The sequence below is a fragment of the Acinetobacter sp. YH12120 genome (assembly GCF_013418795.1).
GTDB lineage: Bacteria > Pseudomonadota > Gammaproteobacteria > Pseudomonadales > Moraxellaceae > Acinetobacter > Acinetobacter towneri.
This window is the reverse complement of the sequence record NZ_VPBI01000005.1, coordinates 1-57,671: the sequence shown is the minus strand read 5'-3', so window position 1 is coordinate 57,671 and position 57,671 is coordinate 1. Positions and strand designations below refer to the sequence as shown.

Annotated in this window: 55 protein-coding genes and 1 rRNA gene; 15 read left to right on the top strand and 41 right to left on the bottom strand. The window is 41.5% G+C overall.

The genetic code is table 11. The features are described 5' to 3' along the window. Positions 1-132 precede the first annotated feature (132 nt). The 6 genes from FTU58_RS05255 to FTU58_RS05230 all read left to right on the top strand — a co-directional run bounded on the left by FTU58_RS05255 (position 133) and on the right by FTU58_RS05230 (position 4,541). Positions 133-1,059 (top strand): acyltransferase, encoded by a 927-nt coding sequence (locus tag FTU58_RS05255; protein WP_104852413.1) that lies wholly within the window; start codon positions 133-135, stop codon positions 1,057-1,059. Positions 1,060-1,074: 15 nt separating this feature from the next. Next, complete coding sequence (locus tag FTU58_RS05250) at positions 1,075-2,133, top strand: hypothetical protein (protein WP_004975298.1); 1,059 nt, start codon at positions 1,075-1,077, stop codon at positions 2,131-2,133. A 143-nt stretch (positions 2,134-2,276) separates the two neighbouring features. Continuing rightward, entirely contained in the window at positions 2,277-3,002 is a 726-nt protein-coding gene (gene minC, locus FTU58_RS05245; protein ID WP_004975296.1) for a septum site-determining protein MinC, read from the top strand. A 69-nt stretch (positions 3,003-3,071) separates the two neighbouring features. Then, positions 3,072-3,884, top strand: a complete 813-nt coding sequence (minD, locus tag FTU58_RS05240) for a septum site-determining protein MinD (protein WP_096902697.1) — start codon at positions 3,072-3,074, stop codon at positions 3,882-3,884. Positions 3,885-3,886: 2 nt separating this feature from the next. Beyond that, complete coding sequence (minE, locus tag FTU58_RS05235) at positions 3,887-4,159, top strand: cell division topological specificity factor MinE (RefSeq protein ID WP_096902698.1); 273 nt, start codon at positions 3,887-3,889, stop codon at positions 4,157-4,159. Between the two features lie 94 nt (positions 4,160-4,253). After that, positions 4,254-4,541 carry a PA4642 family protein gene (locus FTU58_RS05230; RefSeq protein WP_180062168.1) on the top strand — a complete coding sequence of 96 codons (288 nt, stop codon included), beginning with the start codon at positions 4,254-4,256 and terminating at the stop codon, positions 4,539-4,541. A gap of 130 nt (positions 4,542-4,671) precedes the next feature. Here the strand turns inward: FTU58_RS05230 and FTU58_RS05225 are convergent, their stop codons facing one another. Then, positions 4,672-7,860: a DNA translocase FtsK gene (locus FTU58_RS05225; RefSeq protein ID WP_180062197.1), complete on the bottom strand. Its 3,189-nt coding sequence runs from the start codon at positions 7,858-7,860 to the stop codon at positions 4,672-4,674. Positions 7,861-8,201: 341 nt separating this feature from the next. On the opposite strand from FTU58_RS05225, the gene trxB reads away from it, so the two are divergent. The 3 genes from trxB (at position 8,202) to FTU58_RS05210 (ending at position 10,834) form a co-directional block, all read left to right on the top strand. After that, entirely contained in the window at positions 8,202-9,155 is a 954-nt protein-coding gene (gene trxB / locus FTU58_RS05220; RefSeq protein WP_004975288.1) for a thioredoxin-disulfide reductase, read from the top strand. A gap of 107 nt (positions 9,156-9,262) precedes the next feature. Beyond that, the gene (aat, locus tag FTU58_RS05215; protein ID WP_131261723.1) at positions 9,263-9,994 is read left to right on the top strand and encodes a leucyl/phenylalanyl-tRNA--protein transferase; all 732 of its coding nucleotides are present in this window, start codon (positions 9,263-9,265) and stop codon (positions 9,992-9,994) included. A 24-nt stretch (positions 9,995-10,018) separates the two neighbouring features. Next, positions 10,019-10,834 carry an arginyltransferase gene (locus FTU58_RS05210; RefSeq protein ID WP_131261724.1) on the top strand — a complete coding sequence of 272 codons (816 nt, stop codon included), beginning with the start codon at positions 10,019-10,021 and terminating at the stop codon, positions 10,832-10,834. A gap of 40 nt (positions 10,835-10,874) precedes the next feature. On the opposite strand, the gene rimI is transcribed toward FTU58_RS05210, so the two are convergent. From rimI to FTU58_RS05175, 7 genes are all read right to left on the bottom strand, one after another. Continuing rightward, positions 10,875-11,333, bottom strand: coding sequence for a ribosomal protein S18-alanine N-acetyltransferase (rimI, locus tag FTU58_RS05205; protein WP_004975283.1), 459 nt, complete (start codon positions 11,331-11,333; stop codon positions 10,875-10,877). A 106-nt stretch (positions 11,334-11,439) separates the two neighbouring features. Continuing rightward, entirely contained in the window at positions 11,440-12,321 is an 882-nt protein-coding gene (locus FTU58_RS05200) for a metal-dependent hydrolase (RefSeq protein WP_180062167.1), read from the bottom strand. Positions 12,322-12,823: 502 nt separating this feature from the next. Continuing rightward, complete coding sequence (gene tuf, locus FTU58_RS05195; RefSeq protein WP_004975768.1) at positions 12,824-14,014, bottom strand: elongation factor Tu; 1,191 nt, start codon at positions 14,012-14,014, stop codon at positions 12,824-12,826. A 95-nt stretch (positions 14,015-14,109) separates the two neighbouring features. After that, a complete protein-coding gene (gene fusA / locus FTU58_RS05190; protein ID WP_004975278.1) occupies positions 14,110-16,245 on the bottom strand; it encodes an elongation factor G in 2,136 nt (711 codons plus the stop codon). 131 nt (positions 16,246-16,376) lie between these two features. Next, positions 16,377-16,847, bottom strand: coding sequence for a 30S ribosomal protein S7 (rpsG, locus tag FTU58_RS05185; RefSeq protein WP_004975277.1), 471 nt, complete (start codon positions 16,845-16,847; stop codon positions 16,377-16,379). A 191-nt stretch (positions 16,848-17,038) separates the two neighbouring features. Beyond that, positions 17,039-17,413 carry a 30S ribosomal protein S12 gene (rpsL, locus tag FTU58_RS05180; RefSeq protein ID WP_000246374.1) on the bottom strand — a complete coding sequence of 125 codons (375 nt, stop codon included), beginning with the start codon at positions 17,411-17,413 and terminating at the stop codon, positions 17,039-17,041. A 139-nt stretch (positions 17,414-17,552) separates the two neighbouring features. Further along, positions 17,553-19,061, bottom strand: a complete 1,509-nt coding sequence (locus tag FTU58_RS05175) for an EcsC family protein (protein ID WP_167846213.1) — start codon at positions 19,059-19,061, stop codon at positions 17,553-17,555. Between the two features lie 284 nt (positions 19,062-19,345). Here FTU58_RS05175 and FTU58_RS05170 point away from each other — a divergent pair, with 284 nt between their 5' ends. Together FTU58_RS05170 and hemJ are read left to right on the top strand one after the other, a co-directional pair. After that, positions 19,346-20,575, top strand: a complete 1,230-nt coding sequence (locus FTU58_RS05170) for a beta-ketoacyl synthase N-terminal-like domain-containing protein (RefSeq protein WP_004975268.1) — start codon at positions 19,346-19,348, stop codon at positions 20,573-20,575. 18 nt (positions 20,576-20,593) lie between these two features. Continuing rightward, a complete protein-coding gene (gene hemJ, locus FTU58_RS05165; RefSeq protein ID WP_004975266.1) occupies positions 20,594-21,046 on the top strand; it encodes a protoporphyrinogen oxidase HemJ in 453 nt (150 codons plus the stop codon). A 117-nt stretch (positions 21,047-21,163) separates the two neighbouring features. On the opposite strand, the gene FTU58_RS05160 is transcribed toward hemJ, so the two are convergent. Both FTU58_RS05160 and FTU58_RS05155 read right to left on the bottom strand, forming a co-directional pair. After that, entirely contained in the window at positions 21,164-21,511 is a 348-nt protein-coding gene (locus FTU58_RS05160; RefSeq protein WP_004975264.1) for a hypothetical protein, read from the bottom strand. A gap of 106 nt (positions 21,512-21,617) precedes the next feature. Next, the gene (locus FTU58_RS05155) at positions 21,618-22,277 is read right to left on the bottom strand and encodes an HAD-IA family hydrolase (protein WP_019837216.1); all 660 of its coding nucleotides are present in this window, start codon (positions 22,275-22,277) and stop codon (positions 21,618-21,620) included. A gap of 88 nt (positions 22,278-22,365) precedes the next feature. Here FTU58_RS05155 and FTU58_RS05150 point away from each other — a divergent pair, with 88 nt between their 5' ends. Next, positions 22,366-23,133, top strand: coding sequence for a hydroxymethylpyrimidine/phosphomethylpyrimidine kinase (locus FTU58_RS05150; protein WP_167846215.1), 768 nt, complete (start codon positions 22,366-22,368; stop codon positions 23,131-23,133). Between the two features lie 63 nt (positions 23,134-23,196). On the opposite strand, the gene FTU58_RS05145 is transcribed toward FTU58_RS05150, so the two are convergent. The 8 genes from FTU58_RS05145 to rpe form a co-directional block, all read right to left on the bottom strand. After that, a complete protein-coding gene (locus FTU58_RS05145) occupies positions 23,197-23,835 on the bottom strand; it encodes a nuclease-related domain-containing protein (RefSeq protein WP_004975258.1) in 639 nt (212 codons plus the stop codon). Positions 23,836-23,886: 51 nt separating this feature from the next. Then, positions 23,887-24,378, bottom strand: a complete 492-nt coding sequence (locus tag FTU58_RS05140) for a methylated-DNA--[protein]-cysteine S-methyltransferase (protein ID WP_004975257.1) — start codon at positions 24,376-24,378, stop codon at positions 23,887-23,889. A gap of 95 nt (positions 24,379-24,473) precedes the next feature. Further along, on the bottom strand, positions 24,474-24,791 hold the full coding sequence (gene sugE / locus FTU58_RS05135; RefSeq protein WP_004975255.1) for a quaternary ammonium compound efflux SMR transporter SugE: 318 nt from the start codon (positions 24,789-24,791) through the stop codon (positions 24,474-24,476). 146 nt (positions 24,792-24,937) lie between these two features. After that, positions 24,938-25,999 (bottom strand): cation transporter, encoded by a 1,062-nt coding sequence (locus FTU58_RS05130; protein ID WP_004975253.1) that lies wholly within the window; start codon positions 25,997-25,999, stop codon positions 24,938-24,940. 122 nt (positions 26,000-26,121) lie between these two features. Next, a complete protein-coding gene (locus tag FTU58_RS05125; RefSeq protein WP_180060653.1) occupies positions 26,122-27,057 on the bottom strand; it encodes a copper resistance protein B in 936 nt (311 codons plus the stop codon). After that, positions 27,044-29,128: a multicopper oxidase domain-containing protein gene (locus FTU58_RS05120; protein WP_179990314.1), complete on the bottom strand. Its 2,085-nt coding sequence runs from the start codon at positions 29,126-29,128 to the stop codon at positions 27,044-27,046. The genes FTU58_RS05125 and FTU58_RS05120 overlap by 14 nt, the downstream gene beginning before the upstream one ends. Positions 29,129-29,173: 45 nt before the next feature. Beyond that, positions 29,174-29,695 carry a hypothetical protein gene (locus tag FTU58_RS05115; protein WP_373886004.1) on the bottom strand — a complete coding sequence of 174 codons (522 nt, stop codon included), beginning with the start codon at positions 29,693-29,695 and terminating at the stop codon, positions 29,174-29,176. Between the two features lie 426 nt (positions 29,696-30,121). Further along, positions 30,122-30,808, bottom strand: a complete 687-nt coding sequence (gene rpe, locus FTU58_RS05110) for a ribulose-phosphate 3-epimerase (protein ID WP_004975246.1) — start codon at positions 30,806-30,808, stop codon at positions 30,122-30,124. Positions 30,809-31,037: 229 nt separating this feature from the next. Between rpe and FTU58_RS05105 the strand changes: the two genes are divergently transcribed. Further along, complete coding sequence (locus FTU58_RS05105; protein ID WP_180062195.1) at positions 31,038-31,319, top strand: DUF2218 domain-containing protein; 282 nt, start codon at positions 31,038-31,040, stop codon at positions 31,317-31,319. Between the two features lie 10 nt (positions 31,320-31,329). Here FTU58_RS05105 and FTU58_RS05100 read toward each other — a convergent pair whose 3' ends face one another. The 9 genes from FTU58_RS05100 to FTU58_RS05060 form a co-directional block, all read right to left on the bottom strand. Further along, positions 31,330-32,361, bottom strand: coding sequence for a M48 family metallopeptidase (locus tag FTU58_RS05100; RefSeq protein ID WP_180062166.1), 1,032 nt, complete (start codon positions 32,359-32,361; stop codon positions 31,330-31,332). 14 nt (positions 32,362-32,375) lie between these two features. Next, a complete protein-coding gene (locus FTU58_RS05095) occupies positions 32,376-33,479 on the bottom strand; it encodes a YjgN family protein (protein ID WP_180062165.1) in 1,104 nt (367 codons plus the stop codon). Positions 33,480-33,647: 168 nt separating this feature from the next. Next, positions 33,648-34,487, bottom strand: coding sequence for an S-formylglutathione hydrolase (fghA, locus tag FTU58_RS05090; protein WP_180062164.1), 840 nt, complete (start codon positions 34,485-34,487; stop codon positions 33,648-33,650). A gap of 18 nt (positions 34,488-34,505) precedes the next feature. Continuing rightward, positions 34,506-35,915: a C13 family peptidase gene (locus tag FTU58_RS05085; RefSeq protein ID WP_180062163.1), complete on the bottom strand. Its 1,410-nt coding sequence runs from the start codon at positions 35,913-35,915 to the stop codon at positions 34,506-34,508. Positions 35,916-36,061: 146 nt separating this feature from the next. After that, a complete protein-coding gene (locus tag FTU58_RS05080; protein ID WP_179989105.1) occupies positions 36,062-36,883 on the bottom strand; it encodes a class I SAM-dependent methyltransferase in 822 nt (273 codons plus the stop codon). Then, entirely contained in the window at positions 36,877-37,701 is an 825-nt protein-coding gene (locus FTU58_RS05075; RefSeq protein WP_180062162.1) for an undecaprenyl-diphosphate phosphatase, read from the bottom strand. The genes FTU58_RS05080 and FTU58_RS05075 overlap by 7 nt, the downstream gene beginning before the upstream one ends. Before the next feature lie 12 nt (positions 37,702-37,713). Further along, entirely contained in the window at positions 37,714-38,379 is a 666-nt protein-coding gene (tsaB, locus tag FTU58_RS05070; protein WP_096902124.1) for a tRNA (adenosine(37)-N6)-threonylcarbamoyltransferase complex dimerization subunit type 1 TsaB, read from the bottom strand. A gap of 160 nt (positions 38,380-38,539) precedes the next feature. Next, positions 38,540-39,070 carry a gamma carbonic anhydrase family protein gene (locus FTU58_RS05065; RefSeq protein ID WP_131261917.1) on the bottom strand — a complete coding sequence of 177 codons (531 nt, stop codon included), beginning with the start codon at positions 39,068-39,070 and terminating at the stop codon, positions 38,540-38,542. Positions 39,071-39,101: 31 nt separating this feature from the next. Next, the gene (locus FTU58_RS05060) at positions 39,102-39,698 is read right to left on the bottom strand and encodes a CoA pyrophosphatase (RefSeq protein ID WP_004975226.1); all 597 of its coding nucleotides are present in this window, start codon (positions 39,696-39,698) and stop codon (positions 39,102-39,104) included. Positions 39,699-39,821: 123 nt separating this feature from the next. Here FTU58_RS05060 and FTU58_RS05055 point away from each other — a divergent pair, with 123 nt between their 5' ends. After that, positions 39,822-40,370, top strand: a complete 549-nt coding sequence (locus FTU58_RS05055) for an NUDIX hydrolase (protein ID WP_026438436.1) — start codon at positions 39,822-39,824, stop codon at positions 40,368-40,370. 101 nt (positions 40,371-40,471) lie between these two features. Here FTU58_RS05055 and FTU58_RS05050 read toward each other — a convergent pair whose 3' ends face one another. The 6 genes from FTU58_RS05050 to FTU58_RS05025 all read right to left on the bottom strand — a co-directional run bounded on the left by FTU58_RS05050 (position 40,472) and on the right by FTU58_RS05025 (position 48,644). Then, on the bottom strand, positions 40,472-42,382 hold the full coding sequence (locus FTU58_RS05050; protein WP_180062161.1) for a flagellar protein FilF: 1,911 nt from the start codon (positions 42,380-42,382) through the stop codon (positions 40,472-40,474). Positions 42,383-42,402: 20 nt separating this feature from the next. Then, positions 42,403-43,770, bottom strand: a complete 1,368-nt coding sequence (filE, locus tag FTU58_RS05045) for a putative pilus assembly protein FilE (RefSeq protein WP_180062160.1) — start codon at positions 43,768-43,770, stop codon at positions 42,403-42,405. Next, positions 43,764-45,428, bottom strand: a complete 1,665-nt coding sequence (locus tag FTU58_RS05040) for an OmpP1/FadL family transporter (RefSeq protein ID WP_004975217.1) — start codon at positions 45,426-45,428, stop codon at positions 43,764-43,766. Before FTU58_RS05040 ends, filE begins: the two co-directional genes overlap by 7 nt. Positions 45,429-45,440: 12 nt before the next feature. Then, positions 45,441-46,571, bottom strand: coding sequence for a hypothetical protein (locus FTU58_RS05035; protein WP_179996580.1), 1,131 nt, complete (start codon positions 46,569-46,571; stop codon positions 45,441-45,443). 45 nt (positions 46,572-46,616) lie between these two features. Next, entirely contained in the window at positions 46,617-47,450 is an 834-nt protein-coding gene (locus tag FTU58_RS05030; protein WP_180062159.1) for a C39 family peptidase, read from the bottom strand. Between the two features lie 192 nt (positions 47,451-47,642). Beyond that, positions 47,643-48,644 (bottom strand): DUF6160 family protein, encoded by a 1,002-nt coding sequence (locus FTU58_RS05025; protein WP_180062158.1) that lies wholly within the window; start codon positions 48,642-48,644, stop codon positions 47,643-47,645. A 255-nt stretch (positions 48,645-48,899) separates the two neighbouring features. Between FTU58_RS05025 and pabB the strand changes: the two genes are divergently transcribed. Continuing rightward, positions 48,900-50,240 carry an aminodeoxychorismate synthase component I gene (gene pabB / locus FTU58_RS05020; protein ID WP_180062157.1) on the top strand — a complete coding sequence of 447 codons (1,341 nt, stop codon included), beginning with the start codon at positions 48,900-48,902 and terminating at the stop codon, positions 50,238-50,240. 66 nt (positions 50,241-50,306) lie between these two features. On the opposite strand, the gene hisC is transcribed toward pabB, so the two are convergent. The 8 genes from hisC to rrf all read right to left on the bottom strand — a co-directional run bounded on the left by hisC (position 50,307) and on the right by rrf (position 57,667). Then, a complete protein-coding gene (gene hisC / locus FTU58_RS05015) occupies positions 50,307-51,395 on the bottom strand; it encodes a histidinol-phosphate transaminase (protein ID WP_131261923.1) in 1,089 nt (362 codons plus the stop codon). Positions 51,396-51,530: 135 nt separating this feature from the next. After that, complete coding sequence (gene hisD, locus FTU58_RS05010; RefSeq protein WP_026438434.1) at positions 51,531-52,835, bottom strand: histidinol dehydrogenase; 1,305 nt, start codon at positions 52,833-52,835, stop codon at positions 51,531-51,533. Between the two features lie 186 nt (positions 52,836-53,021). After that, positions 53,022-53,726, bottom strand: a complete 705-nt coding sequence (hisG, locus tag FTU58_RS05005) for an ATP phosphoribosyltransferase (RefSeq protein WP_004975201.1) — start codon at positions 53,724-53,726, stop codon at positions 53,022-53,024. Beyond that, positions 53,726-54,982 carry a UDP-N-acetylglucosamine 1-carboxyvinyltransferase gene (gene murA / locus FTU58_RS05000; protein WP_180062156.1) on the bottom strand — a complete coding sequence of 419 codons (1,257 nt, stop codon included), beginning with the start codon at positions 54,980-54,982 and terminating at the stop codon, positions 53,726-53,728. The genes hisG and murA overlap by 1 nt, the downstream gene beginning before the upstream one ends. A gap of 7 nt (positions 54,983-54,989) precedes the next feature. Then, a complete protein-coding gene (ibaG, locus tag FTU58_RS04995; RefSeq protein WP_004975198.1) occupies positions 54,990-55,241 on the bottom strand; it encodes a BolA family iron metabolism protein IbaG in 252 nt (83 codons plus the stop codon). A 138-nt stretch (positions 55,242-55,379) separates the two neighbouring features. After that, on the bottom strand, positions 55,380-55,712 hold the full coding sequence (gene hpf / locus FTU58_RS04990; RefSeq protein WP_004975196.1) for a ribosome hibernation-promoting factor, HPF/YfiA family: 333 nt from the start codon (positions 55,710-55,712) through the stop codon (positions 55,380-55,382). A gap of 166 nt (positions 55,713-55,878) precedes the next feature. Then, on the bottom strand, positions 55,879-57,333 hold the full coding sequence (locus FTU58_RS04985; RefSeq protein WP_154320393.1) for an RNA polymerase factor sigma-54: 1,455 nt from the start codon (positions 57,331-57,333) through the stop codon (positions 55,879-55,881). 219 nt (positions 57,334-57,552) lie between these two features. Next, a 5S ribosomal RNA gene (rrf, locus tag FTU58_RS04980) occupies positions 57,553-57,667 on the bottom strand. Positions 57,668-57,671: the final 4 nt, after the last annotated feature.

Below are 57,671 nucleotides of genomic sequence, written 5' to 3'. Positions count from 1 at the left end.
TCTTGGTATAACTTCATCACAATTTCTACACACTTTCACTTCAACACTTTTTTATTTTAAAAACAACATTTATATTGGAGTCATCTACAAACACGTGACGCATTGGACGATTTATCTTCAGGATTGATTTATATGTCATCGCAAGCAAAGAAACACCCTTTATTAAAAAAAATCACAAAAGGTCTCACCGTGGGTACAGTCATCACTGGCAGTACATTTTTTCACGGCCCTCCTGTGTTGGCTTTGGGCTTAACCAAACTGTTAAAGCAGTCACGTAAGGTCGATGAAACCAATATTCAAATTACCAACAGTTGGCTCAGTGTAAACAACTGGCTGATTGATCATGTATTACCCAATACCCAATGGGATATCAGCATTGATGAAGATTTGCAACTGAGCATGCAAGGTCGTTATCTCATGACCTGTAACCATCAAAGTTGGGTCGATACCACAGTAAATCAGTATTTTGGCTTAACCCGTATGCCATTGACCCGCTTTTTTACCAAGTGGGAACTGATCTTTATTCCCTTTGTAGGACAAGCCTTTAAAATTTTAGGCTTCCCAATGATGAAGCGTCACAGCAAAGCACAAATTGCCAAAAAACCTGAGCTGAAAGACCGCGATATGGAAGAAGCGCGTAAAGCCTGCCAACAGTTATTAAGTCAGCCCTTTACCCTGCTGAATTATTTAGAAGGCACACGCTTTACCCAAGAAAAACATGATCAACAACAATCGCCTTATCAACATTTATTAAAGCCAAAAGCTGGTGGTTTAGCTTTGGCATTGAATATTTTGGGTGATCAAATTGATGCCTTGGTAGATATGACCATTGTGTACCCAGATGGCGTGCCGGGCTATAGCGAGTTTTGGTTAGGTGAGGTGCCGCGCATTGCGGTGAATTTACGCAAAATTAATATTCCAGATTGGGTGTTGGGCGGCAATTACGAAGATGATGCTGAATATCGTGAGCGTTTTCAGCAATGGGTGCATGAACTGTGGCTGGAAAAAGATCAATTGATTGAAAGCATGCAACAAAAACTTGCAGCTCCGACTGCATAACCATTCAGGTACGCCATGAAAAAGTCTGAAGAACCTGTCATCAAATCCTCTTTTCATCCCCTGCGTAAAGATTCATGGGGATGGAAAATTGCCTTGGCTTATGACTTGTTTTTGATGGGTTTAATCATCTTTAACTTGTTCTGTTTAAGTGCCAATGCCATTTTAATGAGTGATTTTGGCGAATGGTTGTTCGATTTTATTCGTCTACCTGAAATTTTACAGTTTTATCGAACAGAATTGCGCCCTTGGGTGGTGATTACCGAAGGCTGGTTTACCACGTTTTTAATTGTAGAGTTGGGCGTGCGTTGGGGTATTGCAATTATTTTCAAACATCATCAGCGTTGGTGGTTTTTCCCGTTTATTCACTGGTATGAAATTCTTGCAATTATTCCGCAATTGCGTTTTTTACGTTTATTACGTGCCATCGCGATTGGTTACAACCTGCATAGCCATGGCTATAAAGTCATTCCAGACAGTTGGTATAAACGCGGCAACTTTTACTACAACTTGCTAATGGAAGAACTGAGTAGCCGTGTGGTGCTCACGGTACTTAATGGTGTGCAACGTGAATTGACCACCAGTACCACTCACAAACAATTTATTGATGATTTGGTCGAGCATCATCGTCAATTACTCGCGATTGCCCTAGCCGATATTTTGCAGGAATCCTTAGGCAAAGAATTACAAATGCAGCGTCACATGATTGCGAAAAATGTCGGGTTGGTGGTGAATCAAGCCATTGAAGATACGCCTGAACTGACGCAATTGCTGCGCCTGATTCCATTGGTCGGTGGACGTATTGAACAGCAAATTCAAAGTATCGGACAACGATTGGGCGAAAATATCACCCAAGGTTTAATTGAACCTTTTGCACAGCAGCATCAACAAGTACAAAATCCAACTTATCAAATGATTGCTGAAAAAATTAGTCAGATTGAGATTGAACATAATCAGCATATTGATAAATTAGTAGAATCAGCGATATTTGAAAGTTTAGAAGCAATTCGCAAACAAGTAAAAGTTAAACAATGGCAACAAATTTTAAATGAAGGACAACAACACGATATTTCATAAAGGTCTTTCGATAATTTTAGCTAAAACAATGTGAAATATTTTTAGTAACTGAACTAGAGAATTCACCCAATTTGTTCTAGGATTTGCTCTATTTATAAGATGACTTCAACAACCAGCAAAGTTAGAAGTGTTAAGGAATTATTATGGCTGACATACGGATAAAAGGCAGATTGGTCAATGCGATTCGCATTAGCTTAGACACCAATGATCATGATGCGATCCGCCAGCAACTAAGCCCAATGTTGCAAAAATCATTTCCACCAGGGGTTTTGGTGGTCATTGAAAGTTCAGTCGAACAAGAATTGATTGCGCTAATTCAATTGCTAATTAGCCTAGAAGCACAGCCAATTGCTGTGACTGAAGGCATTATGGCAGATCAGGCACGTGCTATTCAGTTCCCTGTCATCCCGCAAGACCGTCCATTGCAGGAAGTGAAAGCCACCAAAGAACAAGTGGTTGAAGTAAAACCTGAACCTGCGGCAGAACAGCAACAGACGGAAAATCAAGTTGCTGAAACTACACCTGCTGTAGCGCATATTACGTCTTATCACGATGAAATTTTGCGTACAGGTCAATGCTTGGTACAACATCAGGGCGACATTATTTTAACCGCAGGCATCAACAGCGGTTCTGAAGTGATTGCTTCAGGAAATATACATATTTATGGTAGTGTACGTGGTAGAGTCATTGCCGGCGCGGGCGGGAATATTGCGGCACGAATTTTCTGTCATTCCCTAGAAGCAGAATTGGTATCTATTGCAGGCACGTATTGCGTGGCGGACGATATTCCTCAGCATGTGACTAAAAAACCTGTGCATATTTACTTAAATGATAACCAAGAGCTTGTATTTGAAGCTCTACAATTTTAATGTATAAATAATCACCAAAAATCCCCGAAAAAATATAGGGGAATTTAAACCATAACAGGAGTGGATTCGGTGGCGAAAATTGTTGTCGTAACATCAGGCAAAGGTGGCGTAGGTAAAACCACTACAAGTGCATCTTTTGCAACAGGTTTAGCCCTACGTGGTCACAAAACTGTTGTTATCGATTTTGACGTGGGTTTACGTAACCTTGACTTAATTATGGGTTGTGAACGTCGCGTTGTTTATGATTTTGTGAATGTATTAAATAATGAAGCGCGTTTACAACAAGCATTAATTCGCGATAAAGATATCGAAAACCTTTATATTCTTCCAGCTTCACAAACCCGTGATAAAGATGCCCTCACCGATGAAGGTGTGGCACGTATCATGGATGAGTTGGCACAAGAATTTGATTACATTATTTGCGACTCACCTGCAGGGATTGAGCGCGGTGCCATTCTTGCAATGTACCATGCCGATGAAGCGATTATTGTGACCAACCCTGAAATTTCTTCAGTACGTGACTCTGACCGTATTATTGGTATGCTTGACAGCAAAACCAAAAAAGTAGAACAAAACGAAGGTCGTGTGCGTAAGCACTTGTGTATCACACGTTACAACCCAGAACGTGCCGATAAACAAGAAATGCTAACCATTGACGACATTTCTAAAGATATTTTACGTGTACCAACTTTAGGCGTTATTCCTGAATGTAAGAGCGTACTTCAAGCATCTAACGAAGGCAAACCTGTCATTCTGTATAGCGATGCTGCTGCAGGTCAGGCGTATGATGACTTGGTTGCACGTTTCTTGGGTGAAGAACGTCCGTTTCGTCATATTGAAACAAAACCGAAAGGTTGGTTAGCACGGTTATTTGGAGCGTAGACATGGCAGGTTTTTGGAGCAAATTATTTAGCGGTGAAGATAAGCCATCTAGCGCACAAACAGCAAAAGATCGCTTAAAAGTGATTGTTGCTTCTGAACAAGGTCTAGGTAAACGCTTAAGCCAAGACAAAATTGATCAGATGAAAAAAGAAATCATGCAAGTGGTAAATCGCTACGTGCGTGGTGTCGATGAACAACATATTCAAATGTCTGTGCGTTCAGAAGCCAATATTGAAATGTTGGAAATGAATATCAATTTGCCTGAAGAGCGATAATCTGAATACTGATTAGTCAAGCAAATTGAATCAGGGCAAAATAACACTAGTTATTTTGCCCTATTTTTTTCAAAAGAATATAAAGGAGATTGCCATGGCATTATCTCAACCTGCGACCTTTAACGAAGCATGGTCGGATGAACGTGTATTTGCCTATTTGAATCAACTTCCACCTGCAGGTGTGAATGCAGATTTTCACGTACTCTATCACGCATTTAAACACATGCGTCCAAGCGACTATGAACGTCTATTGACACAATTTATTGCCGATGGTCGCGATGTCAATGCCACTAATCCTGAAGGTCAGCGTATTCACGATGTGATTGCTGAATTTCCACGTCAAAAAGATGGTTTTTTAGCAGTTTTAGCCAAGTTTGCTTAAACTGTTTAAACACAATCTCTGGCTAAATTCAGCCAAAAAGATTGAGTGTAAAAAGAAAAAATCCCGCAATTGAATTGCGGGATTTTTTTATAGCACTACTTGATTCAAAATCAAACAGAAAGTGAAAGCTTTACACTAAAATTTCACGTTTCCCATTTGCTCCTTGCTCGCTCACAATGCCTTGCTCTTGCATCTGATCGACAATACGTGCCGCACGGTTATAGCCCAAGCTAAATTTGCGCTGTAAAGATGAGGTCGACACTTTACGTGTTTCCAAAACAAATGCTACACACTGATCATACAACACATCACGGTCTGGACTGCCTTCACCATCTTCAAAACCACGTGAAGATGGTTCTTCATCAAATGGCGTCAAGATTTCATCGACATAGTCAGAATCGCCACGCTCACGCCACGCATCACAAATACGGTTGACTTCATCATCCGAAATAAATGCGCCATGCACACGTTCTGGCTCAATTTTACCCGGTCCTAAAAATAGCATATCACCATGACCAAGCAGGTCTTCTGCACCGCCCGCATCCAAGATAGTACGTGAGTCAATTTTCGAGTTCACACGCAAAGCTACACGGGTTGGAATGTTGGCTTTAATTAGACCTGTGATCACATCCACCGATGGACGCTGAGTTGCTAAGAGTAAGTGAATCCCTGCTGCACGTGATTTTTGTGCCAAACGGGTAATCATTTCTTCCGCTTTCTTGCCCACTTGCATGATCATGTCGGCAAACTCATCTGCCACAATCACAATAGATGGCAATGGTGTTAAACGCGGTGCACGTTCTTGCGTTGCTGAATCTCCCGGCTTCCAAGTTGGATCAATTAAATCTTCACCATTGGCAATAGATTCTTCAACCTTACGGTTGTAGTCGCTTAATTTACGAATTTTCAGGAAAGACATTAGCTTATAACGACGTTCCATTTCATTGACACACCAATTTAAAGCGCTGACGGCATCTTTCATATCAGTCACTACAGGCGTCAATAAGTGTGGAATATCGTTATAGTTGGCGAGTTCCAATTGTTTCGGGTCAATCAAAATTAAGCGTAATTGATCAGGCTTGTATTTCAGCAACATCGACAAAATCATCGAGTTCACTGCCACTGATTTACCTGAACCCGTTGTCCCTGCTACGAGCATGTGTGGTGCTTTGCCCAATTCAGTAATCACAGGATTGCCTGAAATGTCTTTCCCCATCGCCATAGATAAAATGCCGTTTGGATCTTCAAAAGCAGGCGTTTGTAATAACTCAATCAAACGTACCATTTCACGTGAACTATTCGGTACTTCAATGCCAATATACGGTTTGCCTGGAATCACTTCGACCACACGTACCGATGCCATCGACATTGAACGCGCCAAGTCACGAGAAATATTGGTTACTTTTGAAGCTTTGACCCCAGGTGCCAAATCCAGCTCAAAACGGGTCACGACAGGACCAGGCTGTGCTTCAACCACTTTGGCTTTGACATTAAATTCCTGTAATTTAATTTCCAGCAATTCCGACAAGCGCGATAATTGTTCTGCGGTGAAGTTCACTTTTTTGTTTGGATCGACTTTATCAAGCAAATCCAAACCCGGTAATGGCGATAAATCACGACGTTTTTCTGCAACCTGCATGGCGCGTGACATCGGACGACCATGTGCATCAGTCAGCGGCGCATCAAAATCAAAGTCATCTTCGTCTAGTGGTTTGCCTGCGGTTTCCTGCCAAGCTTCGATAAATGCTTCTTTGGATAACGCCACTTTTTCTGCTTGTTCAGCCTGTGTAGCAGTCGCTGCGTTTGCCATCACTGCGGCAGTGGCTGCCGTCTGAATAGGTGCCTGAACAAAAGCAGAACTTTGTGCATAGCTACTGGTACTACGCGCTACAGGCGCTTGATCTTGAAATGCATCTTGCTGTAACTCATCACCCAAAAGATCATCCACCAACAAGTCATCTAAACTGTCTAAATCATGCTGCAAATGGCGCTCTTGGCGTACAGCATGATTTTGCGTATTCGAAGCACTTGACGATGGCGGGTTAAAATCTGACTCAAATCTGCTGAGATCATCGTTAAAATTGTGAGCCGTAGGATTCGAGTGCGGATGCACTGTTTCTTGCTGGGTCACAGACTCATCTAAAGTATCCATTGCCCCGCTGTTTTGGAATGGGCTGTGTAAATCACTTGCAGCTTTGCCTTGCGGAACTGCTGCGAGCAATTCATCAAAAATTTGATCATCATCCCAATCTAACGAAGATTTTGCAGTGGCTTGAGATGCCGTAGATGCAGGACGCACTTCATCAAAAGGATTCGATTGTAGATGTGGCTCTGGTTCTTCAGAAGCACGTAATAATGCATGAATGTCTTGGTTATGCTGACTGTCGGTATTTTCTTGTAAAGCACGCCACACTTCGCCTGTCGCAACAATACGCTGGCTGTCTTGTTCTAAGCGATGCGCCTTTTCGATGGTTTTTTCTAACTCAACATCATCAATTTCATCTTGCACCAATAGCTGTTGCTGCGCCTGTTGCTCTTCTTCTTCACGTTGCTGCATGTGATTAAACATACGCTCTGCCGCAGGATGTGGCGCAGTTGTTTCAGCTTCTTTCGCCTGTGCAACCACGGGTTCACTTGCTGCTTCTAAATCAGTTGATGCCACTTCAACAGCAACCACAGGTGCAGCAGCGACAACGGTCTTTTTCACCTGTGGTGTAGAACGGTCAAAGTCAGATTCTGCTTCAGGTACATTGCGATAGAACAAATCTTGCAGATAAGCAGGTGTAGCTTTTAAAGTTGCCCACGTTCTGTTCCACTTCACCCCAAATGCGAGGGTAAATAAGAAAATCCAAAAGACGACTAAAAAAAGTGTTGCTCCATAAATGGTTAAAATTTGCGATAAACTTTTCCCAAGTTCAAAACCAATGATGCCGCCTGAGGCATTGTCTAACGTATCGGCAGGTACTTGCCAAAATAAATACAGCAAACTTGCTGTTGCCAATAAAATGAAGAATTGTGCAGCATAACGAAATGGACGGTTTAAAAAACTACGTGGCCACCAGACTTGTAAGGCTTCAATAAAAAAATAAGCAGGAAGAAGCAGACTCGCCCAACCTAAAAAGCCAAACAGTAAATCGGCAATCCACGCACCTGCGATTCCACTCGCATTTGAAACCTGTTGGGTGTCACTGGAAATGTGCATCCAACCTGGGTCAAATGGAGTATAGGTCACTGTTGCAAGGAACAGATATATTCCAAAAGAGACCAAAAATAATGTCGCTATTAAGCGATGTGCATAAGCACCCGACACCGCAGTCATATATTGTCCTGTCGCCAATTCTTCATCAATGTTTTTTGTTTGTTCGATGGTCTTAAAAAGCCACCTGATTCGGAGCGTCTGTATTTCATTTAGCTGTGTCATTTAAGTTGCATTTCACGATGCAAGCTTCACCACACAGCAAGCTATAAATTATAACAGACCTTCTATTATGCATGTGTTGCCTAGAAAAAGATGCAAGATTATTGAAGTGTGTTGTTAACTTTTTCTATATAGCTCAAATCGATTTACATGATCAGTAATATCAACTTTAATCACACAGCAAACTCATCCTATTTCACGTATAATTCCATAAATTTCTAAATAAAAAAAGGATGCTGTGCATGAGCGCTCGTCACTCACGTTTAATTATTTTAGGTTCAGGCCCTGCAGGTTATAGTGCCGCAGTATATGCTGCACGTGCCAACTTAAAACCGACTTTAATTGCAGGCTTACAATTGGGTGGTCAACTCACCACAACTACGGAAGTTGATAACTGGCCAGGTGATCCTGAAGGTTTAACAGGCCCAGCGTTAATGGAACGTATGCAAGCTCATGCAGAACGCTTTGGCACAGAAATCGTGTATGACCATATCAATGAAGTGAACCTGAATGTGCGCCCATTTGTACTGAAAGGTGATATGGAAGAATTTACCTGTGATGCTTTAATCATTTGCACAGGTGCGACTGCACAATATTTAGGTTTAGAATCTGAAGCAGCATTTATGGGTCAAGGCGTAAGTGCCTGTGCCACCTGTGATGGTTTCTTCTATAAAAACCAAAAAGTGATGGTCGTTGGCGGTGGTAACACGGCTGTTGAAGAAGCATTATACCTGTCTAACATTGCATCACACGTGACATTGGTGCATCGTCGTGATTCACTTCGCTCTGAAAAAATATTGCAAGATCATTTATTTGCCAAAGAGAAAGAAGGCAAAATCAGCATTCTTTGGAACAACCAAGTTGATGAAGTCTTGGGCGACAACACAGGCGTAACTTCAGTACGTTTAAAATCAACTACCGATGGTTCTACTCAAATTGTTGATGTGTCTGGCTTATTCATTGCGATTGGTCACAAACCGAATACAGGCATGTTCGAAGGTCAATTGAACTTGCGTGATGGTTATATCCAAGTACAAAGCGGCACTTCAGGCAATGCGACTCAAACTTCTGTGGCTGGCGTATTTGCTGCAGGTGATGTGGCCGATTCAATTTATCGCCAAGCGATTACTTCTGCAGGTTCAGGTTGTATGGCAGCTTTGGATGCAGAAAAATATTTAGATGCACTTGGTGAATAATTTAGTGACCAAGTTTAAAGACCGCTCTCCTTGAGCGGTTTTTTTATCACGGCATTTTTAGGTATGATGAAATCAAGTTCATCGTAAAACTTCATACGGCAATTGATATGCACACGCTCCCGGCTTCACAATTCATTTTCCCCGATCCCATTGAAGTTGATCCTGAGGGTGAAGGCTTGATTTGTGTAGGTGCAGACCTTTCCCCTTCAACCTTATATGAAGCCTATACACATGGCTTATTTCCATGGTTTTCAGAAGGTGATCCTATTTGTTGGTGGAGTCCTGAGCCACGTTGCGTAATTATTCCGCAACATTATCAGCCGAGTAAGTCTTTAATCCGCAACATGAAAAAAATAGATTATCGCATTACTATCAATCATGCCTTTGAACAAGTGATTCGCAATTGTGCCTTGCCCCGTAGCTACGCCAATGATACTTGGATTTCTGAAGAGATCATTCAAGGTTATTGTCAGCTTTTTGCAGCAGGTTATGGCTATAGTTTAGAAGTTTGGGAGCAAGATAGTTTGGTCGGTGGTTTATATGGAGTCAGTATTGGCAAAGGCTGTTTTGGCGAGTCCATGTTTAGCCATCGTACCGATGTCTCCAAAATGGCATTTTATAGTTTGATGCTGCTCGGACAAGAACAACAATTGCCTTGGATTGACTGCCAATTGGTCAATGACCATTTAATCAGTCTCGGAGCATGTACACTTTCTCGCCAAGACTATCTTAAATCGTTACAAGATGTTGTAAAACAACCTGCAATCAATTGGAAAAAATATCAGGACAGTGTATTTTCAAGTAAAACAATAGCGCAGTATGCGCGCCTACTTGAATGACAATAACAGAGAGGGATCTTGACAATGAATTCATATCACCCAAAATCCCTGCTAAATGATTTGCAGTATTACATTACTCCGCCGCATGATTGCAGCTATTTACCTGAAAAATCTGCGCGGATGGTTTTTTTAGATCCTGCACATAAAATTGATGTGCTGACTTTGTCTGAACTCTCTCGGGTCGGTTTTCGTCGCAGTGGCGATTTTGTCTATCGTCCTGAATGCCATTTGTGCCGCCAATGCCTTTCTTCACGTATTCCTGTCGCTGAATTTAAAATGAACAGCACGCAAAAGAAAGCTTGGAAACGCAATCACGATTTACAGATCAAAATCACCAAGCCACAAGATGCAGGTGATTTGCATTATGCGCTGTATGAACGCTATATCAATGAACGACATGCCGATGGCGATATGTTCCCTGCCAGCCGTGACCAATTTGAAAAATTCCTAATCCACAGTTGTACCAGCAGCTTCTTTTTAGAGGTTTGGCAAGATGATCGCTTAATTGCAGTATCGACCTGTGATTATTTAGATGATGGTATTTCTGCGGTCTATACCTTTTTTGACCCAGACGAAAGTCGTCGCTCACTCGGAACATTTGCGGTATTAAAACAAATTGAACAGGCACAGCATTTGGGACTGCAATATGTTTACTTAGGTTATTGGGTACCACATTCCAATAAAATGAACTATAAATCGCAATATGTGCCCCTTGAGCTACTGCTTGATGGTCAATGGCGACGCATTAACCGCAGCCTAAATACCGATGAGGTGCAGCAATTGGGAAACTCCTTAATGACCACGCTGCCCTTAGGCTGGAATAACTCCATCATCAAATAAAAATGTAATGATGCAATACTGATTTTTGCATCGATCAGATTCACTTAAACAAACTGGCAAAATCATCGCTACAAGATTTCACCATAATAATGGCATGCTCCCGTGTGCCATCCGTTTTAGGATAATAATTTTTACGTAAATCAATTTGATGAAAACCTGACTTTTCATACAGGGCTATCGCAGCTAAATTACTTTCACGTACTTCTAAAAAAATCTGCACAGGTTGGTTTTTCAAACCTGCAATAGAATGTTCTAGCAGTTGATAACCTAAACCTTTGCCTTGCTGACTTGGATGCACCGCCATCAACAACAAATTTGCTTCATCCAACACAGGTTGCAAAATACAAAAACCCACCACTCTCCCTGCATGTTCAATCACGGTACTGTGATAACTCTCTACCGCTTCGGCAAATTGTTTGGCACTCCACGGATGACTTTGTACCAAATTTTCAATCGCAACCACATCGGCGACATCATGGGCTTGCATTAAACGAATCATAAGAAATGATCTTGTGCTGTTCTAAGATGTAGGCATTATAGATTTCACGACAAAAAAATCGAGCAAAAAAAAAGGCAACTTACGTTGCCTGACCAAAAGGAAAAGTTTAAAAGCCTAATTTAGCTTTCCAAGTATTTAATAATGTTGTGGTATCAAAATCGTTAGGATGAAAATTCGGTTTGAAATAGAACAACATTTCTTTGCCCATGCCTGTAATAATCCCTTTAGATGGACTATAGGCATAACGATAAATCATGCGTAAATTTTCCAAATTCAACTGCTTGTCTTGTTTTAGTAAACGCCACAAAAAATAGTTTTGTACAAAAAATAAAGTCAGCATCGAAATAACCAAAGAACTTGTACGTAGTGCATAGGCTTTCAGACCTTTGCCAAACACACCTTCAAATACTTCATACGCAACAGCTTTATGTTCGTTTTCTTCAATCGCATGCCACAACCACATAGTTTTCATGGTGTCATCGGTCATCAATTCTTGAATATGTGAATTGGTCAATAATTGTGAGGCAATCGTAGCTGTGAAATGTTCTAGCGCAGTGGTCGCAGTTAAATCTACCATTTTCTGTGTAATGCCAATCGGTTTAGCCAACTTTGCCATAAATTTGCGTGTAGTTTGAATCACAGTATCTGTATAACAATCCAAAGTATCAACATCATGCCCAAATTTCTGTGCAGAGGCATTAAAACCGACATGCTCATGCGTGTGCATGGCTTCTTGTCCAATAAATGCACTGATTTCTTTCTGTAAATCTGCATTGTCTTTCAGCATTGGGTGATAACGCACAGCACGCACACTGTCTATAAAGAACTTCTCACCTGCGGGAAATAACGCAGATAATGCAGTCATAAAATGCGTTAGACCTGCATTACCATTCATCCAATATTCAGGTACAGCATCAAAGTTGAAATTCATTCGACGGACAGGAAAACTCGCCCCTGCACGTTCACTAATACTCACTTTAGCATTCATGTTGCTCACTCCTGAGGTTACAACAATGAAGTCATTCATTTCCTGTAACCCGCTATATTTTTTATTTTTCGGTATGAGTTCATATTACGGTTTTCTGTGCGGTATTTAAGTGCAGTTAAGGACAGTGAGTTGTCAGTTCAGGACATGAGGAATAAAAAATAATGATAAGTGAAATTATTTTTTGTGACGCAAGAGTAAAAAATAGACAATGAAATTATTTTTACGACGCAAGAGTAAAAAAATAGACGATGATTTTTTATGACGTAAGAGCAAGAATAATTAGACAGCAAAATTATTTTTATGATGTAAGAGAAAAAAAGGCAACTAAACCGCAGCAAAAGAATGTTCATAAAATGGTTTTAGATTGATTCAAGGTTTAAAGAACAGCTATTTCATCCATCAATACAGTAGGACAAGCTTTCATCCACCTGGAAACTAGCACACAAAATACAGCCATAAAAAAAGCGCCCCAAATGGAGCGCTTTTTCACACTATAAAGTGATTATGCTGTTACTTTAGCAACAACACCAGCACCTACAGTACGACCACCTTCACGGATCGCAAAACGTAGACCTGGGTCCATTGCGATTGGGTGGATTAATTCTACTGACATTTCAACGTTGTCACCTGGCATTACCATTTCAACGCCTTCTTTCAACTGGATTGCACCAGTTACGTCAGTTGTACGGAAATAGAATTGTGGACGGTAACCGTTAAGGAATGGAGTGTGACGACCACCTTCTTCTTTAGAAAGTACGTATACTTCCGCATCGAATTTAGTGTGTGGCTTGATTGTACCTGGTTTAGCAAGTACTTGACCACGTTGTACGTCTTCACGCTTAGTACCACGTAAAAGAACACCACAGTTCTCGCCCGCACGACCTTCGTCAAGAAGTTTACGGAACATTTCTACGCCAGTTACAGTTGTTTTAACTGTGTCTTTGATACCAACGATTTCAACTTCTTCGCCTACTTTCACGATACCAGTTTCTACACGACCAGTTACTACTGTACCACGACCAGAAATAGAGAATACGTCTTCGATTGGCATTAAGAATGCTTGGTCGATTGCACGTACTGGCTCTGGGATGTAAGTATCAAGCGCTTCAACAAGAGCAACTACAGCATCTTCACCATATTGACCTGATTCACCGTTAAGTGCAGCAAGTGCTGAACCACGGATTACTGGAGTGTCGTCGCCTGGGAAGTCGTAAGTAGAAAGAAGTTCACGAACTTCCATTTCAACTAATTCAATTAACTCTTCGTCGTCTACGATATCGCATTTGTTTAAGAATACGATGATGTAAGGTACACCTACCTGACGAGACAGAAGGATGTGTTCACGAGTTTGTGGCATTGGACCATCAGTCGCTGAACAAACAAGGATCGCACCGTCCATCTGAGCAGCACCAGTGATCATGTTTTTAACATAGTCGGCGTGGCCTGGGCAGTCTACGTGCGCGTAGTGACGAGTTGGAGAATCGTATTCTACGTGAGAAGTATTAATTGTAATACCACGTGCTTTTTCTTCTGGTGCAGAGTCGATAGCAGCGTAATCTTTCGCTTCACCACCAAACTTACGTGCACATACTGTAGCAATCGCAGCTGTTAAAGTTGTTTTACCATGGTCAACGTGACCGATTGTGCCCACGTTAACGTGTGGCTTATTACGTTCGAACTTAGCCTTAGCCATGAGATCTTCCTTTTTAAAACAACTCATGGAGGATCACTCCATGAGCATTAGGTTTTTTAACTATGAATTAGTTTGCGCTTATAGTAATCGAAAGATTACTCGTCGTCACCTTTTTTACCACCAGACTGGAATTTAGCAATGATGCCATCTGCCACGTTACGTGGAGTTTCAGCATATTTAGCAAATTCCATAGAGTAAGTCGCACGACCTTGAGACATAGAACGCATGTGTGTTGCGTAACCAAACATCTCTGCAAGTGGAACTTCTGCACGAATTGCTTTAGTACCACCAGGTAAGTCGTCCATACCTTGAACCATACCACGACGACGGTTTAAGTCACCCATGATATCGCCCATGTAGTCTTCTGGAGTTTCTACTTCAACTTTCATGATTGGCTCAAGAAGAACAGGATCTGCTTTCATGAAACCGTCACGGAATGCGTAAGAACCCGCCATTTTGAACGATAATTCGTCAGAGTCGACATCGTGGTAAGAACCGTCGAATAATGTCGCTTTAATGCCTACAACTGGGTAACCAGCCAAGACACCATTCTTCATACGTTCTTGGATACCTTTGTCTACTGCACCGAAGAACTCTTTAGGTACTACACCACCTACAACTTCTTCAGCGAATTCGTAGTCTTTACCAGCTTCAGGATCAAGCGGCTCTAAACGTACGAATACGTGACCGAATTTACCTTTACCACCAGTTTGACGTACGAATTTACCTTCTTGCTCAATCGTCTTTTTGATCGTTTCGCGGTATGCAACCATTGGTTTACCAATGTTCGCTTCTACGTTGAATTCACGCTTCATACGGTCAACGATGATGTCAAGGTGAAGCTCGCCCATACCCGCAATGATCGTTTGACCAGATTCTTCGTCTGTACGAACGCGGAATGATGGATCTTCTTTCGCCAAGCGACCTAAAGCAACTGACATTTTTTCTTGGTCAGCTTTAGTTTTAGGTTCAACAGCCAATGCAATTACTGGCTCTGGGAATTCCATACGCTCTAGTGTAATTACGTGGTTTTCGTCACATAATGTATCACCAGTGGTTGTATCTTTAAGACCTACACACGCTGCGATGTCACCTGCACGAATTTCTTCGATGTCGTGACGGTCATTTGCGTGCATCTGTACGATACGACCAATACGCTCACGCTTCATTTTCACTGGGTTATAAACCGGGCTACCCGCTTTAAGAACACCAGAGTAAACACGTACGAACGTTAAGTTACCAACGAATTTGTCGTTCATGATTTTGAACGCTAACGCTGCGAAAGGTGCTTCGTCAGACGCTTCACGAGAACCTTCAGTTTCGTCTTTGTCGTCTAAGATACCTTTGATCGCTTCAACGTCAGTTGGTGCAGGTAAGAATTCAATTACTGCGTCCAACATACGTTGAACACCTTTGTTTTTGAATGCAGAACCACACATTGCAGGTTGAATTTCACCCGCTAATGTACGTTGACGTAAACCAGCAACGATTTCTTCTTTAGAAAGTTCGCCATTTTCTAGGTACTTGTCCATGAGTTCTTCTGATGCTTCTGCAGCAGCTTCAACCATGTTCGTACGCCATTCTTCAGCAGTTGCTTGAAGGTCAGCTGGAATCTCACCATATTCAAATTTCATACCTTGTGAAGCTTCATCCCAGATGATTGACTTCATTTCGATTAAGTCAACAACACCTGTGAATGTGTCTTCTGCGCCCACTGGAACAACGATAGGCACTGGGTTTGCACCCAAGCGAGTTTTCATTTGTTCAACAACGCGGAAGAAGTTTGCACCTGTACGATCCATTTTGTTCACGAACGCTAAACGAGGTACTTTATATTTGTTTGCTTGACGCCATACAGTTTCAGACTGAGGTTGTACACCACCTACAGCACAGTAAACCATACATGCACCGTCAAGAACACGCATAGAACGCTCAACTTCAATTGTGAAGTCAACGTGTCCTGGGGTGTCAATTACGTTAATACGGTGTTGGTCAAACTGGTTACCCATACCTTTCCAGAAGCATGTTACAGCTGCTGAGGTAATAGTAATACCACGTTCTTGCTCTTGTTCCATCCAGTCAGTTGTTGCTGAACCTTCGTGAGTTTCACCAAGTTTGTGACTTTCACCTGTATAGAACAAAATACGTTCTGAAGTTGTTGTTTTACCCGCATCGATGTGCGCAGAGATACCAATGTTACGGTAACGAGAAATTGGGGTTTGACGTGCCATGATTTCTAGCATTCCTAAATTTTGTTGTTTAAAACAGGACGCTTTAAGCTGCCTAGCAACTTAAAGCGATTTGATGACAATTCAGTGACAACCGATTCATCACCCTCCTGATTAGGGCCTGTTTTATCCGCTTAGAAACGGTAGTGAGAGAAGGCTTTGTTGGCTTCAGCCATACGGTGCACATCTTCACGTTTTTTGATCGCTGCGCCTTTACCTTCAGATGCATCAAGCAACTCGCCAGCAAGACGTAACGCCATAGTTTTTTCAGAACGCTTAGCAGCAGCATCTACCAACCAACGCATCGCTAAAGCAGTACGACGGGATGGGCGTACTTCCATAGGAACTTGATAAGTAGCACCACCAACACGGCGTGCTTTTACTTCGACCATTGGACGAACTTTTTCAAGCGTAGCTTCAAAAAATTCAACTGGGTCTACTTTAGATTTTTCTTGAACGCGGTCTAAAGCACCGTAAACGATACTTTCAGCAATAGATTTTTTACCATCTTGCATTACGTGGTTCATGAATTTAGCGATTGTTTGGCTGCTGAATTTAGGATCCGGAAGGATTTCACGAGCAGCGACTACGCGACGTCTTGGCATTTTAAACTACCTATAAATATGACACTTCAGGGTGATCCAGCCGTAGCACAAAGTGTCGTGTGCATTTCGCTGGCCTTACTACACGTCGCTTGAATTTCACAAAATTAAATGCAGAAATCAGACAAGCGAGACGATAAAGGATTGCAGTTCTACGAACTAATCTACGAACTAAGAGTTTAATCTTTAGAAGATTATTTCTTAGGACGTTTAGCACCGTATTTAGAACGTGACTGGTTACGATCTTTCACGCCAGCACAGTCTAAAGAACCACGAACGGTATGGTAACGTACACCTGGTAAGTCTTTAACACGACCACCACGGATAAGAACAACACTGTGCTCTTGTAGGTTGTGACCTTCACCACCGATGTAGCTAGAAACTTCAAAACCTGAAGTTAAGCGAACACGGCAAACTTTACGCATTGCTGAGTTAGGTTTTTTAGGTGTAGTTGTGTAAACACGTGTACAAACACCACGACGTTGTGGACAAGCCTTCAACGCAGGAACTTTTGATTTTTCAACCAAAGTCGTACGACCCTTACGGATCAACTGATTTGTTGTTGCCATGTGGCAATTCTCCCGTTAATAAAAAGCCCCAAAAACATACTACTTTTTGAGGGCATGCAATTGTAAGCGAAGATAGAAAAATGGTCAATATTTCATAGGCAGTTAAAATACCAACCAAATTTCTACTTATCACTTGTTTTTATTCAGCTTTTGGCTTGCGAGCACTTGTACGAGTTCTCGGCTTTTTTGTAACCTGCTTTGCAGTTTCTTTGCTTGATGTTACTGGATTTTCCGAAACAGTTTCAGCCACTTGAGTTGAATCTTCCACTGGCTCCAAAGCATCTTCCAGCCTATATTCATCAATTTCTTCTGCAGGTACAGCAGGTTTTTGCGGTGCAACTTCAGCATGTGGCTCTAGCATTTGATCTGCCAATTCTTCTAGACCTTGCTGAATATTTTCATCGAGTTGTGCTGCAGTTGTTTCCACTTTGTTCGATTTTTTCTGCACTTTTACCGTTCTGATACTTTCATGGTCTGATACGGTTTGCAGCAAAGCATCTGACGGCGCAGATTCTGCTCTCTCTTGCCCCTCTACTAATGCATCTTGCTCTGCATGTTTGGCTTCATTGCCCTTCAACTGCTCTAAGAGTTTAGGCGCAGCCTGTGCCAGCAATTCCAACGATTTTTCATACGCATGAATGGCAGATAAATTGCTGTCTTTATGCTGAATTAAATAGCTACGGGCATTGGAAAATACTTGCTGTGCCTTGTGATGCACATCTTCCACTAATTTCCAGCTATATACCGCACTCACCGATGCGGTTGCTACAGGCGTGAGTTTATTCAACATGGAAAACTTAGGTACATGATTCAACCACGGCCATTTGACTTGACCTTGCTCATTTAAGAAGTATTTCTTTAATACCTCATAATCATTGCTTGAACCGAGCATATTTTGTAATTGATGCACATCATGAGTTTGCAGCATATTAGATAAGGTTTTTAGCCCCATCAACACTGCTTGCTTTTCTGCAATGACGCCTAAATCAATTTGTTTAAAAATAAACTGAACAATTTCTTGCTCGGTGTCTTTATTCAGTTCAAAACCGTAGGCACGCCCAACCTGATAAATGGTACGTAAAGACATCACAATAGATGCAGGCACATCAATGGTTGAACCGATTACTCCTGTTGCACCTGTCAATGCGCCTTGCAGTGATGCAATCCATTTATTTTGTTCTGCAAGTGCCTGACTAATTCGTTTAGAACGATCTACATCTTGAGTCAATTCTTCTAAATCGCGCACACCTGCTTGATCAAGCACATCATCAACAGAGCTAATATTGGAGGTAAAACTATTCAGCTGATCAAATAAATAATCTGAAATTTTGTCGGAAAAATCGGGCGACACAAAACTCGCTACCTGATTGACGCGATTATAGTGACGTCCTAAAAGCTGACGTGAAACTTGTGGCACATGCTGTCTGAGCATGTGTTGAGGATTGTCATACTGACGCGCTTGAAAAGCACTAAAACTACGTGCCTGACCTTCAATAATTTGCCCTGATTTTGCACTGTGCTCATCCTTCGCTACAGTACCTGGTGCAACTTGCTGCAATACATGGATGCCTGTACTGCTGAGCTTTTTAGCCACCCCAATCGCATTCGAGAAGAATCCGCTTGATTGTTTATTCTTGGAATCTGACATTCTTACTCCTCATTTTTAATTTCTATGATTTATGGGTAGATACTAGGTGTAGTCTAAGTTTATCTCAATATGATTGTGTATCTTTTGGTTGGCTTCCTGCATCTCATTTGCCGCTTCACTGCGGTTTGATCTTCCCTGCAAAGTGGCATCATATTTGCCATAAGAATTCAAAATTCTTTCTGCTATTATGAACGCAATTGTAAGACATGAGTCATACCGTATCAGCGATTGCTTGGCAGTCACGGTGTTCGGCTCAACATTATCACCATAAAAGGGATCTGTAGATGAAACGTGTTGTAATCACCGGCATGGGCATTAACTCGTGCATTGGTAATACTTTAGAAGCTGTGACTCATTCTTTACAAAACGGTATTTCTGGGACACGTTCCAACCCAACTTATGCTGAACTTAATTTCAAAAGCCACGTAAGTGCAGCAGCAGAACAAAACTTTAACCACATTGACCGTAAATTAAAACGCTTTATGGGCGTGTGTGCGATGTACGCTTACAACGCTGCAGTAGATGCCATTGAACATGCGGGCTTAAAGCAAGAAGATTTAGCAGGCAACCCACGTTACGGTATCGCGGGTGGTTCAGGCGGTAACTCAACTGCATCTGTTGCAGAAATGATTGAGCTACTTGAAGAAAAAGGCGCACGTAAAATTGGCCCGTTCTTCGTACCACGTAACATGTCGAACACCATTACGGCAAACTTGGGTGTTGCGTTCAAATTACAAGGTATCGCGCACTCAATTACCAGTGCATGCGCAACTTCTGCCGATGCAATTGGTTATGCCTACAACCTAATTCAATTGGGTAAACAAGATTTAATGCTTGCAGGTGGCGGTGAAGAAGATCACTGGTCACAAAGCTTATTGTTTGATGCGATGGGTGCTTTGTGTTCTAAATACAACGACACACCAGAAACAGCATCTCGTCCGTACTCTGCAGACCGTGATGGTTTCGTCATTGCAGGTGGTGGTGGTTTCGTGGTTCTTGAATCACTTGAACACGCACAAGCACGTGGTGCAAATATTTTAGCTGAAGTGGTTGCGTATGCTGCAAACTCTGACGGTGCAGACATGGTTGCACCAAGCGGTGAAGGTGCAACACGTTGTATCTTGATGGCTTTAGACGAAGCGAAACAACACGGTGTAGACGCAATTGACTATGTGAACACACATGGTACTTCTACTCCAGCAGGCGACGTGACTGAATTGAAAGCCATGGAACGTGCGTTTGGTGAAGGTAAAGTGCCTGCTCTTAGCTCAACGAAGTCAATGACTGGTCACAGCTTGGGTGCTGCAGGCGTTCAAGAAGCAATTTATTCTGTCTTGATGATGCAAAACGACTTCATTGCACCAAACATCAACGTCACTGAACTTGATGAAGGCGCGAAAGCATTTGATATCGTACTTGAAAAACGCGACACAAAATTGAATACTGTGATGAGTAACAGTTTTGGTTTTGGCGGTGTAAATGCCTGCCTTATTTTCAAGAAGTGGGATGAATAATCTCCTATAGGATAGTCGATGGATGCACCTTCTGATGCTTTTTTATGGGTAAAAGCATTACATATTATTGCCGTGGTTTGCTGGTTCGCTGCATTGTTCTACTTACCACGTTTATATGTTTACCATGCCATGAGTGAAGATACACTGAGCCATCAGCGTTTTGAAATCATGGAGCGCAAGTTGTACCGAGGGATTATGTGGCCGTCTATGATTGCCACCCTCATCACGGCACACTTTTTGGTAGATTGGGGCGATGCGACCCGCAATTACCACGATGCGTTATGGTTTTACCTGAAAGTAGCATTGGTCGGTTTATTGGTGATTTACCATTTGGTTTGTGGCTATTACCGCCAAAAACTGATTGGCAATGCGCATTATAAATCACACAAGTTCTGGCGATTCTTCAATGAAATGCCGACTGTGCTGCTATTAGCGATTGTAATTTTAGTCGTGGTAAAACCACAGTTCTAAAATTTGAAACGCCAAGTATCCTGACATCTCAACCTGATTCGGTTGTAAAAAAACCTCAGTGCAAAGAACTGAGGTTTTTTTATGGGTGACAACTAAAAACAGCACTTATGCTTTAATTCAACGTATTTGTGAGTAAGGCTGAAAGCCCAATGCCGCTGCTTGTTTCTGCTGAGATTGAGGAATCGTGACAATAGCAATTTTTCCATCTGCACCACCACAGACCTGTGCATACATCCGCCCATCTGAACCTACACTGGCCCGCTTCACCTGAATCTGTGCTTGCTGTAAACGCTGAACAATTTCCGTAAGGGTTAAACCTGAATCTGGCTCACACTGTCGATGTTGCAATGATGTGTACATTTCGACCTGCGCAGTAGGTGTTGTGGATGTAGCAGCATGATTGGCACATGCAGTCATCAGTATTGAAACCGCTACTACTGCAATAGATTGACTAAATATCTTCATCACATACCCTCTTTCAATATTAAAATTAAATATTCAAATTAAATATTGAAGCACGATCTTTGCAATAACACTGCGCTAGAAATGCAAACAGATGTAAGCATCTCGCTCATCCAGATAACTGTTCAAGCACCGACAAAATTTGCGCAAAACACTGAATTCTATGTTTTGGTGCAGCCAAGTCTAACTCCTGAGCCGAACCATAGCCGTATTCGACTGCAACACAATCGACTCCATTGGCTCGTGCACCTAAAATATCGTGTTCACGATCTCCAATCATTAAACATTGTTCAGGTTGCAATTGTTCTTGCTGCAAAATATAGGCAATTAAATCCGCTTTATTGGTACGCTCACCATTTAGTTCGCTACCGTAGGGATATTCAAAATATTGCAATAAATCGAAGTGATCTAAAATTTGGCGTGCATAAATTTCAGGTTTGGCTGTTGCTAAAAACAGTCGATAGCCTTGCTGTTTTAAATCTGCCAATGTTGCAGCAACATCTTCAAAGACATGATTTTCAAATAAGCCTGTTGCAGCAAAACGCTCTCGATAGCCTGCTAAGGCTTGCTCTGCCAATACGTCATGCACATCTACATGAAGTAATTTTGCCAAAGAGGCTTTTAAGGGCGGCCCGATAATCCAATCAATATTTTCCGTATCTGCAATAGGATGTCCAACCTTAGCCAAACCATAACGCGCAGAAGCGGTAATGCCCTCTTTCGGGTCGGTCAGCGTGCCATCTAAATCAATTAAAAGGTTCTTTATCACAATGTCAGCCTATGTGCCTAAATGACTATCGAGTGTTACTCCAAAGTTGCCTATACTAACGTAAATAGAAGCAATTAAGGATATGTGTGTGCGACCAACAGTACTATGTTTTTCTGGTTTAGACCCTTCGGGTGGCGCTGGTTTACAGGCTGATATTGAAGCCGTTGGCAATAGCGGTGCACATGCAGCGATTGCCTGCACAGCACTGACCATTCAAAACTCTCAGCAAGTATTTGGCTTTAAAGCAACGTCTAAAGAATTGTTATTGGCGCAAGCCAATGCGGTGGTGAATGATTTGCCCATTAAAGTTGTAAAGTCGGGCATGTTGGGCACCACTGACAATATTGCAGCGCTGGCAGATTTTTTACGTGCACATCCTGATTATTTATATGTGCTTGACCCTGTTTTGGTTGCCAATAGTGGTGGTTCTTTAGGTAATCAAGCGACTTTGGTTCAGGCATTTGTCGAGTTGATTCCACTGGCGACTTTAATCACGCCAAATACTGTGGAATTACGTGCCTTAACGGGTGAAGATGATTTAGAACGCGCAACAGCTAAATTATTTGCAATGGGCGCGCAGGCCGTTTTGGTCAAAGGTGGGCATGAAGATACCCCTGATCATATTCGTAATGCACTGTATATTAACAATGAAATGGTTTCAGAAACCCGCTGTCCACGGCTTGAAGGTGAATATCACGGTTCAGGCTGTTCATTGGCGAGCTTTATTGCAGGGCGCTTGGCAATGGGAGATCAACTGAAACAAGCGGTACAACATGCTGAAACTTGGTTGTTTGGTGTGCTTAAATATGCGGAAACGCCTGTACCGAACGGACAGAAAATTCCGAAAAGGTTTTAGTGCTTATCGTTCAACTCCTTCAAACCCTGATCACCTTGTATCAGGGTTTTTCATTGCAACTTTTTAACGTTCGTGCCGTTGTTTCAAATTTTCGACATGTTGACGATTGGTTTTCCAAGACTTATCAAGTAGTTCTTTTTCAATTCTCAGCTGAATACGTTTCAGTTTCATCGGTGAAATGACTTCATGCCGAAAACCTTTGACATACTCAACCCATGCACTGCCTTTAAAAACATTGTTGGGCAAAGAGGTCTTAAACTCACAGTCTGGCATAAATACAATCACAGAATGCAGATATTCAGGCTCGACAATATCGCTCAATACTGATTCCAAAACTTTTATATGCTTATAGTTCTGATAGACAGGATTTTGAAACTTGTAGGTCTTTTTATAAATTTTTTGTGTCCATACTTTTTGGCGTTCTCCACCAAAAATCCAGCCTTTATAGTTTTTTGTTTCAATCACAAAAACCCCAAAAGGACTCAATAAAATATGATCTATTTGAGTTGTTCCTGCGAACTCATCAGGCAAAGTTACATCATTCAACAAGATATAACGTTCATCTAAATACAACTTCACATGCGTACTTACTGCGAGTTCCCCCACCTTTCCCTTTAGAAAAGGTTTGAAAATTTTGATCAGCCCTACACCTGCAACAAGCAGAATAAGCCACCAAAACTGCAACAATAATGTTTTTAACATTTCCCCTGCTCTATTTTATTTTGATCAAAATTGTTGTTGAATCTCAGTCATTTAAACTTTTGAAGTTGAAGATTCTAACTTTAACAAAATCGCTTTATTATCCAACCCGCCTGCAAAGCCCACCAATTTTCCACTTGCACCCACCACCCGATGACACGGTGCAATAATCGAAATTGGATTTTTGCCATTTGCCGCCCCTACGGCACGCATCGCATTCTCACTACCAACTTGTTCGGCAATTTGCTTATAACTACGAGTTTCCCCAAAAGGAATGCTTAATAACGCCTGCCAGACTTTCTTCTGAAATTCAGTGCCTTCAAAATCAAGAGGCACATCAAATTGCTGACGCTGACCTGCAAAATACTCTTGGAGTTGCTGCTGAGTTTTGAGCAAAATTGGATGATCATCTTGTCGAACTAAACTGGCTAAACGTACCCGTTTATGATCTTCGTTATCCCACATTACCGCAACCAATGCGTGATCGTGAGCCACCAATTTAAGCACGCCTACAGGAGTGTCCATTTCAGTAAATGCCAATTGCATTATTTTTCTCCTCAAGCAGGTTGGGTATCAGGTCATCCTGTTTTTAACTCAAACCGATCTGTTATTGAGCACACACTAAAAGACTGCATTCCAAGTTAGCTGGATGAAATTTTCATAAGCACCAAACCTGAAATAATCAGAACTGCAGCCAACATACGCATAGCACTGGCAGGTTCGCCTAAAACAAAAATACCGACTAAAAATGAACCGACTGCGCCTATACCTGTCCAAATCGTATAAGCCGTGCCTAATGGCAAAGTACGCATGGCATAGGCCAAAAGCGCAAAACTTAAAATCATAAAAAAGATAGTCACGATACTGGGCGTTAATTTACTAAAGCCGTCAGACAACTTCATGGAGTATGCCCAAACCACTTCAAAAATACCCGCCAATATCAACATCATCCAGGCCATAACGCCCTCCTTCAATAGCATGAAATCAGGCCGTCCTGAAGATTTTTCTTGTCGAGTGTTCAGTCACTTTGACTATTTCTAAAAACCCAAACAAGGGAGGTCGTTCCTCCTGTTGCAATTTAAGCCACCGCGCAGCGATGATCCGTCTATTTTAAACTTAAAATTTTGCGCGCACCATTCAATACAAACATGGCCACAACTAAGCCAATAATCAGGTCTGGATAATTCGACCCTGTCAGCATCACCAAACCGCCCGCGATAATCACACCTAAATTCACAATCACATCATTGGCGGAAAAAATATAACTGGCTTGCATGTGGGTTCCACCATCTTTATGCCCTGAAATTAGCCATAAACAGGTGACGTTTGCCAGCAATGCCACAGCACCAATGACCATCATCAACATGGATTCAGGCTCACTGCCTAAGAAGAAACGGCGCAGGACATCAAAGATAACCAGTGCAGCCAAACCCAGTTGTACCCAACCAGACAAATGTGCAGCTTTGAGCTGTTTCTTGGCGGATTGACCCACGACAAATAAAGCCAAACCATACACGGCGGCATCGGCAAACATATCTAAGGAGTCAGCAATTAACCCAGTCGAAGATGCAATTAAACCTGCAATTAATTCCACCAAAAACATAGCGGCATTAATACCAAGCAAGGCATATAGCACTTTTTGTTGTGCAGCGCTGTTAGATACAGGCAGTTCAGTTTGTGTATTGGCTTCAGTCTGTTGCAACACAGCACCCAAACCCAATGCTTCTAATTTATGGGTAATTTCTGTGGCAGATTGGTTGCTGTGATAAACCTTTAAAAGTCGTGCAGGTGAATCAAAAGACAAGGCTGCAATATCATTATGATCTGCCAAAGCAATCCGCACCATTTGTTCTTCTGCGCCACAATCCATTTTAGGAATATGGTATGCACTCACCCACGGACTCAAAAGTTCCGAATCCAAAATTGTTGCTTTATCTGCCTTGGCAGTCGTTGCAGATGTACAGCTATTTTGATCAGCACAGCTTTTTTCTGTATCGCAAGACGAACCACAGCCTGTATCGCCACATGACTTGGAGTGTGTAGGCGCAGTTGCACAAGGCTGGTTTACATTTTTTTGCGTATCACAACCACAGCCAGTATTGTTTAGATTTTGGTTTTCTAAGTTTTTATCTTGATTCGATTGAGGATCTTGAGTTGATGAAGACATACGCCACACCCAAAAATACAATAGGCTCAGTATAAACCAAGCCTATGTATTTAGGGACAATCTATTCTATTTAGAAGCAGCAACGATCCATTGACTTAATCATTGATAAATACCCCTAATCATTAAAACCTGAAACGCAAGCCTATCGCATATAAGCCGCTCTGCTCGGAATCGGTTGCAGACTGCCAATCAGTGTGTTGATCACCTTTCGTATACTCATAACCTGCACTGATATACGGCATGATGTTCTTGCTGATTTCATAACGCATTTCCACACCCACAGCTGCGCGGTTGAGTCCTGTTTTTTTCGCATATTTGGCATCATCCTGCAGAATAACATCTACATCTAAATAAGGCTGTGCGATCAATTTCTGAGTCAATAACAGATCCCGTGTGGTTTCCAAACTCAAAGCCGCATATTGATCCTCACCCAAATAAAAATAAGCATCGGTTTCAAAAAAATATGGAGCTAAACCATGTAAGCCAAACACAGCGTCAAACTTATCTTCTCGGTCTGTTTGATGCTCTTGCTGATTCACTTCGTGTCGATAACGCACACCTGCTTGCACATCCCAAAAATCTGAAATCATACGACTGTATAACAACTTGGCATCATATTCAGTCGCTTGTGACTCTTGCTTATCGCTATGAATTTTCACAAACAACTTGTTTTCATCAGTTCCGATACGAGTTTGTAATTTAGATTTGAGCACTCCCTCGGCATGATCATTCACTTGCCATTGCGTATCTAAAGTGCTCACCGCGTACACCTGCGCACCATGTTCTTTACGATGATCGTGTGACTGCGACTCTTGCACGGACGAATCGGATTGATGCGATTGATGCGATTGATGCGATTGATGCGATTGATGCGATTGATGCGATTGATGCGATTGATGCGATTGATGCGATTGAGTATCAGCCTGAGCTGCAATTGTTGCAATCTCTGCTGAACTGGCATGTGCACTATGCACCTCTGTCGCTGCTAGCCCAACTGTACTGATGCAGCAGACAGAAATACTTAAAACTGTTTTCGCAAAAAGATTAATGTTGTGCATGTGCTGCTCCTTTTTGCGCTGTCGCTGAAGGGGTTTGAGTGGCTTGAATTGCTGTGGTTGAAAGCGGTTCATTTTCACTCACCTGCGCTACAATCAATTTATTCATCATTCCCGCGCTCATGTGATAGAGCAAATGACAATGTATTGCCCATTCACCTAATTCATCTGCAGTAAGCAGTGCAGTTACAGTTTGACCTGGCGGCACAATTAAGGTGTGTTTATTCGGCATTTCTGCTGCCGTTTGACCATTTTCCAACTGCATAAACATGCCATGTAAATGCATTGGATGTGCCATCATGCTGTCATTGATAAATTTAATCCGAATACGCTCACCATATTTCACCTTGAGTGGTGTGGCATCACTAAATTTCTTACCGTTGATTGTCCAGATATAACGCTCCATCGTACCGCCTAAACGCACGACCAATTCACTGCTTGGTTCACGTGTATCTGCTTGTGGCTGCAGCGATTTCAAATCTTCATAGTGCAAGGCTTTATGCCCCGCGGGTGTAGAAGCATTTGCCCATCCATATACCACCGCATTTTTGTGTTCTGTTGAAGGCATGCCATATTGTGTATGCGTATTTTCAGACATTGTTGCATGGTTCATCTTGGAATGATCCATTTCCGACATTACCGCATGATTCATCTTGGAATGATCCATTTCCGACATTACCGCATGATTCATCTTGGAATGATCCATTTCTGACATCGCTACATGGTTCATCTTGGAATGATCCATTTCCGACATCGCTGCATGATTCATCTTGGAATGATCCATCTCCGACATTGCTGCATGGTTCATCTTGGAATGATCCATATCCGACATCGCTGCATGGTTCATCTTGGAATGATCCATTTCCGACATCGCTGCATGGTTCATTTTGGAATGATCCATTTCAGACATCGCTGCATGATTCATTTTTGAGTGATCCATTTCAGACATCGTTGCATGGTTCATCTTGGAATGATCATCGCCTGAATGCTCTGCAGCATGCCCCATATCTTGCATGGTGAGTAAAGCACGCGGGCGCGCTGCAGGGAGCTGTAGATTTGATGTTGCAGAATGAAGTTCACTCTGCAAGCTACCCACAGCAAAACCTGAGCGGTCTATTGATTCCGCTTCAATTTGATAATGCGCTGCTTGAGGTTCAACAATCACATCGTAGGTTTCTGCAGTGCCGATACGAAATTCATCCACAGTAACAGGTTTGACTGGCTGACCATCGGCACTGACCACTGTCATTTTTAAGTTTGGAATCCGCACATCATAAAACGACATGGCAGAGGCATTGATAAAACGTAAACGCACTTTTTCATTTGGCTTAAATACACCTGTCCAGTTCTGTTCAGGTGTCTTGCCATTCATTAAAAAAGTATAGCCTGTGACATCGGAAAGGTCGGTTTTCAGCATGCGCATCTGATTCCACATTTTGCGGTCTGACCATGTGGCTTTTAGCCCATCACGCTGTACTTGACGCCAAACATCACCTAAGGTTTCACGCTGATTTTGATAAAACTCGGCTGAAATTTTTAAATCTTTCTGAATTTGATTGCTAGATTTTTCATGAAAATCTGACAGCATCACCACATAATCACGATCTGTGTATTCATGTGCGTTTACGGCTGGCTTGGCTTTAGGATGAATCACCAAAGAGCCGTATAGACCATCTTGTTCCTGACCTTTGGAATGTGCGTGATACCAATAGGTACCACTTTGACGTACTTTAAATTGATAAACAAAATGTCCTTGTGGCTTAATCCCTTGAAAACCATTAAATCCAGGCACACCATCCATCAAACCGGGCAACAATAAACCATGCCAGTGAATAGATGAGTCCTGATTTTTTAATTGATTATTAACGTGAATTACCGCCTCATCGCCTTCTTCAAATTCGAGTGCAGGCGCGGGAAATTGTCCATTGACTGTAATACGTTGAACAGGTTTTCCCGTGATATTGACCGTTTGTTCTGCAATGGTCAGGTGATATTCCTTGACCGCAGCAAATGCAGAACTCGAACACAATGCACAGACTGTTAAAAACAGCGCAGGCTGATAAAATTTAGACATGACTTAATCCTTAAAATAAAACGTAAAGGTGTTTTGAATTCAGGATTAAGCTTTGGGTGGACGTAAAATTTGCTGCCAATGCCCAAGTAAATGTTGAGCTTGATAAGCAGGCAATAGAATATTGACCGATGTAAGTGCTATAGGTTGAATCAGTTCAGGGACTTGCACATTCAACACACTGTTTAAGCTTTGACAATGCAACTGCGCACAGTCCTGACAATTCGTCTTTGCAGTAGAAAAATCAGCCGAGCCATAACAATCTGCCGCATTTAAATCGGTATCCGTTGCGGATGTGTGCTGACTGAGATGATGGTTGGCCTTGGCATCATGCCCAGATATATGCTGCTTGGTTTCAGGATACGTTTGTAAAGCTGTGGTATGACAATCTGGTAAAGATGTCATTTCACTCGCTGCGGTTGCAGAATGTCGAATCTCAGACCCTGCTGCCTGATTTGACATCATCCAATCATGTGCAGGTTTTACCGCAGCACTAACAATACCACTCCACCCTATGACAAATGCCATCAGGACAACAAACCACATTTGTTTGTAGGGTTGAGTCAGCACTAAATAAATTCCTGAGTATGAAAGATGCAGACCTGAACTTGCACAAGAATTGAACATTTTTGCCAAGTACAATCCACAATCTACAATGCACTCAATATAATTCAAGCCCCACTTATACACAATATCTTCTGCATTGAAAAACAGAGTGAATCCGTGCGATTTAAAAGCCAACTAAAACAATCAAGTTATATATTAAGCAACTTATTTTTATAATTAACTGAGTAAATACTCAATAAATTCAGTGTATTTAAAATAAACAAAAAGGATTCGATTGAATCCTTTTTATACTTATTTTGTATAAGTCATAAACAATTGATGTACAAATGTTTATAAATTAATCGGCTTATCCATAGTGTTATCAACATAGATATCCATACGGTTATCTACAAAGTTATCCACAGCATAAGCACTTGTGATTGTAGAAATTTATACTTCGACTGCGCCAACTTTTGCCAATTCAGCACGCATTTCATCAATCACCGTTTTATAGTCTGGCTTGCCAAAAATTGCTGAGCCTGCAACAAACATATCTGCGCCCGCTTCTGCAATTTCACGAATATTGGCAGGTCCCACACCCCCATCGACTTCTAAACGGATATCACGACCTGAAGCATCAATGATTTGACGTGCCTGACGTAATTTCTCTAAAGTCATTGGAATGAATTTTTGCCCACCAAAACCTGGGTTCACACTCATGAGTAAAATCTGATCAACTTTATCAAGTACATAATCTAAATAATGCAGCGGTGTAGCAGGGTTAAAGACCAAACCCGCTTTTGCCCCACCCGATTTAATCAGTTGCAATGAACGGTCAATATGCTCTGAAGCTTCAGGATGGAACGTGATAATGTCTGCGCCCGCTTCTAGAAAATCACCAATCATGCGGTCTACAGGTTTTACCATTAAGTGCACATCAATTGGTGCAGTAATACCATAGTTTTTCAATGCCTTACATACACCTGCACCGAAAGTTAAATTCGGTACATAGTGATTATCCATCACATCAAAATGCACCACATCGGCACCTGCCTGAAGTACATTTTCCACTTCTTCGCCTAGACGAGCAAAATCTGCAGATAAAATAGACGGCGCAATTAAATAAGGCTTGGACATGGGAGAACCTAGCTGAATATTGGGATTGTGGCGCATTATAGCAAAGACTGCTTGATGTGGTGGATTCTGTTACGATTGGATCATTCAGTTCGATGATTCAGTTGGATCATCCAATTTAATAATTCTATATCCGCAACGCTCTGTTGCAGCATTCCACTGTTCTTTCAGTCTAGCTTTGTTATGGTGAACACCATTACTCATTTGAACAACATGCTGGTTTCAACAGATGATAAACAGTTCTGCCCATATTCAAACAACGCAAGCAAGCCGTATTGCCAAGCGTCTACTCAACCACTGGAAACATAAATTTGATGTTGCAGAAAACGCAACCCAATACCAAATTATGATGCCAAGTGCCACAATTCTGCTTACACCCCAAACACATGAGCTTGTGGTTAAAATTCAAGTAAAAAATACTGAAACAGATTTAAGTTACCTTGAACAAGTCGTGCTTGATCATTTAAGTCGTATGGGACAAACAGTATTGAGCGCAGTTTGGCAACGCTACTAACTGTTTCATGTTAAGGCGCTAAACGCTGCGTCTGTTCAAAATCCTTAACCGCTTGAATACGTTTTTGTGTTGCAGGATGGCTTTGCAAAAAATCCAAAGGGCTTTTGGCGATGTCTTCACCTGCATCTTCTGCCAAACGCTCCAAAAAATGTGCAAAATGAATGGTTGGAATGCCCTGAGCGTGCATCGTATTTAAAGCATAATGATCTGCTTCAGATTCAAAATTACGTGAATAATTTGCCCCTACGAGCGCAACAGGCAAGGTCGAAACTAAATCTGTACCATCTCCTGTAATCGCGAGCAAAATAATACTAAACCCTAAGCTCGATAAAGCCTGCTGCAAGCTGTGTCTTTCGGCCAAATGTCCTTGCTCATGTGCCAACACGCCAATGATTTCCTGATCATTCTGTGCCAATTCCACCAATTCATCGGTCAAAATAATGGTGTTATTCGGAATTGCCAAAGCATTGGCGCCTAAGCCATGACCTTGTCGAAACAACACTTTGGCAGGTGTCTCTCCTGCAATGAGCTGTCGATAATCTGTCAAAATTTTCTGCTGACGCGCTGCAGGCAATTGGCTTGGCGCTGTCATGTCTAAGATATAACGCTCTGCTTCATCACCAATTTGCTTTAAGGTATTCGCAGGCAATTGAAAGGCAACATATTTGGATGCACTTGGGATGCCCCATTGCACTGTGGCAAATACCAGCAACAACACAAAAACCAGACTAAATACAATCAGACTTGGCGTACGTTCCAATTTCCAAATAGAATGCTGCACCTGTTTATTTCGCAGTTGAAACCATTCAGGCAAGGCTTGGGAAAATTCAATACGTGCATCGTCTTTAAGTTCAATGACAGGTTGAATTTTACCCAGTGCGCCCACCAACATCATGTCTTGATAATGATAGTGTCGTTGTTGCTGTAAATTTTCACCGTAGCGGATGAGTACCGACTGAGCATCTACAGGAGAGATTTTGGCAGCCCATGGTTTAGACACTACACCATCATAAAACACTACATCCACGACCTGTGCCGCCATCTTCTTCTCCTAGCTTACAGCGATACATCAATATCAAAAATATCACTGATTTCTTCTGCAAGTGCGCTATGTTCAGCCTGCAGTTTATTGATCATCAAATCTGGATCATTTTTTAAATGTAGACTCAAAGACTCAACCTGATAACGATATAAACGAATGGCTGCCCATGGGGTCATTAAACCCAAACTCAGAACTTTCACAATCCAATTGGTCACCACAATCCAAGTATAGAGCCACTGCCCGCAATCGGTCTGAAATTCGCTACGACTGATACTGGTATTGTTCCATGTGGTGATAAAAATTCGCGCCGACATCAACGGCCAAATTAAAAATATCCCCAACAAATAAACCGCTAAAAACAACCAAACCAACTGCGTAGGATTGCGACTCAACTGTCCTGCCAAAGCCAACATCATCCCGACAGCAAGCAAAATGCCAAAGAACAATAAAATAGGCATATACATCGCGCGCATATAGGCTGGCCAATCTGCTTTCAGCTTAAATTTAAGCTGTCCTGCATATAAATGGTCTAGGCAATAACGCTTATACATCCACACCAACATAGGAAAAAATAAGCCCAAAGTAAACAAATTAATTACGATACATTTTAGAAATACCCAATAGGCTTCTTTGTTACTGCCTGAAAAATAAAAACGGGCATTGCCAAATTTACTATTTCGCGCCTTAAAACGAATGGTTGCTCGAATCAACCACGGCACAGCCAAATATAAAGCCACCACGCCAATGACCATGGCTTTGACTGAATAATTGGAAATCACCGAGATCGCAACATAAATTCCAATAGCAATTAAACGTCCCAATAAAATTTTATGTGGGATGCCCGTGAAATCAAAACGACGTTTGATTAATTCGGTATTGCCATAAAAGTAGCGCAAACGACGTACTTTTGCCCACGGTGCATACAGCCCAAAGGTCATAATCATCAACAAAATATTGACAATCCAAATACCAAAATACTCTGAGGCACTACCATGAAACTGAAAATGATGAATCCGTCCAAGTAATGGATTCCGTGCGGGTGGCGTCGTAGGCTCCGCTGCAAAAAAGGGGGAAGATGGCATTGCTTGTTGTGGTGAATCCCATTCTGAATTGTGCATGTGATGCCTTATTTATTTTATTGTGCGGTCGTTATTTTACCCAGACACTCAAACCCAAATGAGCAATCTTTCCAAATGGTAAAAAAGCAAGTGTTCACCATTCTAATAAAAAGTGAACAACTTGCCTAGAAAAGTTTAAAAATCAATGCGTAAAATTGAGTACTTGGCTTAGTCCGCTTGCAATTGTACCGCATGGAATTGCAAATGCTGATCTATAAAGCTTTGAATGAAATAATAGCCATGATCATAGCCTGCATGTTCACGCAAACTCAGTTTTTGCCCAACTGCATCGCAAGCCTGCTGAAATAATGCAGGATTGAGCTGACTGTAGAATTGGTCTTGCAATCCCTGATCAATCAAAATTTCACTGAACAATGCACCTTTGGCCTGCACCAAAGCAGTCGCATCGTGCTGTAACCATACTTGCTGATCTGTACCCAAATAATTAGAAAATGCTTTTTCACCCCACGGGCATTGGCTTGGCGCACAAATCGGAGCAAAAGCAGACACGGACTTAAATTTGTCAGGATATTTAAACGCGAGGGTCAATGCACCATGACCGCCCATACTGTGCCCCATGATGCCAACGTGCTGTGCCTGAATTGGGAACTGTTGCAGCACCAATTGATAAAGCTCATCGGTGACAAAAGTTTCCATTTGATAATGTGCCGCCCACGGTGCTTGTGTCGCATTGATATAGAAACCTGCACCCTGTCCAATATCCCAATGGTCGCCTTTGGCAACAGCTTCGCCACGCGGTGAAGTATCTGGACTAATCAAAATCAGTCCCAATTGCGCTGCCATGTGCTGCGCATGTGCTTTAATCGCAAAGGTTTCTTCGTTACAGGTTAAACCTGCCAAATAAAATACCGCAGGGCAAGCCTGCCCCGTCAAAGCTTGTTCTGGTAAAAAAATGCCAAACTGAGTTTCAGTCTGTAAAGCATTGGAATGAAAACGATAAATCCGTTGCTCACCCTCAAAACAGCGGTTGTTCTGAATTAACTCCATCACCCTCTCCTCTTTGGCTTATTGAACAGATTGTGCACTCAATTGAATTTCAGCCGATGTTGCAACACTTTTTTGAGGAAACAAACGCTGCTCTAATTGTGGCAACATCAATTCCATATTTTTACCAATTGCCCATTGTGGCTCTGAAGGTTTAAAACCTTGCGCTTGCTCCCATTTCGCCACAGTCACTTTGGCTTCATTAAAAGCATTAGCAAAAGAGTTTTGTTCACGCATAGCCTGATCAAAAAAGGCACGACCAAAATAAGTATAATCAGCTTCGTTTGAACAACCAAACGACTCACGATCTGCTGCCGATGCAGTAATCACCAAGGTATTATCATCTTGCAAGGCGGATACAAAGCCACCTGAATAACAGGCTGAAATGACGATCACACGCCAACGAATACCCGATTTATCCAAAGTATCGCGTAACCATTTCGGATCGACCTGATTTAAGTCAAGTGGTGCATTTTCAATTTCAAAATGATCTTTTAAACCGTGTGAGGTCATATATAAAAACAGCACATCACTTTCACGGTTCATGCGTTGTCCAATACGGCGCAGCGCTAATTCAATACTAGTTTGTGAAGCAATTGGAATTACATTGCGGGTCATTGGGTTATTAATTAACACCATCGAACGCCCAAAAGTACCAAAACGAGTATCAAACTGTTCACGAATCCGTTCTATTTCAGACATAAATACGTCTTGATAACTCGCCCCTGCAACCCCTAAAAAGTACCAATGCGATTGAGCAAATTCCCCATATTGAATACTGTCTAAAGCTTTATTGAGTACACGACTTTGTGCATAAAAAGCTTCTTCGCTTAGACTTGGTGGAACTTCTTCTACCTTCCAAATGGGCTGACTTATCACTGACATTTGCCAAACCACCAAAGTGAATAAGGTCGCTAAAACAATCAGCGCACGTTCCCACCACGGCCAATGCAGCTCACGTGAAAACACCCACACTACTGCCAAACTTTGCCAAACAAACAGCACCATAAAAATGGTAGGTAAATAGTCATATAACACATACGGCAAGACATCCATCATGCCCATGTATTGAATCAAGCTTTGTAATAATGCAACGTGAGTATCTAATACCAACCACAACAAAGCAGGTACTAACAATAAACGCGGGTTATTGACACGCTGAGAAAGAATAATTCCGACAATTAAGGCAATAAAGGGCCACAAGGCATAACTGACCAAACCTTGTGGGTTAAATTCACCCACTTCTCCCGCGACCAACCAACTGAATAAGGTATTGGCAAGACCACCTAAAATCCCCCAAAAAATCAGTTGTAAGATAGAAGGACGAATAATTTGCAAAGAGCGTCGCGAACCCAAAAATAACCAAACGCCCGCAGCTTGGTTGCTTTTAAAATCGTGCCAAAAATTAATGGAGGGTTTGAAGTCAATCATAGGATTCTGTTAATCGCAGCTCGCGTTTCCACACTCCAAGTTTATGCTTGTCGTCGTAATTATCAATTGTCAATTTTAACTATATAACAAATCTTTGCGCATTATAGAAGCATTGAACGCCTTGCCACTGCTTTAGTGGTATAAATCTACCCATTGTTCAAATTTGCTTGGAAATAGGCATCAAATCGGCAAGCATCACCCTGCCATTGATGTGTGGTTTCCTGCCCCGCCAAAAATACAGCCAAACGTGGGCGCTTCACCACAACACGTTTGGCAATTTGCTGTGCCAAACCCAGTAAATGATCACCTAAATCCATTTCGCCATCTTCAGGTAACAGCAAATGTAATAACTGCATTTGTTTTTTGACTTGTGCCTGCTTTTTCTGCGCCTGTTGATGTTGATCTCGCTGCGGAAACATCGGGTCTAAATACACCACATCAACCACTTTGCCCTGCGCTGCGCAGTTGCGTAAATAATCTGCTGAATCTGTAAAAACCAACTGGATACGGGCAACAACACTTGCTAAAAAAGGATCATCTGCGGCTTGGCGTTTAGCATCCTCCAACAAAGTAAAAAGAATAGGATGACGCTCCAACAACGTGACCTGAGCACCCAAGTGTGCCATGAGTAAGCTGTCGTGTCCTAATCCTGCCGTAGCATCAATTAGGCTTGGTTTTTCCGACAAATTACAGGCACGAGCAATCATTTCCGATTTTAAAGAGGCACGTTTCAATCGCCCAACTTCAGCTTTCCAATCGGGTTGCATTTTCATGCCATTGGCACACAACCACAACCCTTCAGCATCTACACACAATGCCAATTCAGGGTTCAAACGCAAAAAACGCGCATTGAGTTTTTCTACTGTTTCAATGCACGTTTGCACGCCTCTAGACAAAAGCACAGCAGAATAATGCTGTGCTTGAGTGAGCCACTCGGCTTCGGTGTATAAGCGAAGTTCGCTTACCATAGTTTCCAGCCTGTGAATGCGAACAATAAAATGATTAAACCTGAAGCAATACGATACCAAGCAAAAATCATAAAATCACGTTTCGCCACATAAGCCACCAATGCACGGATCAGCAAAAGTGCGGAAACAAAAGAGACGATGATCCCGAAGCTGAGTACGGTCCAATCTTCAGTAGTTTGGAATACATCATAGCTTTGATATAAGTCGAGCAAGCCTGCGCCAATAATGACAGGAATTCCCAAAAAGAAGGAAAACTCAGTTGCTGCTTTTCGCGATACACCCAAGAACATCGCGCCAATAATAGTTGCACCTGAACGCGAAGTCCCCGGAATCAGCGACAATACCTGAATTAGACCAATCCAAATCGCATCTCGATAAGTTAGTTCTTCAACCTCATGGGCACGTACTTGCGGTGGATGTTTTTCAATCCACATAATAATAAAACCGCCAATAATCAAACCTATCGCCACGGCAACATCATTAAAGAGTAATTCTTTTACAGTCTGCCCAAAGGTCAATCCAATCAGAATAATTGGAATAGATGCTATGATCAGACCAAAGCCCAAGCGTCGACCTTTTTCTTCGCCAGTAAACATGCCTGTGGCTGCGCCCCATAGACGTGTCCAGTACTCATATATGACCGCTGCAATTGCTCCCATTTGAATGGCAATCACAAATACATCGCTTTTTTCTTTGGTCCAAAAGTCCATTAGCTCTGCAGCGAGAATCAAATGTCCTGTGCTAGAAATGGGTAGAAATTCGGTAATCCCTTCTACAATACCCATAATTGCCGCTTTGAGCAGCAGTAAAAGATCCATAAATAACCCTAATTATGCCTTGCCTTGTTCTGGAATTTTTTTCCAAGCATTGTCACGTAAATAGACAGGCAATGCTTGTTCTGCGCTGACCCATTGCTGTTGCTGTGCACAGACGCGTGCAATAGTAGCAATATCTTGTGCGGTTGCACTTAAGCCTTTGTATTGTATTTGTTCTTGATCAATGAGACCTGCACCAGAACCGACCAATTGAAAGCGTACCGTCTGTGCAGCATCGCTATAATTCAATAATTGTTCCTGATCAACCGCCTGCATGATTCCTTGTGCATCTAGCTCAAAACTGGCGATATACACTTCATTCATGCGTGCATCCAACACAGCCGTAACTGCAGTTAATCCTTCAAGACGATAAGCCGCCTGCGCCAATGCCTGCAAAGTCGATACAGGAATTACAGGCACATCATGCGCCCACGCCAAAGCTTGCGTGACTGCCGCATTAATTCGCACACCGCTAAAAGAACCCGGGCCACGGCTAAAGGCAATTGCAGTCAGATCAGCCGTACTAATTTGAGTTTCAGCAAAGCCTTGCTCAATCATCGGTAAGATGGTTTGCGTTTGTGCTTTTGCTCGCGCATCTAATTGAAAAAAGAGTTCCTGTGTTTCATCTACAATCGAAACGGAACACTGCTCATTGGCAGTTTCCAATGCCAGCAATTTCATGCACAACCTTCAAGGAGTAAATATCAAAAATTGGCGTTATGATACTCCACTCCTGAAATTCACGCGAGGATTTACATGCCTTAGATTGCAATTCCTGAGTATAAAATTCTATGTAATTACAGCTAAAAAATGCGTTTGACTAAACGATGCAAATTCTATTTTAGAGTGTTGCAGGCTCTAGGTTTACAAAATGCTGAAAATGTTCAGCATAGTGCAGCGCACTCATTTTTAAACGTGCTTCTGCAGACTCATCCAAAGTCTTAACCACTTTACCGGGAGAACCCATCACCACAGAATTATCGGGAATCACTTTCCCTTCAGGAATTAAAGCATTGGCACCAATAATACAGTTTTTACCAATCACCGCATGATTCAGCACCACTGCATTAATACCAATCAGGGTGTTATCGCCCACGGTACAACCATGTAACATCGCCAGATGTCCAATAGTCACATAATCACCAATCTGCATTTCAATACCTGCATCGGTGTGCAAAACAGCATTTTCCTGAACATTACTAAAATTACCCAATTTGATTTTACTGTTATCGGCACGTACCACAGCCCCAAACCAAATACTAACTTTCTGTCCCAACTCAACCTGACCAATGACCGTGGCATTATCCGCCACCCAACCATCCCACGGTTGCTGCATTGCTTTCGGGGCATATCCTTTAAATTTATACAACATGGTTCCTTCCTATCTTCACATCAAAATTTTTCTATTTCTTAAATGTTGGTGAATTTAACAAAAACGGCCATTCTTTACGATAATCCAAACCATATTCAAATAAAGACACCAACATCCGCGCTGTTAAGCCCCAAACCACTTCATCTTCAACCTGCATACTCGGAAAATATAATTTTTGTTGTGCAAAGCTCACTTCATACGGCGTTGGTGGCGCTTCCATTAAATGCTGTAAAGAGGCAAAAAAGATCCGATCAATTTCTGAAGGTTGTGGAATTAATTCTACTTTTGGAGGAATCAGCCCCACCACAGGCTTAACCAACATTCCATTACGGGCTTTTTGCATTGGCAAGTCACCAATCAACTGCACTTCAAATGGATTTAATGCGGTTTCTTCCTGCGCTTCACGCAATGCCACCACAATATTACTGGTATCTTGCGGATCGCGTTTGCCACCAGGGAAAGACACCTCACCCGCGTGATTATTGAGTAAGGTAGAACGGCGGGTTAGCAATACCTTTGGATCAGACTCGTCGGTAATGGCAATCAATACCGCTGCATGCGCTTCCATGAACGTTTTAGAAAAGCGCAAACGTTGCTGTAATAGATGCGTGAGCGAATGATCAATCATGCCTTATAATTCTCCTTGTCTAAGTTTTCATCATAGCTGAAATAGGTGGGCAATAGATAGAGAGGATGCCAAAGTTGAAATTTTCAGTTATTCTGAGAACTCCCTTCAACAATGACGATCACTATGAACTTTTGTGGAAATTGTGGACAAAAAACAACAACGAAAATTCCGCTTGGCGATCAGCAATTACGTCAAGTGTGTAGCGCATGTGGCAATATTCACTATGTCAATCCAAAAGTCATTTGTGGTGCATTGGTCGTTTGGGAAAATAAAGTATTGTTGTGTCGTCGTGCAATTGAACCACGCTATGGTTTGTGGACTTTACCCGCAGGCTATATGGAAATGTTTGAAACCATGGAGCAAGGTTCTGCCCGTGAAACCCGCGAAGAAGCCGAAGCGGAAATTGAAATCGAACAACTTTATTGCATGTATAACATTCCACGGATTGGGCAAATTTATGTGCTGTTCAAAGCTCAATTGTTGAATGGTCAATTTGGTGCAGGTGAAGAAACCATCGAATCACGCTTGTTTAGTGAAGATGAAATTCCGTGGTCTGAATTGGCTTTCCCAAGTGTAGAACGTACTTTACAACACTACTTTGCAGATCGAAAAAACAATCATTTCACCACACATTTAGAAACCTTAGGTTCACGTACAGATCATACGGGTTAAAAACCCCACATGATGTTCATTTGAATCAAGCTAAAATTCGAATAATAAATAGCCCACTCTAAAGTGGGCTATTTTCATCACTATGTCACCTAAAATTAATGCTAAATACGCACTTTATTTGGGTTATAACACTCAGCAACATCTAGACTTACAGCTCCACCTTGGGCTTTCACCAAAGCTTTATCTGCATCAGTTGCTAAAGCAGGGTTTTGAGCCACGTAAGTTGCAAGTTGCGCATGATAAATATTGCTCCACTTCACTGTTGAGCCATTGAAATCAGACAATGTAATACGTGTAGAGTTGGCTGCAACTAAATTGCCAATATTGGCACGTGCACCGCCCACCACTTGACCATTTCCACCTTCAACCGCTTCAATTTTGGTATTCAAACCAATGACTGCGCCATCAAGTTTATGAAATTTTGGATTGGCTAAAATCATACGCAAAGTGACTGCTTTATTGTCGATATCGGTTGCACCTAACACACCTATACGGTATTGCTGCACACCATTTGTATCAACATATTCAGCACCAGACTGACGAATTGCTGCACACTGACCAGACATATCGGTTTCTGTGGCATTTGGTGCTATATCTGTACGAATATTGCCATCCTCATCTAAAACAACACCTAATTTGATGCTATCTGTAGTCGTTCCGCCATCAAAATTAAAGGTCAAGGTTGCATAAATTGGGAAAATATAGCGACTGCCTAAAGGTACATTTTTCTGGGTTTTAAAAACGCGATTATCCAAAAAGTTCACAGAAAAGAATTTATAGGCATCAAAAGAACCTTTGAACTGATCGGTACCTATGGTTTGTTGCCATTGACCATAATCTGCAGGATTCGCTGTTGTAGATTTGGTCAATAATTTATAAAAACCTTCCGTGCCTGCAATTAAATAATCATTAAACACCTTACCTTGGGTAATTTTAAAATCATCAGCCGCATTGTCATTCACACTAAAACGGAATGGCCCCTGAATACGTTTATTCAATGGGTTGACCCATGTGGTTTGTGCTGCTGCTACCATACGCTCAGGACGTACTTTACGAATCAATTCACCACTCACCGTTAAAATTGGGTTGGTCGTGTTTGCAGACACCGCACCTTTCCATTGCATACCATAACCGAAGGTATATCCAGAACGGTCTGTGATTAGTTGATATTGCCCAATGAGGTGTTTCAAATCTGCGACCGTAGATTTACAGTCTGCCAAATTACAGCCATATAAACCTTGTGGTAATTGTGAATCTTCTTTGGCTAAAATTGGATAGTTAGCTTGATAAGATGCCGAGTTATTCATGTAAACCAAGGTGTTTAATGCTTGATAAGCATCATCTTGAGATACCTGTGACACATCTACCCACGGGCGTAAAATACTGGCATAAGCCCCTGAACGATAGTCACCAACCTCAACGGACTCAGCAATATTTGCCAATTGTTCTTTTTTGAGTGTCGTAATCGTTAAAGGCTGAATATCACCTGCAATGGTTCCTCCACCTTCAACAGAAAGTGCTTGTAGCAAGCGTACAATTGCAGTCGCGACCTGTATCGTTTCGTCACTACTACTTAAACTCGTTGCTTGGCGTCCTGTTAATCCACGTGCCATATCTAACACACTTAAACGTGGATAACCCGCACCTGCAGTACTGACCATTCCAATATCAGACAATGATACTGTGCCTAAATCAATATATTGATTGGTCTTTTCCTGAATAAAGAAGTGGACTTTATCTCCTTCACTACATTTACCTGTTGCCGCATTACTTTTCGGCTCAATCATGGTGATGTAGGTTTTACTGGTATCACTGCTACAGGTAAAATTCAAACCATCCACAGGATAATCCAATGCAAATTCCACGCAGTTTTTTTTTGTACTGGCACAACTCCCGTTGATATACGCCACAGCATTAGGCTCTGGATTAATATTGGCACTTTCTCCACCACAGCCACTCAATGCCGCCATCAATGCTGTCGTTGCAAAAGGTAAAATATGTCTTGTTTTCATCCTGAATTCTCTTATTGTTGTTAGCGTATCGCAATGAGTTTTAATTGCCCTTGGTTACTGAGCGCGCGATGTTCCATATCCACTGCAGAAGCCAATGGCGTTAATAATACATAGTGGCTATTTTTTGGAAGTTGCAGCATACCTTCTATTACCTCGTGTCGTAAGACATTGCCTGCAGTATCCTGATTTCTAAAACCACCTGCACCTTCAATCACACAGCCTTTTTGATCCAGAAAAACCACAAACGGCCAATAAAAGGTCGGTTGATTTTGCTTCATGGCATAAGAGTTGATTTGAATATTTTGAATATTGCCTTCTAACTTCACCAATTCATAATCAAATTTTTCGGTTAAGGGAGCTCTAGGCCACAAATTTAAATCTTGTTGTGCTTTTAAGGTTTTAGCTTTATTTTTTTTGCTTTCAGCAAAACATTGCTGCCCCAAACCCTCAATTGCTTCAGCTTGATTAACACGATAATAGTCTGCAGCCAAAACAATAGCGTGAGGCTCAGCAACCGATTGCTTTTTAAATAATTTATTGAGAACGGAACGGCTTACACCACGTTCACGTTCGACCACTTGCATACGAGCACCACCGCCATTTTTTGTGTCAATTATGCCTTCTGGCATACTATAAAAGCGTTTTTTTCCTTCTAAATTAAACTCCTGATCTTCCAAATACTCACTTTTAACATACTGTTCTCCCGCCATCTCCATAAAACCCGTTTGTTGGGCAGATGCATGCGATGCTTGATCTGGTGTTTTTTTAGAAACAGACACTGTGGATGGATCAATCGCAAATTGCTGAGGAAGCTGTTGTAAATCCTCTAGTACAGATGGTTTAACAGCAACTTTGTTGATCATCACTTCTTTAGTGAATCCTGTTTGATGAACAGATTCCGCACTGGAAATTTCTTGCTGCGCTGCATTTGGCTCAGTGTGTGATGCGCGCAATGTTGAATTCACTTTGCTTTGACTGGCCTGATTTTGTGACGTAGCGGATTGTTCTGAGATATTCGGCTTAGACTGATTCAGTTGCTTGTTCACCTGAGCAGAAGTATTTTTAGATACCTGAACGGATGTTTGAGCAGGTATCTGCTGTGCTTGATGCACCTTGTCTTGCTTAAACTGGTCTTGTTGTTGGTTTTCTTGTAGTTGCTTTTGTTGGACTTGCTTTTGTTGGACTTGCTTTTGCTGTTGTGCGGTTTCCAACGCCTGTATCGTTTGCTTTTTTTCTGCAGCATTACGCTGCACCACAATTGGACGACCATCTGGTCCAATAATGGTGTAAAACTGATTCGCGTAACACACCGATCCCATACTGAAAATCAGTGTGAGTATCGACTTTGAAAATAAAGTCCGTTTTATTTTCCGTACTGAACTTACCATCGTGTTCTATAACTCAATCCAAGAATTGTAATTTTTGTATCCGTTTTCACATTCAAACCCGCATAAGGGTTTAACAGCAGGTTATTCACACCTTCCTTATTGGCTAAGCTACTGGTATTGGCTGGAATTTTATCCTTACTTTGTAAAAAGCCGATGGATAAATCAAGGTCTGTATCTGCATCAAAACGATATCCCACACCCAGACCGAATAAACGTGCATTATTAATTGGTACCATGGTGTTACGCTTATTGTCAGGAATCGCACTACCACGTGGTTCATAACCCGCACGTAGTTTTAAACGGTCTGTGGCTGAATATTCGATGCCAACACCCCAGTTCCACGGTGACTTAAACTCTAATGGCAAAGCTAAACTGTCATCAGACACATGCTCCGAAAGCAATTTTGCAATTTTTAATGCCGAGATTTGACGGTCAAACTCGAATTTGAATTTATCCCATGCTTTATAGTCAGTCCAGCCCACATCAAAATTGACTTGTAAATCAGGCATGACTTTATATTTTATCCCCGCTTGAAAGTGCGCAGGATATTCAAAATCCATAGAAACCAAACCAGACTCACTGGCTGGAATATAACTTGGGAAACCTAAAATTGCCGCTAAAATCTGACCTGTTGGTGAAGACATCAAACCATTAATTAACTCACGCGGTGCTTTCGAGTTATCAATATGATATTTGCCCTTTAAGCGCATTTTAGCTGCACTCTGATACACCATACCAAAGCTAAAATCTTCTGTCGGTTCCCACAAAATACCCAAGTTATAACTCGGGCTTAAACTTTGCTCAACCGCCAGTTGCATTTGCCCAAAACGGGAAAATGGATTCATGCCTTCTTCGGCATTACAAATCCCGAGCAACAAAATATCGGTAATGATGTCTGAATTTTCTTTAAATGGCGTACAGACCACTTCATCCACCATACGTAACATCCCGATCAGTTCATTCGGGAAGCGTAAATCGGTATTCATGGCGATGGCTTGGTAAGACATCCCTATTGACGCACCGACTGACAATTCATCATTGACTTGATAGGCGATAGATGGAGAAAGATAAGTAATACGCTCTAAGGCAACCTGTTGTCCCATAAAGTTACCAGGGTTACCATTTTCGGCACCAAAGCCCGCAATCAACGGCGCATATAATGCGGTGGCAAAGGTCACTTTGGAACCTGGTGGATTATAGGCAATACCGTTGGTTGGCGCTGCCAGTGGCATGCCTTTACCCAAATCGACAAATTTTTTCAGAATCGGGACATACAGCGTTGGATATTCTACATCGGCTTGTACTGTACCTTTAAAATCGGTACAAAAATCGGCCAAAATTTCTGGCCCATCGTTACACACCACAGGGTCATCAGAATAACCAAATACGTCATAACCTGCTGGAACAGAAAGCTCACGCTGTACATCAAAATGTGCCAATACCCCTTGCACATCTGTTTGCAAACCTTCAATTTTGGTCAGTGCAGCAGGGTTAAAGTGAATCGCACTAATACCAGGAGGATCTGCAGTGACCGCATTCCCCATAGTCAAAGAACGAATATCGACAGATAAGTTTTGTCCAAGCTGCGCAAAAGCAGCCCCTGAACAGCCCGACAGTATAATTGCAGTCACTAACGGGCGAAGTCGTATCATTTTCATGCGACTAGCCTCTTAGCGAATTTTTTTACCGAAACCGAGAATATCCAGTGGGAATGACAAACCAAGTGATACGTCTGGCGCGTCTTCGGTCAGACCGATTCCTACCGTACCATTCACAATGGTTTCAGGCGAAACGCGCACGCCTAATGAAATAGCTAAAGTCGCACTGGTTTGGTCTGCAGGCGAATAGCTTTCACCTCCTTCATAAAAAAACTCAGAACCAGTATTGAAGCTCTGCTGATAAGACATGGTCATCGACACATCGTAGTTAAACGAATATGCAAAACCAAAAGCAAAACCACCACTAATCCCTGGCTCAAATTCTTCAATTATACGTCTACCGCGAATTTGATTGAGACCGCTTTCTTTAAAACCATAGTTGGCTGAAGCAGAAGCAAACAATACAACAGGGTCAATATATTTACGCGTACTTGCACCGATGCCTGCAGAGTAGTAACCCTTACCTGTTGATAAATCTTTAACAGGATTAATCTCGTAAGGACTATCCCCCGTTTTGGTCGATAAATTTGCGAATAAAATTAAAGGTAAACGCCCCGCTTTTAATGGGAATGGCTCCCAACGTGCACCTAAAGAAATATCCCCCAAGCCTGCTGCCGTGGCATCTTTTAACAAGTCTGACTTTGCAACCAATGGTACAGAAGCAGATAAAGTTAAATTGTCACGCAAACCATATTGTGCGGTGAAGGTGTTAGTTAATGCGTGGGACGCATTTTCTTGCACACGAAGCTGATACAACTGACCTTGAGCCATTTCAAGGTCGAGCTGCGTATCACGATGATAGGTATAATCAATATCATAATAAGATGAAATATCACCTTTTTTCATGAGCGAGTATTGCCGCTCATTCGAGGTAAATACTTCTTCTAAATTCGCCTCTTTGGTTGCATCGCCCTCTTGCTGTTGCAAAGCAGATGATGCTGCTTGTGCACCATTTGCAGCGACAACCGCACTATTTGTTTCAGCACTTGTATCTGCAGTTGATGCTGCTGTATCTGATACTTCTGCCTGTTCAGTTGTGGTTTCATATTCCCCTAATTGCGGCTCCTCTGCGGCATAAGCCACCCCAAATACCATTTGAATACTGAGTGCCAATAAGGTTTTATTCATCCATTTACGATCCATGATTTACCCCTTCCATTTTTATTTTTGTATTTCGTGAACAACTAATTACTTGTTTTTATAGTAGAGTCTTAAAAAACGATGCTCGTACTGTCCATAATTATCAGAATCTTTATTTACATTACGTTCCAGACGTATTGTCGATGCTTTATCGGCTATTTTTTCCATCGCAAATTGTGGATATTGAATATCAACAAAGGCATAACGATTCACTGTTGCATCTTCCACATGACGTAAATCTTTTTCATGTAATGCCAACATATTTTGTCGATGCTGAGGTGCTACATTAATTAAGAACAGGGTGTTATTTTCCCAAACGTCCTTAAATCGTTCTTCATCAAAACTAATATTACCCAAAGCTGGGTCAGCCACATAAACCCGCCCATTTTTATAGGCTTTATACACCACAAAATGTTTAAAACCTGCATAAGAAATTGGTACGATTGCAGGCTGCCCTTGCTTGACTAAATCTTCAAATTCACCACGATACCCCCCACTCTCTAGCCCTAAAGCAGCAACAAAGCGCTTCATATCTAACAATGAAAAACTACGACGTTCAATAATTCGGTCGTATTCTCCATAACGCAGCAAGCCACTCATGGTTTGTTGCTCGTTTAATTGTGTTCCTACATAACCATTCAGCAAGGTTGTTAAAGCTGCAGAACCACAACTGTAGTCATAGGCTTGGCGCACAATTCCGCGAAATTGATCTTCTAAAGCAGGTTTAATTTGCACAGGCTCTCTGTGCATACGGGTAAAGGAATTATTTCTAGAATCCAAAGTTTCTGTGTAACGCACAGTTTCAGGATGCTGTTCTTTTAAATCAAAGGCTTGTGTGGCAGCGTAATAGATCAATGCCGAGCCCAAAGCGATCTCTAACATATATTTTTACTTTTTAGTTCTCGGCAATACCTGCCTAATATTTTTATTTTAGAGTTTTCACTCTACTTCCTTGTATTTAGAAAGATACTCGTTTTATAGAAAAAAAAAAGAGCTTTCTTTATTTTTTTGCGAACTCATCAGTTTATTTGTAAAAAAAAGCGCGTGAATTCACGCGCTTTTTCAGTTTTTAAATTAGTGACCAGAAATGGTGATTTTTGCACCTTGTGTATAACCAGCAGGTTGCAATGTATTACCACCGTAATAAGTTTGTAAGCCTTGAACTTCCATATCACCAATCGAAGCAGCATCACGGCTACCCAATTTGATACCTTTTACATAGTTATCTTTAGCACCACCATGGCTGATGATCTGAATATAACCATTGCTAGCATCGTCTTTACCTATGATACTAATATCTTGCTTTAATGTTAAGTCTGTCAAGCCTGCATCTGCAAGCTTAATGCTTTCAATAAAGATTTCACCTGCAGCACGTGTAGCTGTTTTCGTCGAATTATCCAAAATACCCAAGTTTGCAATTTCCAAACCACCCACCATTGTGGTATCAAGTTTAATCATTGCCCCTTGTGGCGCTGCACCCAATTGAATATTAGCATCCATTTTACCTGTTCTTAAAGTTAAGCCAGATAGGATTGCGTTATAATTAGTATCAACACCACCACGACGAATTGAACCAGCATTATTATCAACACCTTGCTTGCCCGAAGCAGTTACACCAATTTCACCGATATTAATTTCCAGACCAGATACTTGAGCTGCTACGTTAATAAATGCGCTATTACTACCACCTACACCCGCATCAGTATCGATCACCAAGTCTGCTAAGTTATGAGTGGCTAGTAAGTACTTTGTCGGATCAGATGTATCAGACATATTAGCTTCAATGACTACACCATTTGTAGCTGTTTTTCCTTTTCCATTAGCTTTAATTACAATCGCACCAGCATCTCCAGTACCACCAAAACCTAGGTCACCAGCAGCACCTTTTGCAGCCAAACCATCATTATCATGGATTAAAAGTTTTTCGATTTCGATTTTAGAAATACCAATCCCGATGCTTAAACCATCTTGACCAGTAGTTGCGCTTAATGCAGTATCGTCCATTGCCTGCATTGCCATTGCATTTGTTGTTAACGCGATTGATGATACCAAAGCAAGTTTAGTAAATTTTTTCATCTTGTTACTCTCCCGAGAGTATTATTTTTTTGGTTTTACCACTCAGTGCCAGTGATTGTGTTTTTATTTGATGAGGACAACACTGACACACATTCCTTGAGTAGCCGGTTTGCACATACAAAGGTATATCTGAGTTATTTTTTGTTCAACTGCTGTTGGTCGCAATCCACATCTTACCGACAAACGGTTATTTGCTTTTTATCTGCTGCAATCATGTAAAATAGCCTTTTAAAATCTCTCAGCTGTTTACGCTTTATGTCCTATCCTACTCATTTTAAAAAATTATTCTGTGAACCTGAATATAAGGCTGCAAGAATTTTGCAAGCTTTGGCAGCACTTTCACATTGTATTTATTTGCAAAATAATGGAAAGGCACGTATTGCTTTTTTGGCTGAACGCTATTGTGTGCAGCAAAACCATCAACATTTTTACTTTCAAAAAACGGCATTGGATCAATATGAATTAAGTCCAACTCAATTAGATTTAACAGCTCATCTCGGTGCTTTAGAAGATGCTGACACCGCCCCATTTTGCAGTGTAATGGGGTTTGTTTCGTATGATGCAGCAGCACAGCAACACATCAATACGCAGTCTCGCCCCCAGCCAAGTATTTTTTTAGGTCAATTTAAAAGCTATTTACAGCAAGAAACTGATGGCTGGTATTTTTATAGTTCAGACGATGCTGCTACTCAAATCTTTGATTTTATTTTAAATTTATATACTCAATCAACCATAATTGAACAGTTCCAATTAAGCCAAAAGTGTCAAGCCCGCTGGAATTTCACAGATTACCAACGCGCCTTTCAACATGTTCAAGACTATATAGTGGCAGGAGATTGTTATCAAATTAATCTTACGCAAGAGTTTAGCGCTGAGGCTCAAGGTCAACTTTTAGAGACTGCAGCTCAGTTTTGGCAACTGACCAATGCACCTTATGCAGGTTATTTACGTATTGGTGATTTTGAAATTTTAAGTTGTTCGCCCGAACTCTTTATCGATTTTGAGGAAAATCGAAAAATTACCACAAAACCTATTAAGGGCACGATGCCACGTTATGGCGATCCTGAATTAGACCGACAATCGAAACAACAATTAAGTGAATCTAAAAAAGATCAGGCTGAAAATGTGATGATTGTGGATTTATTACGTAATGATTTAAGTGTTTATGCCGAAACTGGCAGCGTCAAAACGCCAAAGTTATTCAATATTGAGTCTTTTAACCAAGTGCATCACATGGTCAGTGAAGTGACCGCAACACTAAAAGCCGAGATGAATCCTTTTGATGTGTTGATGTCTGCCTTGCCAGGTGGGTCAATTACAGGCGCACCGAAAATTCGTGCCATGCAAATTATAGATGAACTCGAAGGTGCAGCACGTGGCGCCTATTGCGGCTCTATGGGTTATTTTGATGCCGATGGAACGGGTTCTTGGAATATCCTGATCCGTTCTATTCAGAAATATCAGCAAGATGTTTCATTATGGGCTGGTGGTGGCGTCACGATTGCATCTGTTTGTGAAGCAGAATATCAAGAATGTTTTGACAAGGTTTCAGCGATGTTGGACTTATTGAACCGCTGGTACAAACCTGCGCAATAGCATGTCGCAAAAACAAAAAAAGCGAGTGAATTCAATGCTTCACTCGCCTCTACGATATTTTAACAATTAAGCCAAAATATCGTATTTTAAAGTATCTACTAAGCGTTGATTTTGATCATCTGTACCAATAGTAATGCGCAAATATTGATTGATGCGTGGTTTATTAAAATAACGCACAATAATACCGCGTTCACGTAATGCTGCAGCTAATTCACCCGCATCCTGTTGAGGATGTGATGCAAAAATAAAGTTGGCGTGTGATGGCAATATCTTAAAGCCCAAGCTCGTTAAATCCGTCACCAATTTCTCACGGCTTGCAATAACTTTTTGGCATTGTGCTTCAAAATACGCCTGATCTTGAAAAGATGCCACCGCTGCTGCAATCGCAAAACGATCCATTGGATAGGAGTTAAAACTATTTTTCACGGCTTCCAGTGCGGCAATTAAATGCGGTTGCGCAATCGCAAAACCAACACGTAAACCTGCCAAAGAACGTGATTTAGAGGTGGTTTGACACACCACTAGATTCTCGTACTTTTCCACCAATTTCACTGCAGACTCTGCACCAAAATCGACATAAGCCTCATCAATCACGACCACTGAATTTGGATTGGCCTGTAAAATTTCTTCAATAGCGCTTAAACCTAAAGCAATACTGGTCGGTGCATTCGGATTGGTGATGATAATGCCACCATTGGCTTGCTTATAGTCATCAACTACAATTTCAAAATCATCATTTAAAGGCAAAATTTTAGTTTTTACCCCAAAAAATTGACTATATACAGGGTAAAAACTATAGGTGATATCCGGATACAGTAACGGCTGTTCCTGAACAAAAAAAGCCTTAAAAATATGTGCAAGGACTTCATCTGAACCATTGCCAACAAAGACATTTCCAACAGCTACATTTTGCTGTTTCGCAATGGCTTGCTTAAGCTCAGACGCATCTGGATCTGGATATAAACGCAGTGCATCTGCCGAGTTTTCTAAAACCTTTTGCACCGCTTCCACCACTTTAGGCGAAGGTGGATACGGGTTTTCATTGGTATTCAATTTTAATAAATTTTGAATTTTTGGCTGCTCACCCGGTACATAAGGCTCTAGCTCACGTACTTCAGGGCTCCAAAAACGCATTTGTTCTGCTGTGATATTCATTTTGTATTCTCTTTAAACCCTCTCCTAACCTCTCCCAAAGGGAGAGGAATTTTCATTACTAAAGACACAAAATTTGTGTGGTTTAAATTCCCCTCTCTTTATTAGGAGAGGGTCAGGGAGAGGTTGTAGTGCTATTTATGATTGATAACGATAACGTGCTGATCGTGCATGCGCATCCAGATTTTCCTGCTGCGCTAAAATATCAGCGGTTTTCGCCAAACTTTTCACGCCCTCAGCTGAACACATAATCAGACTTGAGCGTTTTTGGAAATCGTAAACACCCAATGGCGATGAAAAACGTGCTGTACCCGACGTTGGTAATACGTGGTTTGGCCCTGCACAATAATCACCAATCGCTTCTGGTGTATAGCGCCCCATAAAGATCGCACCCGCATGACGAATTTCTTCTGCCATCACTTGTGGATCATCCATACACAACTCCAAGTGTTCGGGCGCAACTTGGTTGATCAATTCAATCGCCTCTTGACGATCTTTGACTAAGATCAATGCACCACGATTTGCAATAGAAGTGCGGGCAATTTCAGCTTTAGGCAAATTCGCCAAGTGCTGTTCAATCGCTTGTTCAACCTGATTCAGCAATTGCGCATCTGGTGTAATAAAAATAGATTGTGCAACCGTGTCGTGCTCGGCTTGGGAAAGTAAATCCATCGCCAACCATTCAGGATTATTTTCACCTTCGGCATAAACCAAAATTTCGGATGGCCCAGCAATCATATCAATGCCGACCTGACCAAACACAGCACGTTTTGCAGCCGCCACAAAGCGGTTACCCGGCCCCGTAATTTTATCTACCGATGGGATGGTTTCTGTACCATAAGCCAACGCAGCAACGGCTTGCGCTCCACCAATGGTAAATACACGAGTGACTCCTGCTAAATATGCAGCCGCTAAAACCAATGGATTGAGTTCACCATTCGGTGCAGGTACCACCATAATAATTTCAGGTACACCAGCAACATGCGCAGGCACGGCATTCATGAGCACAGAAGATGGATAAGATGCCAAACCACCTGGTACATAAATACCAACGCGATCTAATGGCGTGACTTTTTGCCCAAGTGTATTGCCCAAAGCATCAACATAAGTCCAGCCATCCTGCTTTTGCGCTTGGTGAAATTCACGAATACGTACAGCAGCCAATTCCAAAGCTTCACGAACTTCGTTATCTAAAGCATCAAATGCGGCTTTCAGTTGTTCCTGACTTAACTCAAGTTCTGAAAATTGATGCGCTGGATGTCGATCGAACTGTTGAGTGAGTTTAAGAACCTGAGCATCACCGTGCTGACGCACATCAGCAATAATTTGATCTACAGTTTTTAAAAGTTCAGGATCACTGACAGTTTCAAAAGCCAACAAGTCTGCAAAGGCTTGTTTAAAGCTTTGATCTTGAGTCGATAAACGTCGCATCAATTTACCCACAAGGTTTGATAGAAAAGTTTAGTTTACCTTGTTTCTAAGGCTTTGTGGGAATCTATACATGGCGAAAGCAGTATGTTTTGATGGAAATTCACGTTCGAAATCATTCAAGAACAGAATCATGCACGAACATAAAAAAACCGCCATTAAATGACGGTTTTTTGAGAAGGCAGGATGATGGATACAAAGTTAAGCAGATTGTTTTGCCAACTCTCGTTCTGCCACAGCTTTTTCAAGTTGTGCCAAAATTGGATTGAGCAAATCTTGCTTGCGCTTAAAACTGGCTTTATTGACAATTAAACGTGAAGATACTTTACAGATTTCTTCTAGCGGCTCTAAACCGTTGGCACGTAAAGTATTACCTGTATCAACCACATCGACAATGTAATCACCCAAACCGACCAATGGTGCTAATTCCATTGAGCCATAGAGTTTAATGACATCAACCTGCTCACCTAAGCTGGCATAATATTGACGGGTCAAATTCACATATTTAGTGGCAATTTTTAAACGACCTTTTGGACGCTGCATACCAACTTTGCCCGCAGTCATTAATTTACAATTGGCAATTTTCAGATCCAGCGGCTCATATACATTTTGAGCGCCATGCTCCATCAGCACGTCTTTACCCGCAACCCCAATATCTGCCGCACCATTTTCAACATAAGTTGGTACATCAGAGGCACGTAAAATTAAAATACGCACTTGTTTATGTGTGGTTGGGAAAATCAACTTACGTGATTTATCTGGATCTTCCAGTAAATTAATTCCCGCAGTTTCTAATAAAGGCAAAGTTTCTTTTAAAATTCGCCCCTTACTTAATGCCAAAGTTAAACCATGATCAAAATTGCCCATGACGTCAAAATTTGGATCATCGTTTCTCATGTCATTCATCAATTTACTCGCTTAATTTGGGCGCCTAAACCTTGTAACTTTTGTTCTACATTTTCATAACCGCGATCAATATGATAAATACGGTCAATCAATGTTTCGCCTTCTGCCGCCAATGCTGCTAACACCAACGAGAATGAGGCACGTAAATCAGTTGCCATAACAGGTGCAGCAGAAAGTTTTTCTACGCCTGTCACCACCGCATCATTGCCTTCTACCTGAATATTGGCACCCATACGTGACAACTCAGGGACATGCATAAAACGGTTTTCAAAAATAGTTTCCGAAATGGTAGCAAAACCGCGTCCAATCGCATTCACCGCCATTAACTGTGCTTGCATGTCTGTTGGAAATTCAGGATGTGGTAAAGTTCTGAAACTCACGGCTTTAGGGCGCTTGCCCATCATGTCCAGTTCAATCCAGTCATCGCCACGTGTGACTTCCGCACCCATTTCTTCAAACTTATCTAACACAGATTCTAGCAAGGCAGGATCGGTATGTGTGGTTCTGATTTTACCGCCCGTAATTGCAGCTGCAGCCAAATAAGAACCTGTTTCGATACGGTCAGCAACTACTGAATACTCACAACCATGCAAGTGTTCAACACCTGTAACCACTAAAGTATCGGTGTCTAAACCTTCAATTTTAGCGCCCATTGTGATGAGCATTTGCGCAAGGTCGGTAATTTCAGGTTCACGTGCAGCATTACGAATAGTGGTAACACCATCTGCCAATACCGCAGCCATGAGAATGTTTTCTGTACCGCCAACAGTGACCATATCAAAGACCACTTCGCCACCTTTAAGGCGACCATTGACTTTGGCATTTACATAGCCATTTTCAACTTCAATTTCTGCGCCTAAAGCTTCAAGTGCTTTAAGATGTTGATCGACAGGACGTGAGCCTATTGCACACCCCCCTGGCAAAGATACTTTTGCACTACCATAGCGCGCAACCAATGGGCCAAGCACCAAAATAGAGGCACGCATGGTTTTTACCAATTCATAAGGTGCAAATTGGTTGTCCAACGTTGAGGTATCTGCAATGACTGTATCGCCTTCATAAGACATTTTAATGCCCAAGCCTGCGATCAACTTCACCAAGGTATTTACATCTTTTAAATTTGGAACATTTTTCAATGTAATTGGCGTTTCTGCAAGAATCATTGCAGCAAGAAGTGGCAAGGCTGCATTTTTTGCACCAGAAATACGCACTTCACCTTCGAGCTTATTACCGCCCTGAATTAAAAATTTATCCATTAAATTATTAAGCTCCAAATAAGCTTGCTTTACGCCATTCTTCTTGTGTCATTGCACGAATTGTAACCGCATGAACTTCACCGCTGGCAATATAGCTATTCAATGGTGCATACACTGCTTGTTGACGAGCAACAGGACGCTTACCTTCAAACTGATTATCTACAATACGAAGATCAAACTTGCCGCCTTGCCCACTTACAGCAACTTCAGCCTCTGGAAAAGCAGCTTTTAAAATTTCAGTGAGCTGTTCACTATTCATCACAAAGACCTCTTATAGGACCAACGGTGTAAAAACCTGTCATTTTACTATAAATAGAAAAAATAATTCATTAATCCTATACATTATCGCAATAAAAAAAGAGGTTTATCCAAAACCTCTTTTTAAATCACATTTTAACTAGATGGCTAAAGGCTGATAATCCAACTGCATCTTCCGATGTTTCTCTAACTGACGTTTTAATTTTTCTGTCATCATCTTAATTGAAGTATACATATCATCTGCACTAGCCTGCGCAAAAAGCTCCGTTCCAGGTAAACGAATAATCGCTTCTGCAATATGATTGGCGCTACCTTTTTTAGAATGTTTATCGATTTGATGATCTTTACTTAATTTCACCTGCATACTATTGACCTGATCCAGATGTTTGGTCATTTGTGCAAATTTAAGTCGAATATTTTCTTCAATTGCAGGGGTGATAGCTAAGTGATGTCCACGAATTGTTATTTGCATAATTCTATCCCTCACCTTCATTAGGATTAGGAAGGCATAGTTCACATGATTGATTGCCAAATAACAGATCACTGTAGCGGTCACTTTAAATCATGTCTAACTATTCCTTCAAAAAAGATTCATTATTTGGTCATAATGAATCCTTAGAATAGACCGATTTTAAAAATTAGATCAAGACTTTTCGTTCAGAAGATGACGGAATATTTAATGACTCACGATATTTCGCAACTGTTCGGCGTGCTACATCAATTCCCTCTTCCTTAAGAAGGTTTGCAATTGTGTTGTCTGACAAAGGTTTACGTGGATTTTCCTCTGCAATTAATTTTTTTATCTTGGCGCGAATCGCAGTTGAGGATGCTTCTCCACCTGAACTTGTTCCAACATGACTTGAAAAGAAATATTTCAATTCAAATAAACCACGTGGAGTTAACATATATTTATTAGTGGTCACCCGTGAAACTGTAGATTCATGCAACTCCACCTCATCGGCAACATCACGCAAAATCAACGGTTTCATTCCTTCAGCACCAATTTCTAAAAATTCACGTTGATGTTGCACAATGCAGGTTGCGACTTTTAATAAAGTTTTATGACGCTCATCGACACTTTTAATAAAGTTTTTTGCATCCAACATTTGATTGCGCAAATATTGATTGTCTTCGCTTTGATCTGCGCGTTTAATCATATTGGCATAAAATGAATTGATTCTAAGCTTCGGTACAACATCAGGATTCAGCTGCACCTGCCAATGGTCCTGCTTTTTACTGACCACTACATCTGGAATTTGATAATCTGACTCCTGATCTTCAAATGCTGTACCAGGATGCGCTTTCAAGGTTTTTAATAAAGCCACTGCATGCTGTAGCTGATCTGCGCTTAAACCCGTTTGCTTAATTAACTTGGCTAAATCATTCGAAATTAATAACTCATAATGCTGCAAGAGTTGCAGTGCTTCCTGCCGATAAGGCACATCTGTAGCCAAACTTTCAAGCTGAATAGATAAACATTCCGCCAAATTACGCGAACCAATACCAATCGGCTCTAAACGCTGAATATGTTTCAAAACGACCAAAACTTCATCGTCTTCAACTTCATCTTCGTATTCCATGGAGATCAATAAATGTTGCACAGATGTAGTGATTTCAGATATTTCACAATCCAAGAAACCATTGTCATCCAAAGCATCGACAATACAGTAGGCAATGAGCTGCTCGACTTGAGAAAAATGCAACAGATTGATTTGTTGCATCATGTGCTCTTTTAAACCTAAATGTCCCTGACGATTATCCTCGCGCTCTTCATATTCCGCTGCTCCCAAACTCGTGGGTAAATGAGTGTACACATCATCCCAGTCTGTATCGACAGGCAAGTCATTCGGTAGATGATCTGCATTTAATTCTTTAGTCAAATCCTTTTGATCATGCTCTTGCTCTTCTAAGGTGGATAAACTTTCGACACTACTTTGTTCTTCGACTTTTTCTAATAAGGGATTACTGTCCAACTGAATTTGAACTTCTTGTTCAAGTTCCAAGCTCGAAAGTTGAAGCAAACGAATGGCTTGTTGTAACTGCGGTGTCAGTGACAAGGAGTTTGCAACTTTTAATCCAACCGATAACTTCATTTTCACCCACTCTTTTAAATTTATGTTTTTCAACAACTTAATATATAAGTTTTTGATAAGCAATTTCTATGCCGTTTTATTAGGTATAGCACAGATTTATCAAAAGACATAAAGATTTTAATCAGAAGTTCTATTCAATTTATTATTGTTTTTCTAACTTTATTTTCTCTCTTGCATAAAAAAACACCCCCAACGCTAGTTGAGGGTGTTTGAATAATGAGCTGGCGATGACTTACTCTCACATGGGTAACCCCACACTACCATCAGCGCGAAGAGGTTTCACTTCTGAGTTCGGGAAGGGATCAGGTGGTTCACTCTTGCTATGGTCGCCAGCACAA

What these genes read in the sequence shown, in the direction of transcription:
- FTU58_RS05130 (WP_004975253.1), bottom strand. Translation starts at nt 25,999, where the DNA reads ATGTCTTCATCAACTCAAGATCCTCAATCGAATCAAGATAAAAACTTA.
- FTU58_RS05170 (WP_004975268.1), top strand. Translation starts at nt 19,346, where the DNA reads ATGAAACGTGTTGTAATCACCGGCATGGGCATTAACTCGTGCATTGGT.
- FTU58_RS05175 (WP_167846213.1), bottom strand. Translation starts at nt 19,061, where the DNA reads ATGTCAGATTCCAAGAATAAACAATCAAGCGGATTCTTCTCGAATGCG.
- fusA (WP_004975278.1), bottom strand. Translation starts at nt 16,245, where the DNA reads ATGGCACGTCAAACCCCAATTTCTCGTTACCGTAACATTGGTATCTCT.
- tsaB (WP_096902124.1), bottom strand. Translation starts at nt 38,379, where the DNA reads ATGAAATTGCTGGCATTGGAAACTGCCAATGAGCAGTGTTCCGTTTCG.
- FTU58_RS05030 (WP_180062159.1), bottom strand. Translation starts at nt 47,450, where the DNA reads ATGTTAGAGATCGCTTTGGGCTCGGCATTGATCTATTACGCTGCCACA.
- trxB (WP_004975288.1), top strand. Translation starts at nt 8,202, where the DNA reads ATGAGCGCTCGTCACTCACGTTTAATTATTTTAGGTTCAGGCCCTGCA.
- FTU58_RS05075 (WP_180062162.1), bottom strand. Translation starts at nt 37,701, where the DNA reads ATGGATCTTTTACTGCTGCTCAAAGCGGCAATTATGGGTATTGTAGAA.
- hisC (WP_131261923.1), bottom strand. Translation starts at nt 51,395, where the DNA reads ATGAATATCACAGCAGAACAAATGCGTTTTTGGAGCCCTGAAGTACGT.
- FTU58_RS05040 (WP_004975217.1), bottom strand. Translation starts at nt 45,428, where the DNA reads ATGAAAATGATACGACTTCGCCCGTTAGTGACTGCAATTATACTGTCG.
- FTU58_RS05060 (WP_004975226.1), bottom strand. Translation starts at nt 39,698, where the DNA reads ATGATTGATCATTCGCTCACGCATCTATTACAGCAACGTTTGCGCTTT.
- FTU58_RS05065 (WP_131261917.1), bottom strand. Translation starts at nt 39,070, where the DNA reads ATGTTGTATAAATTTAAAGGATATGCCCCGAAAGCAATGCAGCAACCG.
- FTU58_RS04985 (WP_154320393.1), bottom strand. Translation starts at nt 57,333, where the DNA reads ATGAAGTTATCGGTTGGATTAAAAGTTGCAAACTCCTTGTCACTGACA.
- minE (WP_096902698.1), top strand. Translation starts at nt 3,887, where the DNA reads ATGGCAGGTTTTTGGAGCAAATTATTTAGCGGTGAAGATAAGCCATCT.
- FTU58_RS05085 (WP_180062163.1), bottom strand. Translation starts at nt 35,915, where the DNA reads ATGATTGACTTCAAACCCTCCATTAATTTTTGGCACGATTTTAAAAGC.
- FTU58_RS05140 (WP_004975257.1), bottom strand. Translation starts at nt 24,378, where the DNA reads ATGCAATTGGCATTTACTGAAATGGACACTCCTGTAGGCGTGCTTAAA.
- minC (WP_004975296.1), top strand. Translation starts at nt 2,277, where the DNA reads ATGGCTGACATACGGATAAAAGGCAGATTGGTCAATGCGATTCGCATT.
- FTU58_RS05100 (WP_180062166.1), bottom strand. Translation starts at nt 32,361, where the DNA reads ATGGCGGCACAGGTCGTGGATGTAGTGTTTTATGATGGTGTAGTGTCT.
- FTU58_RS05230 (WP_180062168.1), top strand. Translation starts at nt 4,254, where the DNA reads ATGGCATTATCTCAACCTGCGACCTTTAACGAAGCATGGTCGGATGAA.
- FTU58_RS05095 (WP_180062165.1), bottom strand. Translation starts at nt 33,479, where the DNA reads ATGCACAATTCAGAATGGGATTCACCACAACAAGCAATGCCATCTTCC.
- FTU58_RS05145 (WP_004975258.1), bottom strand. Translation starts at nt 23,835, where the DNA reads ATGTTAAAAACATTATTGTTGCAGTTTTGGTGGCTTATTCTGCTTGTT.
- FTU58_RS05025 (WP_180062158.1), bottom strand. Translation starts at nt 48,644, where the DNA reads ATGAAAAAATTTACTAAACTTGCTTTGGTATCATCAATCGCGTTAACA.
- hemJ (WP_004975266.1), top strand. Translation starts at nt 20,594, where the DNA reads ATGGATGCACCTTCTGATGCTTTTTTATGGGTAAAAGCATTACATATT.
- ibaG (WP_004975198.1), bottom strand. Translation starts at nt 55,241, where the DNA reads ATGAATAGTGAACAGCTCACTGAAATTTTAAAAGCTGCTTTTCCAGAG.
- rpsG (WP_004975277.1), bottom strand. Translation starts at nt 16,847, where the DNA reads ATGCCAAGACGTCGCGTAGTCGCTGCTCGTGAAATCCTTCCGGATCCT.
- FTU58_RS05250 (WP_004975298.1), top strand. Translation starts at nt 1,075, where the DNA reads ATGAAAAAGTCTGAAGAACCTGTCATCAAATCCTCTTTTCATCCCCTG.
- rimI (WP_004975283.1), bottom strand. Translation starts at nt 11,333, where the DNA reads ATGATTCGTTTAATGCAAGCCCATGATGTCGCCGATGTGGTTGCGATT.
- FTU58_RS05125 (WP_180060653.1), bottom strand. Translation starts at nt 27,057, where the DNA reads ATGCACAACATTAATCTTTTTGCGAAAACAGTTTTAAGTATTTCTGTC.
- murA (WP_180062156.1), bottom strand. Translation starts at nt 54,982, where the DNA reads ATGGATAAATTTTTAATTCAGGGCGGTAATAAGCTCGAAGGTGAAGTG.
- FTU58_RS05080 (WP_179989105.1), bottom strand. Translation starts at nt 36,883, where the DNA reads ATGGTAAGCGAACTTCGCTTATACACCGAAGCCGAGTGGCTCACTCAA.
- filE (WP_180062160.1), bottom strand. Translation starts at nt 43,770, where the DNA reads ATGGTAAGTTCAGTACGGAAAATAAAACGGACTTTATTTTCAAAGTCG.
- aat (WP_131261723.1), top strand. Translation starts at nt 9,263, where the DNA reads ATGCACACGCTCCCGGCTTCACAATTCATTTTCCCCGATCCCATTGAA.
- fghA (WP_180062164.1), bottom strand. Translation starts at nt 34,487, where the DNA reads ATGGAGTTAATTCAGAACAACCGCTGTTTTGAGGGTGAGCAACGGATT.
- FTU58_RS05035 (WP_179996580.1), bottom strand. Translation starts at nt 46,571, where the DNA reads ATGGATCGTAAATGGATGAATAAAACCTTATTGGCACTCAGTATTCAA.
- FTU58_RS05050 (WP_180062161.1), bottom strand. Translation starts at nt 42,382, where the DNA reads ATGAAAACAAGACATATTTTACCTTTTGCAACGACAGCATTGATGGCG.
- pabB (WP_180062157.1), top strand. Translation starts at nt 48,900, where the DNA reads ATGTCCTATCCTACTCATTTTAAAAAATTATTCTGTGAACCTGAATAT.
- sugE (WP_004975255.1), bottom strand. Translation starts at nt 24,791, where the DNA reads ATGGCCTGGATGATGTTGATATTGGCGGGTATTTTTGAAGTGGTTTGG.
- hisG (WP_004975201.1), bottom strand. Translation starts at nt 53,726, where the DNA reads ATGAATGACATGAGAAACGATGATCCAAATTTTGACGTCATGGGCAAT.
- FTU58_RS05255 (WP_104852413.1), top strand. Translation starts at nt 133, where the DNA reads ATGTCATCGCAAGCAAAGAAACACCCTTTATTAAAAAAAATCACAAAA.
- FTU58_RS05160 (WP_004975264.1), bottom strand. Translation starts at nt 21,511, where the DNA reads ATGAAGATATTTAGTCAATCTATTGCAGTAGTAGCGGTTTCAATACTG.
- tuf (WP_004975768.1), bottom strand. Translation starts at nt 14,014, where the DNA reads ATGGCTAAGGCTAAGTTCGAACGTAATAAGCCACACGTTAACGTGGGC.
- FTU58_RS05225 (WP_180062197.1), bottom strand. Translation starts at nt 7,860, where the DNA reads ATGACTGCGGTGTCGGGTGCTTATGCACATCGCTTAATAGCGACATTA.
- FTU58_RS05210 (WP_131261724.1), top strand. Translation starts at nt 10,019, where the DNA reads ATGAATTCATATCACCCAAAATCCCTGCTAAATGATTTGCAGTATTAC.
- rpe (WP_004975246.1), bottom strand. Translation starts at nt 30,808, where the DNA reads ATGTCCAAGCCTTATTTAATTGCGCCGTCTATTTTATCTGCAGATTTT.
- FTU58_RS05120 (WP_179990314.1), bottom strand. Translation starts at nt 29,128, where the DNA reads ATGTCTAAATTTTATCAGCCTGCGCTGTTTTTAACAGTCTGTGCATTG.
- FTU58_RS05055 (WP_026438436.1), top strand. Translation starts at nt 39,822, where the DNA reads ATGAACTTTTGTGGAAATTGTGGACAAAAAACAACAACGAAAATTCCG.
- hpf (WP_004975196.1), bottom strand. Translation starts at nt 55,712, where the DNA reads ATGCAAATAACAATTCGTGGACATCACTTAGCTATCACCCCTGCAATT.
- FTU58_RS05200 (WP_180062167.1), bottom strand. Translation starts at nt 12,321, where the DNA reads ATGAATGCTAAAGTGAGTATTAGTGAACGTGCAGGGGCGAGTTTTCCT.
- rpsL (WP_000246374.1), bottom strand. Translation starts at nt 17,413, where the DNA reads ATGGCAACAACAAATCAGTTGATCCGTAAGGGTCGTACGACTTTGGTT.